This is a genomic window from Arthrobacter mangrovi (assembly GCF_026011795.1).
In the GTDB taxonomy this organism is placed as follows: Bacteria; Actinomycetota; Actinomycetes; order Actinomycetales; family Micrococcaceae; genus Crystallibacter; species Crystallibacter mangrovi.
On sequence record NZ_BRVS01000005.1, the window covers coordinates 56,226 to 112,199 of the forward strand.

The 55,974-nt window shown below is 67.9% G+C and carries 53 protein-coding genes and 1 tRNA gene (2 of these 54 running past the window's edge); 19 read left to right on the forward strand and 35 right to left on the reverse strand.

The annotated features are described in order from the left end of the window. From AHIS1636_RS06270 to argS, 17 genes are all read right to left on the reverse strand, one after another. Nucleotides 1–501 carry the 5' portion of a F0F1 ATP synthase subunit delta gene (locus AHIS1636_RS06270; protein ID WP_264794966.1) on the reverse strand. It extends 315 nt beyond the left edge of the window, so the window shows 501 of its 816 coding nt (coding positions 1–501); its start codon is at nt 499–501; its stop codon lies off the left edge, out of view. After that, a complete protein-coding gene (locus AHIS1636_RS06275; RefSeq protein ID WP_264794967.1) occupies nt 501–1,064 on the reverse strand; it encodes a F0F1 ATP synthase subunit B in 564 nt (187 codons plus the stop codon). Before AHIS1636_RS06275 ends, AHIS1636_RS06270 begins: the two co-directional genes overlap by 1 nt. Nucleotides 1,065–1,110: 46 nt before the next feature. After that, on the reverse strand, nt 1,111–1,314 hold the full coding sequence (atpE, locus tag AHIS1636_RS06280) for an ATP synthase F0 subunit C (protein ID WP_005268527.1): 204 nt from the start codon (nt 1,312–1,314) through the stop codon (nt 1,111–1,113). Nucleotides 1,315–1,380: 66 nt separating this feature from the next. Further along, a complete protein-coding gene (gene atpB, locus AHIS1636_RS06285) occupies nt 1,381–2,187 on the reverse strand; it encodes a F0F1 ATP synthase subunit A (protein ID WP_264794968.1) in 807 nt (268 codons plus the stop codon). A gap of 86 nt (nt 2,188–2,273) precedes the next feature. Further along, nucleotides 2,274–2,531 (reverse strand): hypothetical protein, encoded by a 258-nt coding sequence (locus tag AHIS1636_RS06290; RefSeq protein ID WP_264794969.1) that lies wholly within the window; start codon nt 2,529–2,531, stop codon nt 2,274–2,276. Then, nucleotides 2,521–3,030 (reverse strand): Cg1360 family ATP-synthase-associated protein, encoded by a 510-nt coding sequence (locus AHIS1636_RS06295; RefSeq protein ID WP_264794970.1) that lies wholly within the window; start codon nt 3,028–3,030, stop codon nt 2,521–2,523. The genes AHIS1636_RS06290 and AHIS1636_RS06295 overlap by 11 nt, the downstream gene beginning before the upstream one ends. 94 nt (nt 3,031–3,124) lie before the next feature. Next, entirely contained in the window at nt 3,125–4,129 is a 1,005-nt protein-coding gene (locus AHIS1636_RS06300) for an MraY family glycosyltransferase (RefSeq protein ID WP_264794971.1), read from the reverse strand. Next, a complete protein-coding gene (locus AHIS1636_RS06305; protein ID WP_264794972.1) occupies nt 4,126–5,940 on the reverse strand; it encodes a polysaccharide biosynthesis protein in 1,815 nt (604 codons plus the stop codon). The genes AHIS1636_RS06300 and AHIS1636_RS06305 overlap by 4 nt, the downstream gene beginning before the upstream one ends. Continuing rightward, on the reverse strand, nt 5,937–6,695 hold the full coding sequence (locus AHIS1636_RS06310) for an L-threonylcarbamoyladenylate synthase (RefSeq protein WP_264795277.1): 759 nt from the start codon (nt 6,693–6,695) through the stop codon (nt 5,937–5,939). The genes AHIS1636_RS06305 and AHIS1636_RS06310 overlap by 4 nt, the downstream gene beginning before the upstream one ends. A 28-nt stretch (nt 6,696–6,723) precedes the next feature. Next, nucleotides 6,724–7,569 (reverse strand): peptide chain release factor N(5)-glutamine methyltransferase, encoded by an 846-nt coding sequence (prmC, locus tag AHIS1636_RS06315; RefSeq protein ID WP_264794973.1) that lies wholly within the window; start codon nt 7,567–7,569, stop codon nt 6,724–6,726. Nucleotides 7,570–7,574: 5 nt separating this feature from the next. Beyond that, nucleotides 7,575–8,654, reverse strand: a complete 1,080-nt coding sequence (prfA, locus tag AHIS1636_RS06320; RefSeq protein ID WP_264794974.1) for a peptide chain release factor 1 — start codon at nt 8,652–8,654, stop codon at nt 7,575–7,577. Between the two features lie 208 nt (nt 8,655–8,862). Next, a complete protein-coding gene (gene rho, locus AHIS1636_RS06325; protein ID WP_264794975.1) occupies nt 8,863–10,956 on the reverse strand; it encodes a transcription termination factor Rho in 2,094 nt (697 codons plus the stop codon). A 323-nt stretch (nt 10,957–11,279) separates the two neighbouring features. Further along, entirely contained in the window at nt 11,280–12,242 is a 963-nt protein-coding gene (gene thrB / locus AHIS1636_RS06330) for a homoserine kinase (protein WP_264794976.1), read from the reverse strand. Between the two features lie 7 nt (nt 12,243–12,249). Further along, on the reverse strand, nt 12,250–13,350 hold the full coding sequence (thrC, locus tag AHIS1636_RS06335) for a threonine synthase (RefSeq protein ID WP_264794977.1): 1,101 nt from the start codon (nt 13,348–13,350) through the stop codon (nt 12,250–12,252). After that, nucleotides 13,351–14,670 carry a homoserine dehydrogenase gene (locus AHIS1636_RS06340; RefSeq protein ID WP_264794978.1) on the reverse strand — a complete coding sequence of 440 codons (1,320 nt, stop codon included), beginning with the start codon at nt 14,668–14,670 and terminating at the stop codon, nt 13,351–13,353. Nucleotides 14,671–14,745: 75 nt separating this feature from the next. Next, the gene (lysA, locus tag AHIS1636_RS06345; protein WP_264794979.1) at nt 14,746–16,185 is read right to left on the reverse strand and encodes a diaminopimelate decarboxylase; all 1,440 of its coding nucleotides are present in this window, start codon (nt 16,183–16,185) and stop codon (nt 14,746–14,748) included. 4 nt (nt 16,186–16,189) lie between these two features. Next, nucleotides 16,190–17,833 carry an arginine--tRNA ligase gene (gene argS, locus AHIS1636_RS06350; RefSeq protein WP_264794980.1) on the reverse strand — a complete coding sequence of 548 codons (1,644 nt, stop codon included), beginning with the start codon at nt 17,831–17,833 and terminating at the stop codon, nt 16,190–16,192. A 182-nt stretch (nt 17,834–18,015) separates the two neighbouring features. Here argS and AHIS1636_RS06355 point away from each other — a divergent pair. After that, nucleotides 18,016–18,088: transfer RNA gene (locus AHIS1636_RS06355), tRNA-Arg, on the forward strand. Nucleotides 18,089–18,164: 76 nt separating this feature from the next. Here AHIS1636_RS06355 and AHIS1636_RS06360 read toward each other — a convergent pair. Continuing rightward, the gene (locus AHIS1636_RS06360) at nt 18,165–19,136 is read right to left on the reverse strand and encodes a GlxA family transcriptional regulator (protein ID WP_264794981.1); all 972 of its coding nucleotides are present in this window, start codon (nt 19,134–19,136) and stop codon (nt 18,165–18,167) included. A gap of 81 nt (nt 19,137–19,217) precedes the next feature. Between AHIS1636_RS06360 and AHIS1636_RS06365 the strand changes: the two genes are divergently transcribed. Then, nucleotides 19,218–19,379 (forward strand): hypothetical protein, encoded by a 162-nt coding sequence (locus tag AHIS1636_RS06365; RefSeq protein ID WP_264794982.1) that lies wholly within the window; start codon nt 19,218–19,220, stop codon nt 19,377–19,379. Between the two features lie 84 nt (nt 19,380–19,463). Here AHIS1636_RS06365 and AHIS1636_RS06370 read toward each other — a convergent pair whose 3' ends face one another. Beyond that, nucleotides 19,464–20,021 (reverse strand): DinB family protein, encoded by a 558-nt coding sequence (locus AHIS1636_RS06370; RefSeq protein ID WP_264794983.1) that lies wholly within the window; start codon nt 20,019–20,021, stop codon nt 19,464–19,466. A 275-nt stretch (nt 20,022–20,296) separates the two neighbouring features. Here AHIS1636_RS06370 and AHIS1636_RS06375 point away from each other — a divergent pair, with 275 nt between their 5' ends. Next, nucleotides 20,297–20,980: a helix-turn-helix transcriptional regulator gene (locus tag AHIS1636_RS06375; protein ID WP_264794984.1), complete on the forward strand. Its 684-nt coding sequence runs from the start codon at nt 20,297–20,299 to the stop codon at nt 20,978–20,980. A gap of 45 nt (nt 20,981–21,025) precedes the next feature. On the opposite strand, the gene AHIS1636_RS06380 is transcribed toward AHIS1636_RS06375, so the two are convergent. From AHIS1636_RS06380 to AHIS1636_RS06390, 3 genes are read right to left on the reverse strand one after another with little or no spacing between them, the layout of a single operon-like run. Continuing rightward, nucleotides 21,026–21,817, reverse strand: coding sequence for an ABC transporter ATP-binding protein (locus AHIS1636_RS06380; RefSeq protein ID WP_264794985.1), 792 nt, complete (start codon nt 21,815–21,817; stop codon nt 21,026–21,028). A gap of 2 nt (nt 21,818–21,819) precedes the next feature. After that, nucleotides 21,820–22,725, reverse strand: coding sequence for an ABC transporter permease (locus tag AHIS1636_RS06385; protein ID WP_264794986.1), 906 nt, complete (start codon nt 22,723–22,725; stop codon nt 21,820–21,822). 20 nt (nt 22,726–22,745) lie between these two features. Next, nucleotides 22,746–23,747 (reverse strand): ABC transporter substrate-binding protein, encoded by a 1,002-nt coding sequence (locus AHIS1636_RS06390; protein ID WP_264794987.1) that lies wholly within the window; start codon nt 23,745–23,747, stop codon nt 22,746–22,748. A 503-nt stretch (nt 23,748–24,250) separates the two neighbouring features. On the opposite strand from AHIS1636_RS06390, the gene AHIS1636_RS06395 reads away from it, so the two are divergent. Both AHIS1636_RS06395 and hrpA read left to right on the forward strand, forming a co-directional pair. Beyond that, a complete protein-coding gene (locus AHIS1636_RS06395; RefSeq protein ID WP_264794988.1) occupies nt 24,251–24,535 on the forward strand; it encodes an MFS transporter in 285 nt (94 codons plus the stop codon). A 31-nt stretch (nt 24,536–24,566) separates the two neighbouring features. Then, the gene (gene hrpA / locus AHIS1636_RS06400; RefSeq protein WP_264794989.1) at nt 24,567–28,568 is read left to right on the forward strand and encodes an ATP-dependent RNA helicase HrpA; all 4,002 of its coding nucleotides are present in this window, start codon (nt 24,567–24,569) and stop codon (nt 28,566–28,568) included. A 93-nt stretch (nt 28,569–28,661) separates the two neighbouring features. On the opposite strand, the gene AHIS1636_RS06405 is transcribed toward hrpA, so the two are convergent. From AHIS1636_RS06405 to AHIS1636_RS06420, 4 genes are all read right to left on the reverse strand, one after another. Continuing rightward, complete coding sequence (locus tag AHIS1636_RS06405; protein ID WP_264794990.1) at nt 28,662–29,090, reverse strand: HIT family protein; 429 nt, start codon at nt 29,088–29,090, stop codon at nt 28,662–28,664. Continuing rightward, entirely contained in the window at nt 29,087–30,217 is a 1,131-nt protein-coding gene (locus AHIS1636_RS06410; protein WP_264794991.1) for an NAD(P)-dependent alcohol dehydrogenase, read from the reverse strand. The genes AHIS1636_RS06405 and AHIS1636_RS06410 overlap by 4 nt, the downstream gene beginning before the upstream one ends. 25 nt (nt 30,218–30,242) lie before the next feature. Beyond that, a complete protein-coding gene (locus tag AHIS1636_RS06415; RefSeq protein WP_264794992.1) occupies nt 30,243–31,145 on the reverse strand; it encodes a sulfurtransferase in 903 nt (300 codons plus the stop codon). 77 nt (nt 31,146–31,222) lie between these two features. Next, nucleotides 31,223–31,879 (reverse strand): MBL fold metallo-hydrolase, encoded by a 657-nt coding sequence (locus tag AHIS1636_RS06420; protein ID WP_264794993.1) that lies wholly within the window; start codon nt 31,877–31,879, stop codon nt 31,223–31,225. Between the two features lie 101 nt (nt 31,880–31,980). On the opposite strand from AHIS1636_RS06420, the gene AHIS1636_RS06425 reads away from it, so the two are divergent. After that, nucleotides 31,981–32,418 carry a Fur family transcriptional regulator gene (locus AHIS1636_RS06425; protein WP_264794994.1) on the forward strand — a complete coding sequence of 146 codons (438 nt, stop codon included), beginning with the start codon at nt 31,981–31,983 and terminating at the stop codon, nt 32,416–32,418. Here the strand turns inward: AHIS1636_RS06425 and AHIS1636_RS06430 are convergent. The 6 genes from AHIS1636_RS06430 to guaB1 form a co-directional block, all read right to left on the reverse strand. Beyond that, nucleotides 32,405–33,295: a metal ABC transporter permease gene (locus AHIS1636_RS06430; protein ID WP_264794995.1), complete on the reverse strand. Its 891-nt coding sequence runs from the start codon at nt 33,293–33,295 to the stop codon at nt 32,405–32,407. The two genes, AHIS1636_RS06425 and AHIS1636_RS06430, sit on opposite strands and share 14 nt — an antisense overlap. 2 nt (nt 33,296–33,297) lie before the next feature. Continuing rightward, nucleotides 33,298–34,191, reverse strand: a complete 894-nt coding sequence (locus AHIS1636_RS06435; protein ID WP_373875793.1) for a metal ABC transporter ATP-binding protein — start codon at nt 34,189–34,191, stop codon at nt 33,298–33,300. Beyond that, complete coding sequence (locus AHIS1636_RS06440; RefSeq protein WP_264794996.1) at nt 34,178–35,143, reverse strand: metal ABC transporter solute-binding protein, Zn/Mn family; 966 nt, start codon at nt 35,141–35,143, stop codon at nt 34,178–34,180. Before AHIS1636_RS06440 ends, AHIS1636_RS06435 begins: the two co-directional genes overlap by 14 nt. A gap of 100 nt (nt 35,144–35,243) precedes the next feature. After that, nucleotides 35,244–36,305 (reverse strand): hemolysin family protein, encoded by a 1,062-nt coding sequence (locus AHIS1636_RS06445; RefSeq protein ID WP_264794997.1) that lies wholly within the window; start codon nt 36,303–36,305, stop codon nt 35,244–35,246. Continuing rightward, nucleotides 36,302–37,675 carry a hemolysin family protein gene (locus AHIS1636_RS06450; protein ID WP_264794998.1) on the reverse strand — a complete coding sequence of 458 codons (1,374 nt, stop codon included), beginning with the start codon at nt 37,673–37,675 and terminating at the stop codon, nt 36,302–36,304. The genes AHIS1636_RS06445 and AHIS1636_RS06450 overlap by 4 nt, the downstream gene beginning before the upstream one ends. Nucleotides 37,676–37,917: 242 nt before the next feature. After that, nucleotides 37,918–39,372: a GMP reductase gene (gene guaB1, locus AHIS1636_RS06455; RefSeq protein WP_264794999.1), complete on the reverse strand. Its 1,455-nt coding sequence runs from the start codon at nt 39,370–39,372 to the stop codon at nt 37,918–37,920. 307 nt (nt 39,373–39,679) lie between these two features. On the opposite strand from guaB1, the gene AHIS1636_RS06460 reads away from it, so the two are divergent. Further along, nucleotides 39,680–43,486 carry a multifunctional oxoglutarate decarboxylase/oxoglutarate dehydrogenase thiamine pyrophosphate-binding subunit/dihydrolipoyllysine-residue succinyltransferase subunit gene (locus AHIS1636_RS06460; protein WP_264795000.1) on the forward strand — a complete coding sequence of 1,269 codons (3,807 nt, stop codon included), beginning with the start codon at nt 39,680–39,682 and terminating at the stop codon, nt 43,484–43,486. Between the two features lie 82 nt (nt 43,487–43,568). After that, nucleotides 43,569–44,168 carry a GDSL-type esterase/lipase family protein gene (locus AHIS1636_RS06465; RefSeq protein ID WP_262105380.1) on the forward strand — a complete coding sequence of 200 codons (600 nt, stop codon included), beginning with the start codon at nt 43,569–43,571 and terminating at the stop codon, nt 44,166–44,168. Between the two features lie 40 nt (nt 44,169–44,208). Here AHIS1636_RS06465 and AHIS1636_RS06470 read toward each other — a convergent pair whose 3' ends face one another. Then, nucleotides 44,209–45,174, reverse strand: a complete 966-nt coding sequence (locus AHIS1636_RS06470; RefSeq protein ID WP_264795001.1) for a zinc-binding dehydrogenase — start codon at nt 45,172–45,174, stop codon at nt 44,209–44,211. Between the two features lie 127 nt (nt 45,175–45,301). On the opposite strand from AHIS1636_RS06470, the gene AHIS1636_RS20420 reads away from it, so the two are divergent. Next, nucleotides 45,302–45,376, forward strand: coding sequence for a 50S ribosomal protein bL37 (locus AHIS1636_RS20420; protein WP_369299106.1), 75 nt, complete (start codon nt 45,302–45,304; stop codon nt 45,374–45,376). 112 nt (nt 45,377–45,488) lie between these two features. Here the strand turns inward: AHIS1636_RS20420 and rsrA are convergent, their stop codons facing one another. Both rsrA and AHIS1636_RS06480 read right to left on the reverse strand, forming a co-directional pair. After that, nucleotides 45,489–45,764: a mycothiol system anti-sigma-R factor gene (gene rsrA / locus AHIS1636_RS06475; protein ID WP_264795002.1), complete on the reverse strand. Its 276-nt coding sequence runs from the start codon at nt 45,762–45,764 to the stop codon at nt 45,489–45,491. Continuing rightward, entirely contained in the window at nt 45,761–46,441 is a 681-nt protein-coding gene (locus tag AHIS1636_RS06480; protein WP_264795003.1) for a sigma-70 family RNA polymerase sigma factor, read from the reverse strand. Before AHIS1636_RS06480 ends, rsrA begins: the two co-directional genes overlap by 4 nt. Before the next feature lie 318 nt (nt 46,442–46,759). Between AHIS1636_RS06480 and AHIS1636_RS06485 the strand changes: the two genes are divergently transcribed. The 10 genes from AHIS1636_RS06485 to AHIS1636_RS06530 form a co-directional block, all read left to right on the forward strand. Beyond that, nucleotides 46,760–47,347, forward strand: a complete 588-nt coding sequence (locus AHIS1636_RS06485) for a DoxX family membrane protein (RefSeq protein ID WP_264795004.1) — start codon at nt 46,760–46,762, stop codon at nt 47,345–47,347. Beyond that, nucleotides 47,347–48,684 carry a 3-phosphoshikimate 1-carboxyvinyltransferase gene (gene aroA / locus AHIS1636_RS06490; protein ID WP_264795005.1) on the forward strand — a complete coding sequence of 446 codons (1,338 nt, stop codon included), beginning with the start codon at nt 47,347–47,349 and terminating at the stop codon, nt 48,682–48,684. The genes AHIS1636_RS06485 and aroA overlap by 1 nt, the downstream gene beginning before the upstream one ends. Further along, on the forward strand, nt 48,642–49,787 hold the full coding sequence (gene rsgA / locus AHIS1636_RS06495; RefSeq protein ID WP_373875802.1) for a ribosome small subunit-dependent GTPase A: 1,146 nt from the start codon (nt 48,642–48,644) through the stop codon (nt 49,785–49,787). Before aroA ends, rsgA begins: the two co-directional genes overlap by 43 nt. Nucleotides 49,788–49,854: 67 nt before the next feature. Continuing rightward, the gene (hisN, locus tag AHIS1636_RS06500) at nt 49,855–50,700 is read left to right on the forward strand and encodes a histidinol-phosphatase (RefSeq protein ID WP_264795006.1); all 846 of its coding nucleotides are present in this window, start codon (nt 49,855–49,857) and stop codon (nt 50,698–50,700) included. Nucleotides 50,701–50,738: 38 nt separating this feature from the next. Continuing rightward, nucleotides 50,739–51,476 carry a class I SAM-dependent methyltransferase gene (locus tag AHIS1636_RS06505; protein WP_373875803.1) on the forward strand — a complete coding sequence of 246 codons (738 nt, stop codon included), beginning with the start codon at nt 50,739–50,741 and terminating at the stop codon, nt 51,474–51,476. A 128-nt stretch (nt 51,477–51,604) separates the two neighbouring features. After that, nucleotides 51,605–52,519, forward strand: a complete 915-nt coding sequence (locus AHIS1636_RS06510) for a metal ABC transporter substrate-binding protein (RefSeq protein WP_264795008.1) — start codon at nt 51,605–51,607, stop codon at nt 52,517–52,519. Further along, nucleotides 52,516–53,292, forward strand: coding sequence for a metal ABC transporter ATP-binding protein (locus AHIS1636_RS06515; RefSeq protein WP_264795009.1), 777 nt, complete (start codon nt 52,516–52,518; stop codon nt 53,290–53,292). Before AHIS1636_RS06510 ends, AHIS1636_RS06515 begins: the two co-directional genes overlap by 4 nt. Continuing rightward, nucleotides 53,279–54,166 carry a metal ABC transporter permease gene (locus tag AHIS1636_RS06520; protein WP_264795010.1) on the forward strand — a complete coding sequence of 296 codons (888 nt, stop codon included), beginning with the start codon at nt 53,279–53,281 and terminating at the stop codon, nt 54,164–54,166. Before AHIS1636_RS06515 ends, AHIS1636_RS06520 begins: the two co-directional genes overlap by 14 nt. 21 nt (nt 54,167–54,187) lie before the next feature. After that, nucleotides 54,188–54,913, forward strand: a complete 726-nt coding sequence (locus tag AHIS1636_RS06525) for a metal-dependent transcriptional regulator (RefSeq protein WP_264795011.1) — start codon at nt 54,188–54,190, stop codon at nt 54,911–54,913. Nucleotides 54,914–55,000: 87 nt separating this feature from the next. Continuing rightward, on the forward strand, nt 55,001–55,974 hold the 5' portion of the coding sequence (locus AHIS1636_RS06530) for a carboxylate-amine ligase (RefSeq protein WP_264795012.1). 127 nt of this gene lie beyond the right edge of the window; 974 of the gene's 1,101 nt are visible here — the first part of the coding sequence; it begins with the start codon at nt 55,001–55,003; its stop codon lies off the right edge, out of view.

The following is a 55,974-nucleotide window of genomic DNA, read 5'->3' on the forward strand; positions in this document are numbered from 1 at the left end:
CGCTTCCGCACCGGCGTGCGGAACCAGCTTGAGGGCCAGCCGCACCTTGGCCTCGGACGATGCCTGGGGCTCCGACAGGGCCCGCTGCAGACCATGGTCCGCATTGACTGCCCTGATGAAGCTGAACAGGTCGTTCTCCAGACCTTCGAGTCCGTCAAGGCCGGTGCCTTTGCTCTCCGCGACTGCGATCGCCGTAGTCGCCGCGAGGGTCTCCAGGGCATCACCAATGTCACGCGCGGAGGCCCACCGCGAAGCGGCCAGGCCCTCGACGACGGTCCGGGCGTCGGCAGAAACATTTCCGCCGAGCAGCTCCGAAACGAGCCGGGCTTTGTCCTTGCCTTCACGCGAGGGGTCAGTCAGGCTCCGGCGCAGTCCAGCATTGCTGTCCAGCAGGCCAAGGATTGCAAAGAGTTCCTCTGCCAGGGACAGTGGAGCCGTCGGCAGCTTGGCCTCAAGTTCCCGCTGTGCCGCTTTCAGTGACTCGCTCGATACACCTGCCATTAGTTCGCAGCACCTGCACTCTGGGACGCCGGCGCGGCCGTCTCGAGGTCGGCCAGGAAGCGGTCCACGACGCGAGCGGCGCGTGCGTCATCGTTCAGGGACTCCCCGACGATCTTGCCTGCGAGCTCGGTGGCGAGGATGCCGACTTCGCTGCGCAGCGAAATCACTGCGGTCTGGCGCTCGGCAGCGATCTGCACCTGGGCCTGCTCGCTGATGCGCGCTGCCTCGGCAGCAGCCTTCTCCTTCAGATCCGCCAGGATCTGGGCGCCCTCTGCACGTGCTTCCTCGCGGATGCGGTTGGCTTCGGTGCGGGCATCCATCAGCTGCTGCTTGTACTCATCAAGGGCGGCGCTGGCCTCGGCCTGCGCGGCCTCGGCCTTGGCGATTCCGCCTTCGATTGCCTCGGCCCGCTCTGCATAGGTCTTCTCGAACGCCGGAACGACGTACTTGACGACAATGAACATGAGCACGGCGAAGCCAAGCAGCGTTACCAGGATTTCCCAGATGTTAGGGACCAGAGGGTTGACGCCCTCCGCGGCGGCGAGGATTACTGTCTCATTCATATCTCACCCGTCCTATCTACTCGGTTTGAAAAGTGCGCGATGCCGACTAGAGGACGAACGCGAACACCAGGCCGAGGATAGCCAGAGCTTCGGTCAGTGCCAGACCCAAAAAGGCGATCGGCTGCAGCACGCGCTGGGCCTCGGGCTGACGGGCAACTCCATTGATGTAAGCAGCGAATACCAGGCCCACACCGATGGCACCGCCGATGGCGGAGAGACCGTAACCTACGAGGTTGAGATTGCCTTCCATTATTTTCCTTTCAAGATGCCGCTAAGGGCAGGTTGTTTGGTTCAGGAGCTTCCCCAGCGGGGAAATTTAGTGTTCCTCGGCCAGGGAGCCTTGGATGTAGATCGCGGTCAGCAGCGTAAACACGTAGGCCTGCAGGACCTGGATCAGGATTTCGAAGAGGTACATGCCCACACCGCCGGCGAGCGTCAGGATGCCCAGCGGCTTGAGCAGAAGCTGGTCCTGGGTGAGCAGGAACTCGGAGCCTGCGGCTGCCAGCATGATGATCAGGTGGCCCGCCAGCATGGTGGCGAAAAGACGGAGGCTGTGCGTGACCGGACGGACCAGGAAGGTCGAGATGATTTCGATCAGGACAACCAGGGGCAGGATCGCCTTCGGGACACCGGACGGAACGACGGCCAGCTTGAAGTAGCCGATACCGTGCTTCTGGATGCCCAGGACGATCCAGGTGACGTACACGATGCCGGCCAGCGCGTAGGCGGTGCCCACGTGCGACGTCGTCGGCAGCTGGATCAGCGGAATCGAGCCGAAGAGGTTGTTGACCAGGATGAAGAAGAACAGGGCGAACAGCAGCGGCACGAACGGCCGGTAGTCGCGTTCGCCGATGATGTCCTTGCCCACGGAGTTGCGGACGAAGTTGTAGCTCATTTCGCCGAGGAACTGCATCTTGCCGGGAACGAGCTTGCCGCGGCGGGCAGCCGCAACGAAGAACCAGGAAATCAGGACCACGGAAAGGAGCACCAGCAGCATCTGCTTTCCGAATCCTGTGCCGTATTCCGCGGCCCAAGGAAGGACTTCGGGAAGATGCATATCTTCGAGGGTTGGTGGGACGAAGCCACCTTCATCAGCGGCCGCCGGAAGCGCAAGCGCGATCAACGCGTTTCCTCTCTGCAGTGTCCATCATTGGGCGTTTCGGGGTGGCCTGCCGCCGAGGGCATGCCACCGTATGAAGTTATTGGCATTTAGTTGTTGGTTCCCCGGTCCCCACGCCTGCGCTGGGGGCTGCGGGTGAGGTTGTGCTTTCGGGCCAGATAGTAGCCGCCGCCGGCGCCCAGAACGGCTCCGACGATGAACAGCCAGCGGGTATTCAACAGAAAGTCCAGCCCCCACCCTATCAAACCCCAGGCGATGATCCCGCCAATAATGTAGGTGGCCAACGTGTTGCCGCCTTTGTATTCCCGGCGGCCGTCCGGGTTGTCCGGAGAGGGCTCAGCCGGCATGCCGTTCGTCCTTTCCGGCGGTGCCGGGGGCACCTTTGGGAGAGTCGGCGTAGATCTGGTACCGGACCCGCGAAAAAGCGAACACTTCGGCACCCTGCCAGACGACCACCGCAACCACGGCCGCGATGAAGAACCAGGTGGTGTCCAGCCAGGCCGGCGAACCTATGACGAAGAGCGCCGCTCCGAAACCGACGACCTTGAGCACATACGTGGCGATGAACGCGCCGATGGCGCCCGAGGGATTCTTCCTGCCGACGAAATGTCCGACGAGCAGGCTGATGGCGAAGAACAGCACGACCAGGGCCGCGCCAAGCAAGGCGCCGAGGGCCGCATTGCCACCGGCGACAACGGCACCTAGCAGCATGACCAGCAAGGTGGCCGCACCGGCCGCCGCTGCTGCCTTGGCCAGGATGCTCAGCCAAGGGGAAGGCGTGGGACCCGCAGCCCGGAGGGGTGCACCGGCAACGGCGCGGCGGCCGTTTGATTCGGGTGCACTCATGGCTGTCCATTCAGTCAGTAGGCGGGGAAGACCGTTTTAGCGGCCAGATGAATTCTACACGAGATAGAACTCGTCCGTTCCCCGGCTGTCCCGTTCACCGACCAGTTGCGTAACCTTGCCGCCGGCGCCCCAGGATTCGGGGCGACTTCAGGTACAAGACGAGCACCGCCGCCCCGGCCGCCAGCGCGGCAACCTTGGCCGGAAGAGTCCCTCCTCCAGCGACGATGCCGCAGATTCCGGTGAGCAGGGAGCACGCCGTGACCAGCACCGCGGACTGCAGATGGCTCAATCCGACATCGGTCAGCCGCTGGTAGACGTGCTGGCGGTGCGGAGCGTACCACCGCTCCCCCGCGCCGATGCGCCGCAGCAAGGTCGTGGCGGTATCGGCCAGGTAGACGGAGACGGGACCCAGCAGCATTTCGGGTCCCACGCCGGACAGGAATGCCGCCACCCCGGTCACCGCGAGGGATCCGCCCAGCAGGTAGCTTCCGACGTCGCCAAGGAAGTTGCGTCCGCGCAGGTTCCACGGGAGGAACGCGGCAAAGGCCATGGCGATGACCAGGGCCGCCGAAACGAGCCAAGGCATCCCGTACATCGCCCCGACGGCGGCGAACATGCCGCCGACGGCCAGCCCGTGCAGTCCCGAGATCCCGTTGACGCCGTCCATGAAGTTGGCGACGTTGATGTAGCCGGCGACCGCAACGGCGCCGAGCGGAACCCACCACCAGGACGCATCGGTCAGCTCGACGAGCATGGCCGTGGCCGCCGCTCCGATGGCCAGCTGCAGCAGGAACCTGACCCTGATGCCCAGCCCCCGGAAGTCCTCCGCCCAGCCAAGGAGGGCGGCGGCCAGCGAGGCGCCGCCCACGGTGGCCAGCAGCGGTCCTTCGCCGGTGCCGGCCCCGACGATGGCGACGATGAGGCCGCCGGCCACGCCAGCGGCCACGGTGATACCCATGCCCCGGACCACGGCCTCGGTGTGCGAGGACCGTTCGTTGGGAATGTCGAGGACTCCGTGCCTGAGCAGCACCGGCTTAAGCAGGATGGGCAGCCCGAGGCTGAGGCCGAAGGCCACGAGGGCGGCCACCAGCTGGGTCATTTCGCGGTCTCCGCCACGTGGCCCGCAATCGGCTGATGCTGGCGGCTTTTCCACTCGTCAAGCGACATCCGGGTCGGATCCAGGGCGTCGATGCAGGCATGGGAGATCTTGGGGTGCAGCGGCCTCGAGTCGCCCTCGCCCTCGCCGATCAGGTCCTCGTGCAGCTTCTCGCCGGGGCGCAGTCCCGTGAACACGATGTCGACCTGCTTGCCGGACATGGCGATCATGCGCTGCGCGACGTCGAGGATGCGCACGGGCTCGCCCATGTCGAGGATGAGCACCTCGCCGCCACGGCCGATGGCCCCGGCCTGAATCACGAGCTGGCAGGCTTCCGGAATCGTCATGAAGAACCTGGTTGCTTCCGCATCCGTGACCGTCACCGGCCCCCCGTTGCGGATCTGCTCGTTGAACAGCGGCAGGACGGAGCCGCGGCTGCCGAGCACGTTGCCGAACCGCACGGAAACGTACTTCAGCCCCGATTCCCGCGCGACCCACGCGGTGATCTTCTCGGCCACACGCTTGGAATGGCCCAGGACAGTTGTCGGGTTGGCGGCCTTGTCGGTCGAGATGTTCACGAATGTCTGGACGTTGGCCGCACGGGATGCCCGCAGCACGTTGAGCGTGCCCAGCACATTGGTCTTCCAGGCCTCTTCCGGATACTGCTCCAGCAGGGAGACGTGTTTGAGCGCGGCGGCATGGAAGACCACCTCCGGCTTGCGGTCGACGAAGATCGAGGTCAGCGCCTCCGCGTCGCGGATGTCGGCCAGCACGGTGTCCTTGCCGTCGAGCAGGCCTTGGCCGGTCAGGGAAATCTGGGTGGTCTGCAGGCCGGTCTCGTCCCGGTCCAGCATGATCAGCTCCGCCGGCTCGAAATGGTTGATCTGGCGGCACAGCTCGGATCCGATCGAGCCGCCCGCGCCGGTGACCATGACGCGCTTGCCCTTGACGTAGCCGGCGATCTCTTCGACGTGGATGTCGACCGGATGGCGTCCGATCAGGTCTTCGATCGCAACTTCGCGGAAGGAAAACTCGGAACCGCCGGTCAGCATGTCCTTCAGCGGCGGCACCACCAGGACTTTGATGTTCAGGCCCGCGACGACGTCGGAAATATGCCTGACCTGCTTGGCGTCGACATTGGCAATCGCGATCAGCAGCACCGTCGCGTTGGTCCGCGCCACAATGTCCGGCAGGTCCGCCATCCGCCCGAGGACGGGAACGCTGGCAATCCGCAGATGTTTCTTGGCCGGATTGTCGTCGATCAGCCCCACCGGCAGCCAGGGCGAGGCCGGATCGTTGCTCATGCGGGTAACGATGGATTTTCCGACGAAACCGGCTCCGTAGACCAGGGTCCGCGCCGCCTGTTCCCCCGGCTTGGCCTTGCTCTCGACGTACATCCGCTTCAGGTAGCGGATGGCGGCCATGAACAGGCAGGCGAACGGGAAGGCGATAAGGCCGATACCGCGGGCGATGCTCATCGAGATGCCGAAGAACAGCAGCGCCACCGTCATGATCGCCGAAACGGACACCGTCACGATCACCAGCAGCTTGGCCTCGTGGAAGCTGCCGAAGCTGTAGCGGCCGCGGTACAGCGCGAACGCCGAGCCCACCGCGAACTGCGAGGCGATGGCGATGCCGCAGAGCAGGAGGATGCCGGGCAGGCGCAGCTCGCTCAGCTGCATCTCATAACGCAGGTAGACCGCCAGCACGATGGCGACGATCCAGGAGAACGAGTCCAGCAGGAACTGCGACCACAGCCAGAGCGCCTTGTCGCTGCTGGCGGTCCTGCCGGGGGCCGGGGCGGGCTGGCTCATGCCCCGACGGTCCCTTCCCGGGACTGCGGCGCAGATTCGTCGTCGTCCGCCGCCTCGCTCTGCGGTTCGGCGGGCGCCTCTCCGGACGCCTGCTGCGGAAGTTCCTCGCCCAGGCCGAGGATGCCGGGCACCGCTTCGCGCAGCCGCTCGAGGCTGAGCGCACCTTCGCGCACCACCCGGAGAGGGGTCGACGTGCAGTCAACGATCGTCGACGGGACCGACCCGGCCTCGCGCTCCCCCGCCTCGAGGTAGACCTCGACCGACTCGCCGAGCTGGGCGAACGCCTCCGCGGCAGTCTGCGCGGCCGGCATGCCCGTCCGATTGGCGGAGGAAACGGCCAGCGGCCCGGTCAGCGCGAGCAGGTCCAGGGCAATCCGGTCATCCGGCATGCGCAGGGCCACGGTGCCCTTCGTCTCCCCCAGGTCCCACGTCAGCGAAGGCTGGGCGTGGAAGATGAGCGTCAGTCCGCCGGGCCAGAACGTGTCGGCCAGCAGCCGGGCGTCGGCGCTGATGTCGACCGCGAGGCCGTCCATGGTCTGGGGCCGCGGAATCAGGACCGGGGGCGGCATCTTCCTGCTCCGCCCTTTCGCCGCCAGCAACGTGGCGACTGCCTGCGGCGAGAAGGCGTCGGCGGCGATCCCGTAGACCGTGTCGGTCGGGATTACCACGCACTGCTTGCTGCCAAGGGCCGTCTGTGCGGCGGCCAGCCCTTCGCTCCGCTCGACTTCGTCCTGGCAATTGAATGTGGGGGTCACAGGTTTCATTCTTTCATTCTTGGCGCCGCTACCGCTTGACAGCGGCGGTCGCACGCTCTCGTCCGGTGAGATCGGAGACCGTGCCAACATCGTTCCAGCAGCCGGCGTCCACGAGCAATTTCGACACGGCCGGTGCCTGCACTTCGGCGTGTTCCATGATGAAATAGCCTCCGCTTTTCAGCAGGCGTGCGGCGCTGGCCGCGGTGGCGCGGGGCAGTTCCATGCCGTCCGCTCCCCCGCCGTAAAGGGCCAGTTCGGGGTCGTGTTCGGCTACTTCCGGGTCGACGGGCACGGCGTCCGGGGGTATGTACGGAGGGTTGGAAACAACGACGTCGAACGTTCCGTCATGTTCTTCCAGTGCGGTCCGCAGGTCCCCCCGGACCAGCACGACACCGAGCGGCTCCAGGTTCCGGGCGGCCCACGCGTGGGCGAGCTCGCTGAGTTCGACGGCGTATACCTCGGCTCCGGGGACCTCGCTGGCGATGGATCCCGCGATGGCGCCGGACCCGGTGCCCAGGTCAACGACCTTGGCACCCGGTGTTTGGCGGGCGGCGTCGATGGCGTGCTGGGCAACCGTTTCGGTCTCCGGCCGCGGGATGAAGACGCCCGGCCCGACGTCGAGCTCCAGGTGGCGGAAATAGGCCTTGCCCGTAATGTGCTGCAGCGGAACCCGGCGTGCGCGCTCGGCGACGAGCTCGGCCAGGCCTTCCGGGCTGGCGGCCCCGGTCAGGGCCAGGGCCCGCACCCGGCCGGCGGATTCCCCCAGAAGGTGCGCGGCCAGCAGCTCGGCATCCACGCGTGGGCTCGGAACGCCCGCCTCCGCCAGGAGCCTGGCCGCCTCGGCCAGCGCCTCGGCGAGAGTTACTGCTGCCACGTCGCCTAGTGGTCCTCGCCCAGTGCGTCGAGCCGCGCCTGTTCGTCCATCTCGATAGCCGACTGGATGACCGGCTCCAGCTCCCCGTTCATGACGGCATCGAGGTTGTAGGCCTTGTAACCGGTGCGGTGGTCAGCCACCCGGTTCTCCGGGAAGTTGTAGGTCCGGATCCGCTCCGAACGGTCCATGGTGCGGATCTGCGACTTGCGGGTCTCGGAGTTGGCGGCATCGATCTGCTCCTGCTGGTGCGCCAGCAAGCGGGCACGCAGCACGCGCATGGCCGCCTCGCGGTTCTGCAGCTGCGATTTTTCGTTCTGCATGGCAACCACAATGCCGGTCGGCAGGTGCGTGATCCGGACCGCCGAGTCCGTGGTGTTGACCGACTGGCCGCCCGGCCCGGAGGAACGGTACACGTCGATCTTGAGGTCGTTCTGGCTGATGTCGATCTCTTCCGGCTCGTCCACCTCGGGGAGCACCAGCACGCCGGCCGCCGACGTGTGGATACGGCCCTGGGATTCGGTGACCGGGACGCGCTGGACGCGGTGCACGCCGCCCTCGAACTTCATCCGTGCCCACACACCCTCGGCCGGGTCGTTCGACGAGCCCTTGATGGCCATGGAGACGTCCTTGAACCCGCCCAGGTCGGACTCGGTAGCGGAGATGATCTCCGTCTTCCAGCCCCGGCCTTCCGCGTAGCGCGTGTACATGCGCAGGAGGTCTCCTGCGAAGAGCGCCGCTTCGTCGCCGCCTTCGCCGCCCTTGACCTCGATAATGACGTTGCGGGCATCGTCCGGGTCCCGGGGAATGAGCAGCCGGCGCAGCCGCTCCTGCGCCGCCTCGAGCTCGGCTTCCACGCCGGGGACTTCCGCGGCGAACTCCGGATCCTCCGCCGCCATTTCCCGGGCCGCGCCCAGGTCTTCGGAGAGCTGCTTCCACCGCTTGTGGGCCTCGACGATCCCGTTCAGCTGGGCGGAACGGCGCCCCAGCTTGCGCGCCAGCGCCTGGTCGGCGTACACGGCGGGATCGCTCAACTGCTGCTGCAGCTGCGCGTGCTCATCCAACAAGCCCTGGACGGACTCAAACATCTCTAACCTCTTCCGACTCTTGTCTCAGTCTAAGTAACGACGGCGGCCTCGGGGACAGCCGGGGTGCCATTGGCGGCTTAACAGCAACAGCCGCCCAAAACATGCCAGCCAGCTAGGCTCCGGCCGGACCGGTCCGCGTCGGCGGATCCGTAGGGGCCGCGGCCTTCGCAATCAAGGAGGACCGGCATATCTTGGGCGGCTAGGGCAGCTACCTGTCGTCGTCGGACTTGGAACCCAGCGTGGTCTTCTGGACCTGCATCAGGAATTCGACGTTGGACTGCGTCTCGCGGATCTTGCCGGTGAGCAGTTCAAGCGACGACTGCGTGTCCAGACCCGAAAGGACCCGGCGCAGCTTCCACATGATCTTGACTTCCTCGGGCGAGAGCAGGTTCTCTTCGCGGCGGGTACCGGACGCGTTGACGTCCACGGCCGGGAAGATGCGCTTGTCGGCCAGGCTCCGGGAGAGCCGCAGTTCCATGTTGCCGGTGCCCTTGAATTCCTCGAAGATCACTTCGTCCATCTTGGAACCGGTTTCCACCAGCGCAGTGGCGAGGATGGTCAGCGAGCCGCCGTTCTCGATGTTGCGCGCAGCACCGAAGAAGCGCTTCGGCGGGTACAGTGCGGACGAGTCCACGCCGCCGGAGAGGATGCGGCCGGAGGCCGGCGCGCTCAGGTTGTAGGCGCGGCCCAGGCGGGTCATCGAATCCAGCAGGACGACGACGTCCATGCCCATTTCCACCAGGCGCTTGGCCCGCTCGATCGCGAGTTCGGCGACCGTGGTGTGGTCATCGGCAGGGCGGTCGAAGGTCGAGGCGATGACCTCGCCCTTGACCGTGCGCTGCATGTCCGTGACTTCTTCCGGACGCTCGTCGACCAGGACCATCATGAGGTGGACCTCGGGGTTGTTGATGGTGATGGCGTTCGCGATGGACTGCAGGATCAGCGTCTTGCCGGCCTTCGGCGGCGAGACGATGAGGCCACGCTGGCCCTTGCCGATCGGCGCGACGAGGTCGATGACGCGCGGGCCGATCTTCTTGGGCTCGGTCTCCAGGCGCAGGCGCTCGGAGGGGTACAGCGGAACCAGCTTGGCGAAGTCCACGCGGTCCTTGTTGTCCTCGGCGGGCTTGCCGTTGACCGAGGTCAGCCGAACCAGGGCGTTGAACTTCTGCCGGCTGTTCTGGTTCGGGTTCTCGCCGTCCCGCGGCGCGCGGATGGCACCGACGACGGCGTCGCCCTTGCGCAGGTTGTACTTCTTCACCTGTGCCAGCGAAACGTAGACATCGTTCGGTCCGGGCAGGTAGCCGGAGGTGCGGACGAAGGCGTAGTTTTCCAGCACGTCGAGGATGCCGGCGACCGGCAGCAGGACATCGTCCTCGCTGATCTCGGTGTCATCCACATCCGGGCTGCGGTCACGGCCGCGGCGGCGGTCGTTCCGGTCGCGGAAGCGGGTGTTGCCCGAATCTCCGTCGCGGTCGCGGCGGTTGCGGCTGCGGCGGTTGCGGTTGCGTCCGCCGTCCTCGGAGTCGTCGCGCGTGTCCGTGTCGCGGCCTTCGCCGTCACGTCCGCGTCCACGGCCGCGGTCGCGCCGTTCGCGGCGGTCGCTCTGTCCCTCTTGGCCGCCCTGGCCTCCCTGCTGGCCCTGGCCCTCCTGGCCGCCCTTGGGGGTTTCGGCGCCGGCGGCTTCGCCCTGCTCGCGGCGCTCGGCGCCGGCTTCGACCTGCTCCGGCTGCTGCTCGGCGCGGCGGTTGCGGGTACGTCCCTGGCCGCGGCCGCCCTCGCGGACGGTTTCGGCCTCGGGCCGCTGTGCCTCGGCCTGGGCCGGAGCAGCGGCTTCGGCGGCGGGAGCGGCGGCCGCCGGGGCAGCGGCTTCCGCGGCGGGCGCCTGTGCTGCAGCGGGTGCTTCGGCGACGGTGCCGTCGCTTGAGGCCCGGCGGCTGCGGGTGCGGGACCGGCTGACGCGTTCTGCGGCCTTGTTCAGGTCCCCGCCGGTCTTCGGAGCGGTCTTCGCCTGGCCGTTGGACGAGGCGGCCTCGGCCGCCGCCTCAGGCGCGGCCGGCGCTTCCGCTGCGGCGGCACGTGCCGCGGCCTTGGCCGGGCGATCCGCAACGGACGAACCGCGCTGGTGGTCGGAGATCGCCGCGACCAGGTCGCTCTTGCGCATCCGCGAACCACCCGTGATGCCCAGCTGGGTGGCCAGAGCCTGCAGCTGTGCAAGCTTCAGTCCGGCAAGTCCCGCACTCTTCGGCGCAGGTGAGTCTGATGTTGTCGCCACACCTGCAGTCAGGTCAGTGGTTTCTGTCACGAAGGATCCTTCCCCCTCGTCGGGCGGCCGCATCGGAAGCGGACCGCGTTGTTTGCATCCCGGCTGATGCATAAGAAACATAGCCGGGTCGGGTTTGCCGAAGTGCGGCACCTGGCAAAGCCGAGTGATTGTGGAAAAACCTCGGACGACGTCCGTTCAATCGGTCTTAGGGATGCGCCGTCCGCGCTTGCTGCGCGTGGCACGGCACTTAGTAATTCCTCGACGGATCCTCAGGAGGCTGCACCGGATCATGGCCCCGCTGCCGGCACTTCATGGCCGGTGCCAAATTTGCCAGCGGCCGCTGCGACAGGTTGCCAAGCCGGTTAATTCCGGCGGTGCATTTCTACTTTAGCACCATCTGTGTCGACTTCCAGTTCCAGAACACGCCAGCCGTCGGCGATCGGGGACGCCGCCACGATGGCGTGGATCTGCTCCCGGATGCGGTCCGCCTGCTGCCGCCCGCGCGCCAGAGTCATGACCGTCGGGCCGGCTCCCGAGACCACGGACGCGAAGCCTGCGGCCCGCAGCGACGCCATGAGGTCGGCGCTGGGGGCCATGGCCGGCGCCCGGTGGCTCTGGTGCAGCGCGTCCACCGTGGCCGGCAGCAGCAGCGACGGGTCGCGGGTGAGCGCCTGCACCAGCAGGGCGGCGCGGCCCGCATTGGCGGCGGCGACGTGGTGCGGTACGGAAACCGGCAGCAGGTTGCGTGCCGTCTCCGTAGACAGTTCGTACGACGGAATCGCCACGATCGGGATGATGTCCGGGTGGACATCGACGGCGGTGCTGAAGAAGGACCCCGCCGTCTCCCAGGAAATGGCCAAGCGGCCGGCCAGCGCGGGGGCGACGTTGTCCGGATGCCCTTCCTGCGCCGAGCACAGCTGGAGGACCTCCTGCGCGGACAGCCTGTCGTCGGCGGGCAGCAGCGCGTTCGCCAGCAGCACAGCGCTGACGATCGCCGCTGCCGACGAGCCCAGGCCGCGTCCGTGCGGAATGACGTTCGTTGCTTCCAGCCGCAGGCCGTTGCTTTCGAAGCCTACCCGGCCGAGCGTGTCCCTGATCGTGGCGATGATCAGGTGGCTCTCGTCCCGGGGCAGTTCCGCGGAACCCTCGCCCGTGACCCGGGCGCTGAACACGCCGTCGTCGGTGGATTCCACCGAGACCTGGTCGTACAGCGTCACCGCCAGTCCGAGGCTGTCAAAGCCGGGGCCCAGGTTGGCGCTTGTCGCCGGGACCCGCACGCTCACGCGCTGGCCCGCGGCGATCGCCGTGCGTTCGAAGGTCCTCACGGGGGCGCTACTCGAGGCCAAGGGCTGCAGCCACGCTGACAACGTCGAAATCGACCTTCACCGGGGTCACTTCGCCGCCGTCTTCGGTCCGAAGGGCCCACTGCGGGTCCTTCAGGCCGTGCCCGGTGACCGTGATGACGATGGTCTTGCCGGCGGGCACTTCGCCGGCCTCGTGCTTCTTGATCAATCCGGCGACGCCGGCCGCGGATCCAGGCTCCACGAAAACCCCTTCGCGGGAGGACAGCCACCGGTGGGCCGCCAGGATCTGCTCGTCGGACACGGACTCGATCAGGCCGCCCGATTCGTCACGGGCGGCCACCGCGGTCTGCCAGGAGGCGGGGTTGCCGATCCGGATGGCGGTGGCGATGGTCTCGGGCTCGGTAACCGGATGGCCCAGGACCAGCGGGGCGGCCCCTTCTGCCTGGAAGCCCCACAGCTGCGGGGTCCTGGTCGCTACGGCGGGCAGCGTGCCGGCCGTCTTCGACTCGTACTCGGCCGCGTACTCCTGGTAGCCCTTCCAGTACGCGGTGATGTTGCCCGCGTTGCCGACGGGCATGACGTGGATGTCCGGGGCGTCGCCGAGGTAGTCGACGGTCTCGAAAGCCGCCGTCTTCTGCCCCTGGATGCGTGCCGGGTTCACCGAATTGACCAGGAAGACCGGGTACGCCTCGGAAAGCTTGCGCGCCACGTCGAGGCAGTTGTCGAAGTTCCCGTTGATCTGGATGATCTCCGCGCCGTGGGCGATCGCCTGGCTCATTTTGCCCATCGCGATCTTGCCGGCGGGTACCAGGACCGCGCACTTCAGTCCGGCCTGGGTGGCATACGCGGCGGCCGAGGCAGACGTGTTGCCCGTCGAAGCGCAGACAACGGCCTTCGCGCCCGCTTCCACCGCGGCCGTGATGGCCATGGTCATGCCGCGGTCCTTGAATGATCCGGTCGGGTTCATGCCCTCGACCTTCAGGTACACGGTCGAACCGGTCAGCTCGGAGAGCGCCTTGGCATGGACGAGCGGCGTTCCGCCTTCGCCCAAGGTCACGATCTCGGTCTCGTCCGTGACCGGCAGACGGTCGGCGTACTCGCGGATGACGCCGCGCCATTGGTGAGCCACTTAGACTCCTTCTACTCGCAGGACAGAAGTTACTGAATTGACAACGTCGAGGTCTTTGATCGCTTCCACCGTGGCGGCCAGCGACGCCTCGGTGCCGCGGTGCGTGATGATGCGCAGCTCGGCGGCGGCGCTGCCGTCCGCGATGCCGGGCAGGTCCTCGGTGTGCATGGTCTGGCGCATGACCTCGATCGATACGCCGTGGTCGGCGAAAACGTGCGCGATCTTCGCGAGCACGCCGGGCTGGTCCGCCACGTCGAGGCCGATGTAGTAGCTGGTGAGGATGCTGTCCTCGCCGAGCACTTGCAGCTGCTCCCCGGTGGTCTCGGTGCGGCCGCGCCCGCCGCTGACGATCCTCCGCGCGGCGGCGACCACGTCGCCCACCACGGCCGACGCCGTCGGCCGGCCGCCGGCTCCCTGGCCGTAGAACATCAGCTGGCCCGCGTTCTCGGCCTCGACGAAGACCGCGTTGAAGGCGCCGTGGACGGCGGCGAGCGGGTGGGTGCGCGGCAGGAGGGTCGGGTGCACGCGCACCGAGACACCGGCGGTGCCGTCCTTCGCCGTCTGCTTTTCGGCAATCGCCAGCAGCTTGATGACGAAACCGGTGTCGCGGGCGGCCTCGATGTCCGCGGCCGTGATCGACGTGATGCCCTGGCAGCGCACGGCGTCGAGCGGGAAGACCGTGTGGAAGGCCAGCGAGGCCAGCAGCGTCCCCTTGGCCGCCGCGTCCAGGCCCTCGATGTCCGCCGTCGGGTCCGCCTCCGCGTAGCCGAGCGCCTGCGCCGCCTTCAGCGCGTCGGCGAAGTCCGCGCCGGTGGTGTCCATCTGGTCCAGGATGTAGTTCGTGGTGCCGTTGACGATGCCCAGCACGCGCGTGATCCGGTCGCCCGCGAGGCTCTCGCTGATCGGACGCAGGATCGGGATGGCGCCGGCGACGGCGGCCTCGAAGTACAGTTCGACGTCGGCCGCGGCGGCCATCTCGTACAGCGCCGGGCCGTCCGCCGCCAGCAGCGCCTTGTTGCCGGTAACGACGGAGGCGCCGTGCTCCACCGCGCGCAGGATCAGCGACCGTGCCGGTTCCATGCCGCCCATGAGTTCGATGACGACGTCGGCATCCTTCACGAGGGCCTCGGCGTCCTCGGTGAACAGCTCGCGCGGCAGCTCGACGTCCCGCGGCGCGTCGACGTTGCGCACCGCGATGCCGGCGAGTTCCAGGCGGGCCCCCGAGCGGCGGGCCAGGTCTTGGCCGTCGTCAAGGAGTATCCGCGCCACCTGGGATCCGACATTTCCGCACCCCAACAGTGCCACTTTCAGCGTGTTCATTGCTGCTCTAACTCCCGTGTTGGTAAAAAACTGCCATGCGTCTCTCGCTGGCCTGCCGGCCGTGCGGCCTAAGGCTCAGCCCAGGTCGCGTGCCAGCAGGTCTTCTTCGGTTTCGCCGCGCACGATCAGGCGGGCCTGGCCGTCGGCCACGGCCACCACGCCCGGGCGGGCCAGATAGTTGTAGTTGCTGGCCAGCGCCCAGCAGTACGCCCCGGTGCCCGGCACGGCCAGCAAGTCGCCGGCGGCGACGTCGGCAGGCAGGTACGCGTCCCTGACTACAATGTCACCGCTCTCGCAGTGTTTGCCAACCACGCGGGAAATAATTGCCGGCTGCTGCGTCACACGCGAGGCCAGGACCACGGAGTAGTCCGCGTCATAGAGCACGGGACGCGCATTGTCGCTCATGCCCCCGTCGACCGAGACGTACCGCCTCGGGTACGTTCCGCCGTCGGGCGTGTCCACGTTGACCGTCTTGAGTGTCCCCGTTTCGTACAGGGTGAAGGTGCTGGGCCCGACGATGGCGCGTCCGGGTTCGATGGAGATCCGCGGCACTTCAATCCCCAGGCGCGTGCAGGTGGAACGGACGACGGCGGCCATCGCCTTGGCCAGTTCCGCCGGCGGGCGCGGCGTGTCCGCGTCCGTGTAGGCGATGCCGTAGCCGCCGCCGAGATCCAGTTCGGCCAGCTCCGCGCCGTAGTCCGCGCGCATCCTGGCCACGAACTCGAGCAGCCGCTCGGCGGCCAGGGCGAACCCTTCCGGTTCGAAGATCTGGGATCCGATGTGGCAGTGCAGGCCCAGCAGGTTGATGGAATCGTAGCCGAGGGCCGCGCGGACCGCCTGCTCGGCGGGCGAATCCGTCATGGCCTCGGAGAGACCGGCCATCGACAGGCCGAACTTCTGGTCCTCGTGCGCGGTGGCGATGAACTCGTGCGTGTGCGCGTGCACGCCCGGGGTCAGCCGGAACATCACGTTGGCTCGCTCGTTGCGCTCCGCCGCAATGGCCGCCAGCCGGTGCAGTTCGTCGAGGCCGTCCACGATGATCCGGCCCAGGCCCATGTCCAGCGCGCGGCGGAGCTCGGCGTCGGACTTGTTGTTGCCGTGCAGGCCCAGTTTGCTGCCCGGGACCCCTGCCCGGGCCGCGACGGCGAGCTCTCCGCCGCTGCTGGTATCGAGGCGAAGGCCCTCCTGCTCCACCCAGCGCGCCACCTCGGTGCAGAGGAAGGACTTGCCGGCATAGTAGACGTCCACTCCCCCGCAGAGCTCGGCGAAGGCTTCGTCGAAGGACTGCTTGAAGTCGCGGGCACGGGCACGGAAGTCCGCCTCGGACATGACGAACAGCGGCGAGCCGAAGCGGGCCTTCAGCTCGCTGACCGGGATGCCGGAGATCTCCAGCTCTCCGCCGGCTCCGCGGGCCACATCGCGGGCCCACATCTTCGGCAGCAGTGCGTTGGCGTCCTCGGGGTACTTGAGCCACTCCGGGGCCAGCGGCGAGGCGGCAGAAGTCTGCGCTGTCATGGGGCTACATCCTTTCCGGGGCGGTCACGCCGAGGAGCCCGAGCCCGTTGGCCAGCACCTGCGTGGTTGCGTCGTTGAGCCAGAGCCGCGTGCGGTTCAGGTCCGTCACTTCAGCGTCCCCCAGCGGCGTGACCCGGCAGGAGTCGTACCAGCGGTGGTAGGCGCCGGCGATGACCTCGAGGTGGCGGGCCACGCGGTGCGGCTCGCGGAACTTGGCGGCCGTCGCCACGACCGAGGGGTAGGCGCCCAGATGCGCCAGCAGCTCGTTCTCCGTCGCGTGGTCCAGCAGCGACGCGTCGAAGGCGCTGCGCTCCACGCCGGCATCCACGGCGTTGCGGGCGACGGCGCAGGTGCGGGCGTGGGCGTACTGCACGTAGAAGACCGGGTTCTCGTTGCTGCGCCGGGTCAGCAGGTCCAGGTCGACATCGATGTTCGAGTCCGCGTGCGAGCGGGTCAGGGCGTAGCGGGCGGCGTCGACACCCACGGCGTCCACCAGGTCCTCCATCGTGACCACGGTGCCGGCACGCTTGGACATCCGCACCGGCACGCCGTCCTTGACCAGGTTGACCATCTGGCCGATCAGCACCTCCACCCGGTCGGCGCTGTCCCCCATGGCTGCCGCCGCGGCCTTGAGCCGGGCAACGTAGCCGTGGTGGTCTGCGCCGAGCATGTAGATGCACAGGTCGAAGCCGCGGTCCCGCTTGTTCTTGAAGTAGGCGATATCCCCGGCGATGTAGGCGGCGTCGCCGTCGGACTTGATGACCACGCGGTCCTTGTCGTCCCCGAAGTCCGTCGACTTCAGCCACCAGGCGCCGGCTTCGAAGTACAGGCTGCCGGAGGTCTTGAGCTGTTCCAGCAGCGCCGAGACGGCCCCGGAGTCGAAGAGGTCGTTCTCGTGGAAGTAGACGTCGAAGTCCACGCCGAACTCATGGAGGGACTTCTTGATGGCCGCGAACATCAGCTCGACGCCGCGGCTGCGGAATTCCTCCTGCGGGTCGGCCGCGGACAGCGCCTCGGGATTCTGTGCCATGACGGCCCGGGCGATGTCGGAAATGTACTCGCCGCCGTAACCGTCCTCCGGGGCCGGCTCCCCCTTGGCGCTGGCCAGCAGCGAGCGGGCGAAACGGTCGATCTGCGTCCCATGGTCGTTGAAGTAGTACTCGCGCGTGACCTCGGCGCCCTGGGCCTGCAGGATCCGCGCCAGCGAATCACCCAGTGCCGCCCACCGGGTTCCGCCGAGGTGGATCGGACCGGTGGGGTTGGCCGAGACGAACTCCAGGTTGATCCGCTTGCCGGCATACTCGGCGGCGGTGCCGTAGGCAGGGCCCGCCTCCACGATGGTGCGGGCCAACGAACCGGCGGCGGCCGCGTCCACGGTGATGTTCAGGAAGCCCGGACCTGCAATGTCCACCTTCGCGACGCCGTCGATCTTGGCAAGGCGCGCGCTCAGAATCTCCGCGAACTGGCGCGGGTTCATCCCCGCCTTCTTGCCCAGCTGCATGGCCACATTCGTGGCCCAGTCTCCGTGCTCGCGGTTCTTCGGCCGTTCCACACGGACCTCCGCCGGAATTTCGACGGCGAAATCGCCTGCGGCGACAGCGTCACGCAGGCAGGCGGCAATGGCAGCGGAAAGTTCTTCAGGAGTCACCCGTTAAGCATAAAGGTCCCGCGCCAGCCCGCTGTCCGGCCGGAATCCGCTGTGAGCAGGGGCACACGGAACGCCGCGGCACGCCCGTGGCGGGGCCGGTTTGCGCCCTGGGCCCCTCTTACTGATAAGCTCTATGAGTCCCAAACGCACCGGCTTGTATCACCACGCAGCCAAGGTGCGGCGCCCTCGTAGCTCAGGGGATAGAGCGTCTGCCTCCGGAGCAGAAGGCCGTAGGTTCGAATCCTATCGAGGGCACCGGCAAGGCCCGCTGCTGTGGAAAACAGCAGCGGGCCTTTTTGTGTACCCGGCCATCCAATGGGGGCCGCCCTCCCTATCCGACCGGAACGGGGGCTGCCCCGCGGAAAGTCCTTCGGTAGCTGGCCGGAGAGATACCGAGCGCCTTCACGAAGTGGTGCCGCAGCAGGACGGCCTGGCCGAAGCCCGTGGCCCGGGCAATCTCATCGATGTTCAGGTCCGAGCTTTCCAGCAGTTCCTGCGCCAGCAGCACCCGCTGCGCGTTGACCCACGCGGCCGGCGTCGTCCCCGTCTCTGCCCGGAACCGCCGGGCGAAGGTCCGCTCGGACATGTGCACGCGCCTCGCCAGCTCGGTGACCGACACCTCCTTGTCGAGGTTCTCCCCGAGCCACACCACGAGGTCCCGGAGCGTGTTGCAGCCTTCCAGCGACATCGGGCGCGCAATGTACTGCGCCTGGCCGCCCTCGCGGTGCGGCGGGACCACCATGTCGCGGGCTATCCCTGCCGCGACGCCGGCGCCGAGCTCGGTGCGGACCAGGTGCAGGCAGGCGTCGATGCCCGCGGCCGTGCCGGCGCTGGTGATGATCCGTCCGTCTTCGACGTAGAGGACGTTCTCATCGACGCTGATCAGCGGGTACTCCTCCGCCAGCTGCCGGGAATAGCGCCAGTGCGTGGTGGCCCGCCGGCCGTCCAGGAGGCCCGCCTCGGCCAGCACGAACGCCCCGGAGCACAGCGACATGACCCAGGCACCGCGGGCATGGGCCTGCCGCAGCGTCTGCTTGACCTCGTCGGGCAGCGGCTCGCCGTTCTCGTAGGGCGCGACCACCACGAGGTCCGCCGCATCCGCGCCCTCCAGTCCGTACGGGACATCGATCGAGAAGCCGGTCTTCGTGTCGATCGGTCCGGGATGGACGGAACAGACCTTGAAATCGAAGGCAGGAACGCCGGTTCCGCGGGCCGAGCGGTCGATGCCGAAGACCTCGCAGGCCACGCCGAACTCGAACGGCGAGGCCCCGGGGAGCACGATGGCGGCTACGTTTTTCAGCATGCTTCCAGTATGGCAGTTTTTTGATGATTGGCGTCGTTTCTGCCACTCTTTTTTGGCGGGCAGCGGGAGGAGCATAAAGGCATGGAACTCTTCCTGGTCTTGGTTTTCATCGCAATCATCGTGGCCACCTTCGCCATCATTCCCGGAGACGGACTCGGCCACACTCCGGAGGAACGGTCCCTTCGGGACTGGTCCGACGGCTCCCTTCCCAGCCGGCCCTTCATGGACCAGCCGCATCACTGACCGCCCGGCAGGGGCGGAGCGGTCCGCCCCTGCCTCTGCCGGACGGTTCCTCAGCAGTCCGGCAGAGGCAACCGCCCGCCGTCGTTATTGCCGGTGGGCGAACAAGTCCCTCAACAACGCGACTTCCGCGAGATGGTGGATCATCTCCCGGTTGATATGCAGGACCAGGGCAGCCATCGAACGGTCGCCCCACGGTCCCTCCGCCGGCCCGCACGGCCGGGCCAGGCCTTCTTCCCCGAGCCCCCGGACACCGTCAATCCAGTTCCGGTACTCGCCGTCCAGCAGCGCGAGCGCTTTGTCGGCCGTCCCCGGGTATTCGTAGGTCTCGTAATCGACGGCCGGTCCCCCGAAGTGCGAGGCATTCCTCGCACCCAGGATGCCCACCAGAATGTGGCCGAGCCGCCAGGCAACCGTCGTCACCGGAGCCGGCACGGGTTCCGGCAGGGCGAAGTCGATCGTAAAATCCCCGGAGCCCGCCGCCATCGGCGCATGGCTCGTGCCACGGTGCCGCACATTCCAGCAACCCTCCGCCGGTTCCCAGAAGTACTCCTCGTCCGTCAGGCCTTCCAACCGGGGCCTGGCCTGGTTTTCCCAGTGCCAATTGAGCTGGTCCACGAGTTCATCCGCCACGTTCAACGCCATCTTTGCCGTCCTTTCCCAGGTCTCCCGGCGCACGTGCCGGTGCAGGTTCCATCTTCGCCGCCGGACAGGCGCCCGGCCAGTCCTTGCCGTCCAGTAGGCGGCGGCCCGGCCGTGCCGGAGGGGCCCGCAGCCGGAGCCGCAAGGTGTTCCGGGGCGGAATTCCACCGCTGCACCCACCATAGGCACCATTACGGACAGGTTCAGCCCGCATTGGCCAGTACATTGGCTGCATGCTTGCGACTTGAAGCGTCGCCGTCGCCTTGAGCCTGAGTGCCGTGGCAGCGAGCCCCGTGGCCGGCGTTGCCGAGGCCTCCGTCCGGGCGCTCACCAAGCTGGAGCAGGTGCTGCCGGGACGGCTGCGGCCGAAGTTCAGCATGCTCAGGGAGGCCGTGACGACGCTGCCCGGTCCCCGCGCCGCCGTAGATCCCGAGATCCTGACCAGCCTGTCCGCGGCGATTACCGACCGGCAGGTGGTGGGATTTCGCTATGCGAAGGCGGACGGCGAAAGCTCGCGCCGGCTGGCCGAGCCGTACGGACTAGTGGACGCCGGGCACCGCTGGTACGTGGTGGCGTGGGATCTTGGCCGCGAGGATTGGCGGACATTCGGTGCCGACCGCTTCGGAAGCGTGCCGGTGCCGCGCGGCCGCTTCACGCCGCGCTCCCTGCCGGGCACGGACCTGGCCGGCTACGTCCACGACTCCATCGTCCGCTCGCCCTACCGGTACGACGTGGTGGTCCGCATCGACGCGCCGGTGCAGCAGGTGGCGGAACTGGAGGACGACGGCGATGGCACCGTGCTGCGGGCGGGCTTCGATTCGCTGGAGTACCCGTTGATCCAGCTGGCCGGCATGGGCTTCGCCTTCGAGATCATCGAACCGGCGGAGTTCCGGGACCGCGCCCGTGAGCTGGGCTCCAGGCTGCGTGAGGCCGGGCGCGCGGAGCGCCCGGCCTCATCGTAGGACAGCCGCTGCTGCGGCTGCTGTTGCCAGTCTGCTTCGGGATGGCTACTGCAGCATGGTGCGGTCATCCAGGGCCGCACCCTTGATCTTCTCGAATTCGTGCAGCAGGTCCGGGACCGTGGTCTTCTCCTTCTGCCGCTGATCCAGGTCCAGGATGATGCGGCCCTCGTGCATCATGATCAGGCGGGTGCCCAGCCGCAGAGCCTGCTCCATGTTGTGCGTGACCATGAGCGTGGTCAGCCCGTGCCGCTCAACAACCTCGGCGGTCAGGCGGCTGACCAGTTCGGCGCGCTGCGGGTCCAGCGCGGCCGTGTGCTCGTCCAGCAGCAGGATCTTCGGGCCGGAGAATGTAGCCATCAGCAGGGACAGGGCCTGGCGCTGGCCGCCGGAGAGCAGGCCGACCTTGGCCTTGAGCCTGTTTTCCAGTCCGAGCTCGAGGGATTTCAGCTCCTCCTGGAAGAACTCGCGCTTTTTGCGGGTCACTCCCGGCCGCAGGCCGCGGTTCTTGCCGCGCTCGTAGGCGATGGCGAGGTTCTGCTCGATCGTCATGTCCGGCGATGTGCCGGCCATCGGGTCCTGGAACACCCGCCCGATGAACCGTGCCCGGCTGTAATCCGCCAGCCTGGTGACGTCGGTGCCGTCGATCGTGACCGTCCCGGTGTCAGGGCGCAGCTTGCCCGAGGTGATATTCAGGATGGTCGACTTGCCGGCGCCGTTGCTGCCGATGACGGTCACGAACTCGCCGGCCGCGAGAGACAGATTGATGTCCTGCAGGGCGGCCCGCTCATTGACGGTTCCCGCGAAGAACGTCTTGTGCACATTGGTGATTTCCAGCATGGTCAGCCCCTGGCTCCTGTCCCGGAAAGCGCTTTCTTCATGTTACTGAGCCCGCCTATGCGTCTGAAGACCTTCCACTGCGGCAGCACGAGTGCGATCACGACCAGGACCGCCGAGATGAGCTTCATGTCATTCGGGTTCAGGCCTGCCTGCAAGGCCAGCTGGATCACGACGCGGTAGAGCACCGAACCGAGGACCACCGCCAGCGTGGCGACCACGATGACCCGCGAACCGAAGATGGCCTGGCCGATGATGACGGACGCCAGCCCGGCGAGGATCAGGCCGATGCCCATCCCTATGTCGGCGAAGCCCTGGTACTGGGCGATCAGGGCGCCGCACAGTGCCACGAGCCCGTTCGACAGCGCCAGGCCCAGGATCTTCATCCGGTCCGTGCTGACACCGAAGCTGCGGATCATCTCCTCGTTGTCTCCCGTGGCCTGCATCGCAAGGCCCAGGTCCGTGTGCAGGAACCAGTCGATGATGAACTTCACCGCCAGGGCCAGCAGGCCGAAGACGATGAGGGCCCCGACGGTGCCGAGCAGGCCCGCGTCGCGCAGCGGAGTGATCAGCGTGTCCTCGCGCAGCAGCGGCAGGTTGGCCTTGCCCATGATGCGCAGGTTGATCGAGTACAGCGCGATCATGGTGAGGATGCCCGCCAGCAGCCCGTTGATCTTCCCCTTGGTGTGCAGGATGCCGGTGATCCAGCCCGCCACCAGGCCGGCGCCGAACGCCGCCACGGTCGAGAGCACCGGAGGGGCTCCGTTGATGATCATGATCGAAGCAACGGCCGCACCGGTGGTGAAGCTGCCGTCCACGGTCAGATCGGGGAAGTTGAGAATCCGGAAGGTCAGGTAGACCCCCAGGGCCATGATCGCGTAGATCAGGCCAAGTTCAACCGCAACAATCATGCGAGGTAAACCTTCAGTCCCTAGTCGATGACGCGGTCGGCGGAATCAAGCACGGCCTTGGGGATCTCGATGCCCATCCGTTCCGCCGCGCCCTTGTTCACCACGACCTCCAGCTCGGAGGCGGTTTCGATCGGCATGGACGCCGGGTCCTCGCCCTTGAGGACCTTCACGGCCATCAGGCCGGTCTGGTAGCCCAGGTCCTCGTAGTTGATGCCCTCGGTGGCCAGGGCGCCGCCCTCGACGCTGGCCGCATCGGAGGCAATGACCGGGATCTTCTTCGACTCGGCCACACCGATCAGCGACGCCAGAGAGGAGACCACGTTGTTATCGGTGGGGACGTAGAAGGCGTCGACGTCCAGCGACTGCGCGGCCTGCTGCACTTCGCTGGAGTTGCTCACGGTCGCCTCGCGGAGTTCAAGGCCGAGCTTCTTGGCTGCCTCTTTGGCCAGGTCTACCTGGACCTGCGAATTGACTTCGCCCGAGCTGTAGACGATACCGACCGACTTGGCGTCGGGCACCATCTCCTTCAGCAGCCCCAGCTGCTCTTCGACCGGGTTGAGGTCGCTGGTGCCAGTGACGTTGCCGCCCGGAGCCTCGAGCGAATCGACGAGGCCGGCAGCGACAGGGTCCGTGACGGCCGTGATCATGATCGGGCTGCTGGTGATCGCCTGGGCCGCGGCCTGGGCCGTCGGGGTGGCGATGGCCAGGACCAGGTCCTTCTGGTCAGTGTTGAACTTGCCGGCGATGGACGTGGCCGTGGCCTGGTCTCCCTGCGCGTTCTGCTCGTCGAAAGTGACGTTCCCGCCTTCGGTGTAGCCGTTCTCGGACAGCGCCTTCTTGAATCCTTCCCGGGCCGCATCCAGCGAGGGGTGGGAAACGATCTGGGTGATGCCGATATCGACGGACTCGCCCTCGGCGCCGGCGGCGCTGCCGGCATCATTGCCGCCATTGCCGCAAGCCGTGGCCAGCAGTGCCGTCGCGACGAGAGTGGCCCCCAGAGCTGAGTAGCGCGCACGTTTCATTTGGTGGTCTTTCCTTTCAGATCCCAACACTGGCCGGCTATCGGCACGGCCGCCCTGCCGCGGCCGCGGCAGTAGAACTTTCCGATGCAGAAGTCCCAACAGATAGTACCTGTGAACGGCATCACAATGTCCAATCCTGCCCGGGGAGTCGGGACACCTGTTCGGCGTTTGAGGCTCCATCCGGACATTCCGGCACAAAAACCGGCCGCTCAATCCGATGTGTCCAATCCCACACGTGCCCCGGACCGGGGGTAGGCTGAACGGTCTCCGGCTGGTCCGGCACGCTTCTGATTCTCCGAAGGTTCCTGCTCAGCTCCGTGGCCGTCATCCTGGTTCCAACCATCGAAGCGGTCATGGCGCTTCGCATCCTGCAGGGACTCTCCGCCGCTCCTCGGCGGAGTCATCGCCTCGGTCGCGCCCTGGCAGGCGGTGTTCTGGGTCCTGGCCGGGTTCGGGCTCGTCACGCTGGCCACCTCTTCTCCTATATCTCTGCCTCCGCGTTCGTGGTGCAGAACGTGCTTGGCTATACGGCGCTCGGATACTCCTTGGTCTTCGCCGCTAACGCAACCGGCTCGATCGCCACGGCCCTCGCCCAAGGCCGCGTCCCCGAGCGGGCGGGGGCAGGTTCCGCCGTCCTGGGCCTGCTGCAGTTCGTCCTGGGCGGCATTGCCAGCCCGTTGACCGGCATCGCCGGCCAGCACTCGGCGGTGCCGATGGCCCTCTCCATGGCCGTGTGCTCCGAACTGGCCCTGGCCGCTGCGCTGACCGCCCGCCGGGTCAGCCGGTGACACCGCCCATCCACTAGACTGGTGGGCGATCATGGCACTGAATATCACCTACCCTGCCGCCCTGCCCGTTTCCGGACGGCGGGACGAAATCATGGCAGCCATAGCAGCCCACCAGGTCGTCGTCATCGCGGGCGAAACCGGATCGGGCAAGACCACCCAGATTCCGAAAATGTGCCTGGAGCTCGGGCTGGGCGACCGCGGCCTGATCGGGCACACGCAGCCGCGCCGGCTCGCCGCACGCACCGTAGCCGAGCGCATCGCCGAGGAGCTGGACGTCAAGCCCGGCGAGGAGGTCGGCTTCCAGGTCCGCTTCACCGGCGAAACCGGCCCGAAGACCAAGATCAAGCTGATGACGGACGGCATCCTGCTGGCCGAGATCCAGCACGACAAGCTGCTGAAGAAATACAGCACGATCATCATCGACGAGGCCCACGAGCGAAGCCTCAACATCGACTTCATCCTCGGCTACCTGCGGCGCATCCTGCCGCGGCGGCCGGACCTGAAGGTCATCATCACATCGGCCACTATCGATCCGGAGCGGTTCGCCAAGCACTTCGGCACGGACTCCGGTCCGGCTCCCGTCATCGAGGTTTCCGGCCGCACCTATCCCGTCGAGATCCGCTACCGGCCCCTGAACCAGCCGGCCGAAGACATGGATCCGGACGACGACTCCGCCGAGCTCGAGGAGGACCGGGACCCGCTGGACGCCGTCTGCGACGCGGTGGACGAATTGGCCCGGGAGGCGCCCGGAGACATCCTGATCTTCTTCTCCGGCGAACGCGAGATCCGGGACGCGGCGGACGCCCTCGCGGGGCGTATCCAGGCCAATCCGCGGCTCGCCGGAACCGAAGTTCTTCCCCTCTACGCCCGGCTCTCGCTGGCCGAGCAGCACCGGGTCTTCTCCCCCGGCGGAAGGCGCAGGATCGTGCTCGCCACGAACGTCGCCGAAACATCCCTGACGGTTCCGGGCATCAAGTACGTCGTGGATACCGGCACCGCCAGGATCTCGCGTTACTCGCACCGCACCAAGGTCCAGCGGCTCCCGATCGAACGCATCTCGCAGGCCTCCGCCAACCAGCGGTCCGGGCGCTGCGGCCGCGTCAGCGACGGCATCGCCATCCGCCTCTACTCCGAGGAGGACTTCGCCGCCCGGCGCGAATTCACCGACCCGGAAATCCTGCGGACCAACCTCGCAGCCGTGATCCTGCAGATGACGGCGATGGGCGTGGCGCGCAGCCCCAAGGACATCGAGGACTTCCCGTTCGTCGAGCCCCCGGAGACCAAGGCCATTAACGACGGCGTTTCCCTCCTGCGCGAGCTCGGCGCCCTGGCCGAGCCAGCGGGGCGGAAGGCGCCCGGAACGAAACCTGCCGCGGGAGGCAGAGGCGGCCTGACCGCCGTCGGACATCAGCTGGCGCAGCTGCCGGTGGACCCGAAGATCGGCAGGATGATCGTGGAGGCCGGCCGTCGAGGCTGCGTCCGCGAGGTCATGGTGCTGGCCGCCGCGCTGACCATCCAGGACCCGCGGGAACGCCCTACCGACAAGCAACAGCAGGCGGCCGAAAAGCACAAGCGGTTCGTCGACGAGAAGTCGGACTTCACCGGCATCCTCAACCTCTGGCGGTACCTGCAGGAGAAGCAGAAGGAGCTGTCCTCCAGCCAGTTCCGCAAGCTGTGCCGCAACGAATTCATCAACTACCTGCGCGTGCGCGAGTGGCAGGACCTGTTCGTCCAGCTCCGCCAACTGGCCAAACCCCTCGGCATCACGCTCGCCTCCAACCCGGAGGTCGATCCGGTCGGCAACCACGACGCGATCCACCAGAGCCTGCTGGCCGGCCTCCTCAGCCACATCGGGCTCTACGACGAGCGTAGGCGCGAATATGCGGGCGCGCGCGGTACGAGGTTCGCGATCTTCCCGGGTTCGGCCCTGTTCAGGAAGTCCCCGGAGTGGGTCATGGCCGCCGAACTGGTGGAGACGTCGCGGCTCTGGGCGCGCGTCGCCGCCCGGTTCGACCCGTTGTGGGCGGAGGAGATCGCCCCGCAGCTGGTCAAGCGCAGCTACTCCGAACCGCACTGGTCCAAGCGCCAGGGCTCCGTCATGGCGTACGAGAAGGTCACGCTGTACGGGGTCCCGATCGTGCCGCAGCGCCGGATCCAGTACGGCCGGATCGATCCCGAGCTGAGCCGCGAGCTCTTCATCCGGCACGCGCTGGTGGAGGGCGACTGGCGCACCCACCACAAGTTCTTCCACCGCAACCGCGCCCTGCTTGCCGAGGTCGAGGAACTCGAGACGCGCATGCGCCGGCGCGACCTGCGGGTGGACGATGAGACGCTTTTCGAGTTCTACGACCAGCGGATCGGCCAGGGGGTCGTCTCCGAACGGCACTTCGACAAGTGGTGGAAGGCGGCCCGCCAGGAAAACCCGGGCCTGCTGGACTTCGATCCCGAGGCCCTGCTCACCCAGGATGCCGACGAGCTCGACACCGCCGCTTTTCCCAGGCACTGGCACTACGGTTCCTTCGAGCTGCCGCTGAGCTACGAGTTCTCGCCGGTCGCGCCCGGCGCCGCGCCGAACCCGTCCGACGGCGTGACGGTGGAAGTGCCGGTCCTGTTCCTGAACCAGCTGGCCGAGGCACCGTTCCGCTGGCAGATTCCGGGCCTCCGCGCGGAGCTGCTGACCGCCCTGATCAAGTCCCTGCCGAAGCAGGTCCGGAAAAACTTCGTGCCCGCCCCCGATGTCGCCCGGGCGGCAGCGGCGGCGCTGGCCGAAGACTTCGATCCGCAGCGGGACGAGCTTGAGCCCTCCCTGGAGCTCGTGCTGCGCCGGCTCAAGGGGCACGTGATTCCGCCGGATTCCTGGAACCGCGAGGCCGTCCCGCCGCACCTGCGCATGACCTTCCGGGTCGTGTACTCCAGGGGGAAGGTCCTGGGCGAGGGCAAGGACCTCGCCCGGCTGCAAGAGGAGCTTGCACCGGCCACCCGCCGCGCCATCGCCGACTCCCTCGGCGCCACCCCCGGCACCGTGAAGCCTGCACCGAAATCCGGGAACCGCCCCTACGGCGTCCGCGCCGCGGAACAGGCCGCGGGTGCGGGGACCAAGACGCGGCTGTCCGGGGCAACCGGAGACCGTGCCGAGGCCATGACGCTGGCCAACGGCGACGTGCTGGCGGAGCGCTCCGGGCTCAAGGGCTTCGCGCCGTCGGTGCTGCCGCAGCAGGTCTCGCGCCTGGTCGCCGGGCATACCGTCACCGGCTACCCCGCGTTCGTCGACGAGGGCGAGGCCGTCGGCCTGCGGATCTACCAGACGCGGGCCGAGCAGGAATCGGCAATGCGCTCGGGCATCATCCGGCTGCTGGCGCTGAAGGTCCCCTCCCCGCAGCGTTACGTGCTGGACCATCTGAACAACACGGAGAAGCTCACCTTCAGCCAGAACCCGCACGGCTCGGTGACCACGCTGATCGACGACTGCACCCTCGCCGCGATCGACAAGCTCGTCCCGCAGCAGCTGCCGTGGACCCGCGGGGAATTCGACAGCCTCTACGAACTGGTCCGCGCCGAGCTGATCGACACGGTGTTCACCGTGACCGCCGTCGTCGAAAAGGTCCTGGCCGCAACCCGGCGGATCCAGAAGGCGCTCAAGGCGGGCACCAGCCCGGCCCTGATCAGCGCCTTCAATGACATCAAGAGCCAGCTGGAGCAGCTGGTCTACCCCGGCTTCGTGGCCCGGACCGGGTACGCCCAGCTCAGCCAGCTGCCGCGGTACCTGGCCGCGATCGAGCGCCGGCTCGACAAGCTTCCGTCCATCGTCGCCCGGGACGCCGCCCAGATGGCCACGGTCCAGAAGCTGGAAGACGATTACGACGACGCCGTGGCCGCCTTGCGTCCCGGGGCACGGACACCCGAAGGGCTGCGGAAGGTTCGCTGGATGATCGAGGAGCTGCGCGTCAGTTTCTTCGCCCAGGAACTGGGCACGGCCTACACGGTGTCCGAGAAGCGGATCCGCACCGCCCTGAACGAGGCACTCAGCCGCTGAGCCTCGCGGGCGGTCAGCCGGCCACCTTGGCTGCCCGCCCGACCCGGCAGGCGGCCGGTTGGCTCCGCCCGGAGGGCGCAGCCACGGGGCCGGCTATTCGGCCGGAACGAATTCGCCGTACCCGGCAGACCGGAGACCCTCGCGCAGCTTCCGGGCGTTCGCTTCCAGCCGCTCGGGATCCGGGTTGTGCTCCGCCTTCTTGAAGTCGAACTCCGCTTCCGAGCTGGCCGGCCAGACGTGCAGGTGCAGATGGTCGACTTCGAAGCCGGCGATGATCATGCCGGCGCGCGGCACTTCGAAGGTGTCGACCTGCACCTTGCCGATGGTCCGGGCAACGTCGGTCACCTTCCGCCACAGCTCCGCCGGCGCGTCGGTCCAGCGGTCCACCTCCTGCCGGGGCACCACCAGGGTATGGCCGTCCGCCAGCGGACCGATGCTGAGGAAGGCCACGACGTCGTCGTCCTTCCAGACAAACTTCCCGGGAATGTCGCCGTTGATGATCTTGGTGAACAGCGTGCTCATGCATTCTCCTTCAGTGATTCGATGTCCAGGACGAAGCGGTACTTGACGTCTCCGGCGACCATGCGGTCGAAGGCCTGGTTCAGCTGCGGGGCCGCCACCAGCTCGACGTCGGCGGTAATCTCGTGCTCCGCGCAGAAGTCGAGCAGTTCCTGGGTCTCGGAAATTCCGCCGATGAGCGAGCTCGCGTAGGCGATGCGCCGGCGCATCAGGACCCCGACCGGGATCGGCGGCATGTCCTCGCCGGGAACCCCTAGCTGGATCAGGGCACCGTCCCGCCGGAGGGTGCGCAGGTAGGGCACCAGGTCATGGCTGGCCGCAACGGTATCGATGACCAGGTCGACCGACTCGGCGGCCTCGGCCATGGCCGCCGCATCGCCGGACACGACGACGGAGTCGGCGCCGAGCAGCATCGCCGCCTCGGCCTTTTCCGGCGACGCCGTGAAGACGGTGACGCCTGCGCCCATGGCCTTCGCGAGCTTGACGGCCATGTGGCCCAGCCCGCCCAATCCGACGACGCCGACGCGGTCGCCGGGCTGGACTCCGAAATAGCGCATCGGCGAATAGGTCGTGATGCCCGCGCACAGCAGCGGGGCGGCCGCCGCGGGATCAAGGTTCGCCGGCATCCGCAGGCAGAAGTTCTCGTCAACGACGATCGATGTCGCGTAGCCGCCCTGGGTCGTTTCCCCGGCGTGCCGGCGGTCCGCGGCGCCGTAGGTGCCGACCGAGCCCTCTTCGCAGTACTGCTCCAGACCCTCTTCGCAGCTGGCGCAGCTGCGGCAGGAATCCACCATGCAGCCAACCCCGACGAGGTCTCCCGGTCCGAAAAGCGTGACATCAGCGCCGATGGCAGTGACCCGGCCGACGATCTCGTGCCCGGGCACCAGCGGATAGCGCTGCGGCCGCCACTCGCCCCGGGTGGAATGGACGTCCGAGTGGCAGAGGCCGCAGTAGGCGATGCTGATCTGGACGTCGTGCGGTCCCGGTTCCCGGCGCCCGATCTTCAACGGCACGAGACCCGAGTCCGCCGACGTGGCCCCGTAGGCCGCGACGGTCGGGCCCCCGCGGCCGGCGGCCGGGTCGGACAGGGGTTTGCCCAAAGGGGGCGGTGCGGGGCGGCCGAGAGTCATAGTGCGACGCTACCGGCTGGCACGCTCAGCCTGCCAGTTTCGAATCGGCGTGTGACCGCGTTTCGCCCGGGGCAGGCGTTCCGGCTGACGCACCGTGAGGCTCGCCGCCCGTGGCCGCCGGCAGGCCCAGCTGCGACCACTGGGACCAGGAACCCGGGAACAGCGCGGCGGTGATCCCGGCCTCGGCCAGGGCCGCGATCTCGTGGGCGGCGCTGATGCCGGAGCCGCAGTAGACGGCGACCGGCTTCCCGGCCTGCACGCCGATGCTGCGGAACCTCGCTGCCAGCCGGTCTGCGGGAAGGAAGCGTCCGTCGTTATCCAGGTTCTCGGCGGTCGGCGCGCTGAGGGCGCCGGGGATGTGGCCGGCCCGAGGATCGACGGGTTCGTTCTCGCCGCGGTAGCGTTCGCCCGCGCGGGCGTCCAGCAGCACGCCGTCCGCCGCGAACCCCGCCACGTCGTCGAGGAGCAGCACCGGCATGTTCCCCGGCTGCAGCTGCACATTGCCCAGGCAGGGCAGCTCCTCGCCCCGCTCCAGTCCGAGGCCCTCCTGCCGCCAGGCCGCGAGGCCGCCGTCGAGCAGGAAGACCCGCTCGAATCCCCCATCGCGCAGCAGCCACCACAGCCGCGCGGCCGACTGTCCCCCGGCGTCGTCATAGACCACCACCGTGTCGTCCCGGTTGATGCCCCATTCACGCGCCGATTCCTCGAAAGCCGCCGCCACGGGCAGCGGATGGCGGCCGAGGCCTTGGCCGCCGGGTGCTGCCAGGCCGGTCTCGAGGTCCACGAAGACGGCACCGGGAAGGTGCCCTTCGAGGTAATGCTTGTGCCCGTCCCGGTCTCCCAGGGCCCAGCGCACATCGAGTACCACGGTGCGTGCCCCGGAGGTCATCCGGTCCCGCAACGTCGGTACGTCCATCAGAGTCTTCATGGGATCTCCTTCTGACTCAGCGGCCGGCTCCCTTGCCGGCGTTCGTACTGCAGCCCGGGTCGGGCTGCAGTGCCTGCTCACACCGTGACGCTTTGGCCCGGCTCCAGGTGTTCGTAACGGGTGCCGTACTGTTCGCCGAACCGGACCAGGTGCTTTTCCACGATTCCCTGGCCGTTGCTGTTGAGCAGGCCGTCGTGGATGGGGTAGGCGCGGGCCGGCCGCACGGACGTGAGGAAGTCGATGACCTCGGCGGTCTTGGACCAGGGGCCGTGGACCGGCACCAGCAGGACGGGCACCGGCTGGCGGTGCGGCACGATCAGGGCGTCGCCCGGATGGTAGACCTCGTCATCGATGAGGTAGCCGATGTTGTCCACCACGGGAATGTGGGCGTGGATGAGGGCATGCTGGCCGCCGTAGGTGCGGATGTCGAAGCCCGCGACAGAGAAGCGGGTCTGCGGCGCCGCGGCGTGGATGCGCCCGGCGGCCTCGGGGACGAGCTCGCGGAGTTCTTCGGCCACGCCCTCCGGCGCATAGACCTGGATGGTGTCGCTGGCGGAGAGGATGCCGGGGAGCCGCTCGCGGTCCACGTGGTCATCGTGCTCGTGGGTGATCAGCACGGCCGCCGCATCCCTGAGCGCCACCTCGAGTTCGGAGAAACCGCCTGGATCGATGACCAGGGCGCGGCCGTCCTTTTCGAGCCGGACGCAAGCGTGGGTGTACTTGGTGAGCAGCATGCTCCAAGCCTACCCAGCTGAAGTCGGGCGGCAACCGGCTGATAGGCTGGATGGCAAGGTCCAGGCCTTCGAACGTGCCCGCCAAGGAGACTTACCCGCCCATGCCATCCCCATCCGCCGAACCCACCTCGCGCCGCCGCGGTTCAGAGCAGCGGGTGACCAGGCAGCGGCTGGCTGTCGGCCAGGCGCTGGACAATCTGGACGATTTCGTCAGCACCCAGGAACTGCACCGGCTGCTCCAGGAGCGCGGCGAATCCGTCTCGCTCGCGACGACCTACCGCATTCTGCAGTCCATGGCCGACGACGGTCTCGTGGACGTGCTGCGCAAGGACGACAACGAGGCGGTCTACCGCCGCTGCGCCGCCGAGCACCATCACCACCACCTGCTCTGCCGCGAGTGCGGCAAGGCCGTGGAGATCGAGGCGCCGGCGGTGGAGCGGTGGGCCGCACGGGTCGCCGAGGAACATGGCTACACCCAGGTGGCGCATACCGTGGAGATGTACGGTCTGTGCCCGGACTGCAGCGCTAGGACGCAGTAACGGCGTTCCGTGCGGCCTGCCCGCCGGTCCGTCCGTAGCCTGTTCGACGGCTGCCGATGATCCGGCACGCCACGTAGATCAGGAAGGAAATCGTGGTCACGTAGGGGCTGATCGGGATCCTGCCGCCCAGCGCCAGCAGGATCCCGCCCAGCACGGAACCGGTGGCGAACAGCACGCTGAGCAGGACCACCAGCCGCGGCGAAGCCGTCACCCGCATGGCCGCGGCGGCCGGAGTGATCACCAATGCGAGCACCAGCAGCGCGCCGACGATCTGGATGGAAAGCGCCACGGCCAGCCCGAGCAGGACCATGAACACCACCGACAGCTTGCCCGCGGGAACTCCGCGCGCCACCGCAAGCTCGGGGTCCGCACTGGCGAAGGTCAGCGGCCGCCAGATGGCCAGCAGCGCCGCGATGACGACGGCGGAGCAAATGAGCATCAGGTTCACCTGGACCGTATCCACGGAGACGATCTGGCCGGTGAGCAGCCCGAACTTGTTCGCTGAGCGGCCCTCGTAGAGGGACAGGAACAGGATGCCCAGGCCCAGCCCGAAGGGCATGATCACGCCGATACTGGAGTTGCGGTCCCGCGCGCGCTTGCCCATGAACCCCAGGATGACGGCGGCGATCACCGAGCCGGCCAGCGAACCGAAGATGACGTTGGCCCCCACCAGCAGCGCGAACGCAGCACCGGCGAAGGACAGCTCCGCGATCCCGTGGACCGCGAAAGCGAGGTCGCGCAGCATGACGAAGGTGCCGATCAGTCCGCCGACCAGGCCGAGCGCGGCCCCGGCGATGAGCGAGTTCGTCACCAGCGGCAGCAGCTGCCCGTAGTCCTCGAAGTTGAAGATGGCCGGGAAGATGTCGTTCGGGTCCATGTTCAGTCCTCGTCGCCTTCGTGCTGCCCGTGCTCGTGCGTCGTCGCGTCGGGCAGGCCGACGACCACCAGCCGTCCCTCGTTCCGGATCACCCGCACCCGCGTGCCGTACATGTCGGAGAGGACCTCGGTCGTCATGACTTCCTCCGGGGTGCCGACGCGGAACTGTCCGCCGGCCAGGTAGAGCACGCGGTCGACATAATCGATGATCGGATTGATCTCGTGCGTGACGAATACAACCGCCGTGCCGCTGCGGCGGCGCTGCCCGTCGATCAGGGCGCTCACGGCCTGCTGGTGGTGCAGGTCCAGCGACAGCAGCGGCTCGTCGCAAAGGAGCACCTGGGGATCCGTGGCCAGCGCCTGCGCCGCCCGGAGCCGCTGCTGTTCACCGCCGGAAAGCATGCCTACCGGCACGTCCGCGTATGCCGACGCGCCGACCACCTCGAGCAGTTCGTCGACCCGCTGCCGGAAGGCGCGGCCCCTGAGCCGGATCCCCCAGCGGTGCCCGTCCAACCCCAGGCCCACGAGGTCGCGCGCCCGCAGCGGGCTGCCCGCACGGAAGGCCTTTTGCTGCGGGATGTAGCCTATGTGGCGGCTGCCGGTCCTGACCCGTTGCCCGGCGATCAGGGCCGTCCCCGTGGTCAGCGGCTGCAGGCCGAGCAGCACGCGCAAGAGGCTGGTCTTGCCCGAGCCGTTGGGTCCGAGGACGGCCAGGAACTCCCCCGGAGCCACACTGAGGTCGAGGTTCTCCCACAGGACACGGTCACCATAGGAAAGGCCGGCGCGGCGCAGCTCGATGGCCGCGGCGCGCGCGGTTACCGCCGCCGCGCCTGCGGAGGTGCCTGCGACTGCGGCGGCCGCTGTTGTGGCCGCCTGCTCGGGCTCAGCCTCGGACATTGTCTTCGATGCTCTTGATATTGGCCGCCATCCAGGTCAGGTAGTCCTCGCCCTCCGGGAGTGTTTCGGTAAAGACGACGACGGGAATCCCGGCCTGCTCCGCCGCCTTCCGCAGCTGCTGCGTCTGGCTCGACTCGGTCTGCTCGTTGTAGGCCAGGAATTCCACCGCGCCGGGCTTGAGCAGGTCCATAGTCGCACGCAGCGCGGTCGGCGGCGCGTCAGTGCCCTCCTCGACGGCCTCGATGAAGTCCTCCGGTGTCCGGTTTTTCAGGCCCGCCGCGTCCAACAGGTGCAGCGGCACCGGATCCGCGGCGGCCACTGCCCCGCCGGAGACCTCGGCGGCCACCTCGTCGAGCTGGCCCTGCAGCGCGTCGACGCGCTTCTGGAACGCTTCGGCGTTGGCGTTGAATTCGGCGGCGTGCTCCGGGTCCAAAGCTCCGAGCCTGTCGGCGATCCTGTCGGCGACGGCGCTGGCAGTCGGCAGGTCGTACCAGACGTGTTCGTTGAACTCGCCGTGGTTGTGCCCTTCGTGACCGTCGGCCGGCTCGTCGGCATGTTCCCCGGCCTCGGGTGCGCCTTCCACCTTGGACAGCCCGGCCGCCGTGATGATGAAGTCGTGGTCCTTGCCCGTGTCGTCCGCCAGCTGGTGCATGAAGGCGTCATAGCCGCCGCCGTTCTCCACCAGCAGGTCGGCCCCAGAAATCGCCAGCTTGTCCCGCGCCGTCGCCTCGTATGAATGCGGATCCTGCGACATCCGGTCGATGATGGAGGTCACTTCGACGCGCTCCCCGCCGATCGTCTTGGCCAGGTCGCCGTACACGTTGGTGGAGGCGACGACCTCCACCAATCCCCCGCCGCCGTCGTTGGCGCCAGGTTCCGCCGAACCGCAGCCGGACAGGAGAAGTCCGGCCGCGGCGGCGGCGGCAATGGCGGCGAGGGACAGACGGCGCATGGAAGAAACCTCACTGGAGTATGCGGAAGCGGGAAGTAAACCTGGTCCAGTCTACCCCTAACGCGAACCGTTCGCATTACGTGCCACCCCCGCCTGCAGGTCAGGAACCGGCCCGGCGCGCTCCGTGGTTCTGCGTGGTGTCGCGGATCTCGCCGACCAGCTCCTCGATCACGTCCTCGAGGAACAGCACACCGCGCGTCGTCCCGTCCGGGCCGATGACGCGGGCCAGGTGCGACCCCGTCCGCTGCATGACGGCCAGGGCGTCCTCGATCTCCTCGTCCACGGCAAGGTTTGCCAGCGTGCGCACCTTCGTCAGCGGAATGGTGGACTCGTAGCGTTCCTCGGGGATCGTCATGACGTCCTTGAGGTGCAGGTAGCCCGTGAGGTTGTCCTCGGAGTCCGCGACGGCGAAGCGGGAGAACCCGGTCCGCCCCACTACGCGCTCGAATTCCGCGGGTGTGGTGTCGACGCCGATGGTCACCAGGTCCTTCAGCGGAACCATGGTGCTTTCCGCCGTCTGGCCGGAGAACTCCAGCGAGCTGGAAATCAGCCCCGCATCGTCCTCCACCAGGCCGTGCCGGGTGGACTCCTGCACGATGGACTGGACCTCCTCCAGCGTGAAGGTCGAGGACACCTCGTCCTTGGGCTCGATCCGCATCGCCCGCAGGATGTGGTTGGCGCTCCAGTTCAGGGTGGCGATCACCGGCTTGACGATCCGGGAGACGAAGACCAGCGGCGGAGCCAGCACCAGGGCCGCCTTGTCCGCCACAGACACCGAGATGTTCTTCGGCACCATCTCGCCGAAGGTCACGTGCAGGAAGGTCACCAGCAGCAGTGCGATCACGAACGAAATTCCGTAGGAGACCTCGTGCGGGATGCCGAGCCAGGCCTCGAGGGGCAGCAGCAGCAACTCCTTGATCGCAGGTTCGGCGACGTTCAGGATCAGCAGGGAGCAGACCGTGATGCCGAGCTGCGCGCAGGCCAGCATCAGCGAGACGTTTTCCATCGCCCACAGCGTGGTCTTGGCGCGCTTGGACCCGGCCTCGGCCAGCGGTTCGATCTGGCTGCGCCGGGCCGACATGACGGCAAACTCGGCGCCGACGAAGAAGGCGTTGCCGATCAGCAGCAGCACCAGCCACACAATGCCCATGCCCGTGCTCATCGCAGGCCCCCTTCGGCTACGGCGTTGCCCGGCGTTGCCGGACGGTGCGGAACGGTGTGCGCCGCCGGCGACGCGGCTGCCTCCGGCACGAAACGGACGCGGTCGATCCGCCGCCCGTCCATCCGTTCGACCTCCAGCTCGCCGCCGGAGACCGGGACGCGGTCGCCGACGACGGCAATCCGGCCAAGCTCGCTCATGATGTAGCCGCCCACCGTCTCGTAGCCGGCCTCATCGGGAACGCTGAGCAGCGGAATCTGTTCCGTGACTTCGTCCGGACGCATCAGGCCGGGGAAATACCAGTCCCCCTGCGCGCTCTGCAGCACGCCGGGCTTGACCCGGTCATGTTCGTCCGAGACCTCGCCGACGATTTCCTCCACGAGGTCTTCAAGCGTGACGACGCCCGCAGTGCCGCCGTATTCGTCCAGCACCACGGCGAACTGCAGGTGGGAGGCCCGCAGCTCGGAGAGCAGGGAGTCCAGGTGGACCGTCTCGGGAACGCGCAGCACCTCGGTCATGATCGTCGCGGCGTCCAGTTCCTGCCGCTTCTGCCGCGGCACCGCAATCGCCTTCTTAATGTGGGCCACGCCGCGGACGTCATCCGGCGAGTCGCCTAGGATCGGGAACCGGGAGAAGCCGGTGCGCCGCGCGGCGGCCACCAGGTCCTCGACGGAGTCGTCCGCCTGGATGAACTCCACCCGGATACGGGGAGTCATCACGTCCGCCGCCGTCCGGCCGGAGAAGACCAGCGTCCGGGAGAGGAAGTTGGCGGTCCCGGCGTCGAGCGTGCCCATCTCCGCGGAGCGGCGCACCAGCGATGCCAGTTCCGACGGCGTGCGCGCACCGGACAGCTCCTCTTTCGCTTCCAGTCCGAAGAGGTGCAGGACCTTGTTGGAGAAGCCGTTGAGCAGAACGATCGCCGGTTTGAAGACGGCGGTGAAGACCAGCTGCGGCCGCGCCACGGCCTTGCCGATGACCATCGGCAGGGCAATCGAGGCGTTCTTGGGAACCAGCTCGCCGATCAGCATGGAGAGCAGCGTGGCGACGGTCATCGCGATCACCGCGCCGAGCGGCCGGACCACCGCGTCCGGCAGCGAGAGGGCCGCCAGCGGGGCGCGCAGCAGGGAGCTGATGGCCGGCTCAAGCAGGAAACCGGTCAGCAGCGTGGTCAAAGTGATGCCCAGCTGGCAGCTGGAAAGCTGGGTCGACAGGGACTTCAGGCACTTCATCAGCGGCACGGCGCCCTTTTCGCCGCGGTCGACGGCGCGCTGCACCGCCGGCTGGTCAAGCGCAACCAGGGCGAATTCGACGGCCACGAAGAAGCCGGTGCCGAGGATCAGCAGCAGCCCTGCAATGATTTGGATCCATTCCATCAGCGCACCGCCCCCGGGAGGGCGTGCCGATGGTTCCCGGGAAGGGCCCCCGGAGGCCGGTCATCAGAGCCCGGACTAGAGGGCTCCTGTCCGGCTGCGGAGGCAGCGGGGAGGCAATGGGAGGTACGGGAGCGGGGGCAGCCGGTGCTGGGCGGGACTGTCCGGTGCCAGGACTTGGCATTGGCAGAACCCACGGACCGGCATCTAGAATAGCTGTCCATCGTTTTTCTAGACTAGCAGGGCTACCAGCTCTGCTGAACCGGCCGTCCCTCCTCATATCCCGCCGCGGACTGCACGCCGACCACGGCCTTCTCGCGGAATTCCGGCAGTGTCACCGCTCCCGCGTAGGTCATGGAGCTCCGCAGGCCGGACGTGATGCCGTCCAGCAGGTCCTCGACCCCCGGCCGAAGCGGGTCCAGGTACATGCGCGACGTCGAAATGCCCTCCTCGAACAGCGCCTTGCGCGCCCGGTCGAACACCTCTTCGTGCCTGGTCCGGTTCTGCACGGCCCGCGCCGAGGCCATGCCGAAGCTTTCCTTGTAGAGCCGGCCCTCGTTGTCGGTGAGCAGGTCCCCGGGGCTCTCGTGGGTTCCGGCGAACCACGAACCGATCATGACCTGGCTCGCTCCTGCCGCCAGCGCCAGGGCCACGTCGCGCGGATAGCGGACGCCGCCGTCGGCCCACACATGCGCGCCCAGTTCGCGGGCGGCCTCGGAGCACTCCTGCACGGCCGAGAACTGCGGCCGTCCCACGGCGGTCATCATCCGGGTCGTGCACATGGCGCCCGGACCGACCCCGACCTTGACGATATCCGCACCCGCCTCCACGAGGTCGCGCACCCCCTGGGCGCTGACCACGTTGCCTGCGACCACGGGCACCTGCGGATCCAGGCTGCGCACCGCGCGAAGGGCATCGAGCATCTTGGCCTGGTGTCCGTGGGCGGTGTCGACGACCAGGACGTCCACTCCGGCCTCAAGCAGCGCCGCCGCCTTCTTGGCGACGTCGCCGTTGATTCCGACGGCGGCAGCCACCCTCAGCTTCCCGTCTCCGTCCAGTGCGGGCTGGTAGATCGTGGAACGGAGCACCCCGGTACGGGTCAGCGCTCCGCGCAGCGCACCGACGTCGTCCACCACGGGGGCGAAGGCGGTTCCGGCGGTGTCGAACATCTCGAAAGCCTTGCGCAGCGCCGACTGGAGGTCGCCCTCGAACATCGAGGCCCGCAGCGTCAGCGGATGCTCGCGCATCACGGACTCCAGCGAGGCGAACCGGTCCACGCCCTCGCAGTCCTCGGCGCGGACGACTCCCTGGCACAGCCCCTGCTCGCTCACGACGGCGACCGCACGGTGCGCGCGCTTGTTCATGAGGTGGATGGCGTCGATGACCGTGTTGCCCGGCAGCAGCTTCAGCGGTGTCTCGAAGAGGGTGTGGCGGGATTTCACCCATGAGGCGACCTCCGCCAGGACCTCCAGCGGCACGTCCTGCGGCAGGACCGCCAGTCCGCCGCGGCGCGCGATGGTCTCGGCCATCCGCCGGCCCGTCACGGCGGTCATGTTGGCGACCACGATCGGAATGGTGCTGCCGGTCCCGTCACCGGAGGACAGATCCACGTCGAGCCGGGACACGACGTCGGATTTGGACGGAATCAGGAAAACGTCCGAATACGTCAGATCGGTCAGCGGCTGGTTGATGAACTGCATGCCCACTCCTGGGGTCGGGTCGTCCGGCGGATGCCACCGAAGAGTCTATGCCGAACGCGTTTCGATCCGCGATGCGGCCGCTTCCTGCAGGCCTGTCCGGCCGCGCCGCCGCATGGCCGGGACACCCTTGTTGAAACTTCCCGCAAGATTGGCCTGCACATCGAATCTGTCATTAGACTGGCAGGAGGTCCAGACCAGGTGCGTCAGTACGTGCCCGCGCGCCCGGCGCAGAAGCTCCGCAAGGCTTTCCGGTGCGGCGTGTGCGGTCTGAGGGCAAGCGGCAATACACGGAAGAGGCGTATAACAAGTGCCAGAGCATCCCAAGCTTCGTCTACCCGAGGAATTCGGCGGTAACGAATGGCTCGTCGACGAGATCTACGAGCAGTACCTCCAGGATAAGAATTCCGTGGACAAGAAATGGTGGAGCATCTTCGAGAATGCCGGCGCGGCAACGCCGGAGAACGGCAACGCCCCGCAGCGCAAGCAGGCCGGGCCGAGCACGGCGACCGCGGAGCTGCCGGTGGTCAAGCCCGCCAACGGTGCGCAGCCGCCTGCAGGAAAGGCAACCTCGGAACGCGGCGCGGCCAAGCACATCCCCGCCGACTCGAAGCCGGCCCCCAACACTTCCAAGGACAAGGCCGAACCGGCCGCCGCCCCGAAACCGGCCGCCGCCCCGAAGACCGCCCCGATCCCCGCGCAGCTTCCTAAGTCCGCGCCCAGCGCCGTTTCCGAGGAAGACACGGTTTCCGTGCTGCGCGGGCCGGCCAAGGCCATCGCCACCAACATGGACCAGAGCCTCTCCGTCCCGACGGCGACCACGGTCCGCGCCGTTCCGGCCAAGCTGCTGATCGACAACCGCCTGGTCATCAACTCCAACCTGGCCCGCGCCCGCGGCGGCAAGGTGTCCTTCACCCACCTGATCGGTTACGCCGTGGTCAAGGCGCTGGGGCAGTTCCCCAGCCAGAACGTCCACTACGACGAGGTGGACGGCAAGCCGGTAGCAGTGCAGCCTGCCCACGTGAATTTCGGCATCGCGATCGACATGCCCAAGCCGGACGGCTCCCGCCTCCTGGTCGTGCCGAACATCAAGAAGGCGGAGACGCTCAACTTCTCCGAGTTCTGGCACACATACGAGGATCTGGTGAAGCGTGCCCGCAACGGCAAGCTCACCGCTGACGACTACGCCGGCACCACCGCATCGCTGACCAACCCCGGCGGCATCGGCACCGTGCACTCCGTGCCGCGCCTCTCCAAGGGCCAGGCCACCATCGTGGGCGTCGGCGCCCTCGAGTACCCGGCGGAGTTCCGCGGCGCCAGCGAGAAGACGATCGCGGCCCAGGGCGTCGGCAAGATCATCACGCTGACCTCGACCTACGACCACCGTGTCATCCAGGGTGCAGGCTCGGGCGAGTTCCTGCGCCTGGTCGAATCCCTGCTGCTCGGCGACCAGGACTTCTACGACGAGATCTTCGAGGCCCTGCGCATTCCCTACGAGCCGGTGCGCTGGCATCTCGACAACCAGGTGGACGTCGAGCTGCAGGTCAACAAGATCGCCCGGATCCAGCAGCTGATCCATGCCTACCGGGTGCGCGGCCACCTCATGGCGGACACCAACCCGCTGGAGTACGTCCAGCGCAAGCACCCGGACCTGGACATCAACACCTACGGCCTGACGCTGTGGGACCTGGACCGCGAATGGGTCACCGGAGGCTTCGGCGGCAAGAGCAGGCTGAAGCTGCGCGACATCCTCGGCGTCCTGCGCGATGCCTACTGCCGCACCACCGGCATCGAGTACATGCACATCCAGGATCCGGCGGAACGCGAATGGTTCCAGAACGAACTGGAACGGCCCTACGCCAAGCCGAGCCGCGAAGAACAGCTGCGCGTCCTGGGCAAGCTCAACGCCGCGGAAGCCTTCGAAACCTTCCTGCAGACCAAATTCGTGGGCCAGAAGCGCTTCTCGCTCGAGGGCGGCGAGTCGCTCATCCCACTGCTGGACGCGGTCATCTCCGACGCCGCCGACGACGGACTGGACGAGGTAGCCATCGGCATGGCGCACCGCGGCCGCCTGAACGTCCTCACCAACATCGCAGGCAAGACGTACGCCCAGGTGTTCCGCGAGTTCGAGGGAACCCAGGACCCGCGCAGCGTCCAGGGCTCCGGCGACGTCAAGTACCACCTCGGCACCGAAGGCACGTTCACCTCGGACAACGGCAACGAGACCAAGGTCTACCTGGCTGCCAACCCGTCCCATCTGGAGGCGGTGGACCCCGTCCTCGAGGGCGTCGTCCGGGCCAAGCAGGACCGGCTGGACCGCGGCGACGGCGCGTTCCCCGTGCTGCCGATCATGGTGCACGGCGACGCTGCCTTCGCGGGCCAGGGTGTTGTGGCCGAAACGCTGAACCTCTCGCAGCTCCGCGGCTACCGCACCGGCGGCACCGTCCACGTGATCGTCAACAACCAGGTCGGCTTCACCACCTCGCCGCACGCCTCGCGGTCCTCCGTGTACTCCACCGACGTGGCGAAGATGATCCAGGCTCCGGTCTTCCACGTCAACGGGGATGATCCGGAGGCCGTGGTCCGCGTCGCGCAGCTGGCTTACCGCTTCCGCGAGCGGTTCCACAAGGACGTCGTCATCGACCTGGTCTGCTACCGCCGCCGCGGCCACAACGAGGGCGACGACCCTTCGATGACGCAGCCGATGATGTACAACCTGATCGAGGCCAAGCGGTCCACGCGCAAGCTCTACACCGAAGCGCTGGTGGGACGCGGCGACATCACGCAGGAGGAAGCCGACCAGGCCCTGCGCGACTACCAGGAACGCCTGGAGCGGGTCTTCGCGGAAACCCACGCCGCCCAGACCTCGCCGATTCCGGTGGTCACCAAGGACTCCTCGCCGATCTCGGACCTCGAGCGCCCGCTGTCCCAGCAGGCCGAGGACACCACCAACGTCCCGGCCAACACCGCCGTCAGCGGTGAGGTCATGGCGCGCATCGGCAAGGCGCACCTTGAGGTTCCGGAGGACTTCACGGTCCACCCGAAGCTGAAGGCGCTGCTGGAGAAGCGCGAGCAGATGTCCCGCGAGGGCGGCATTGACTGGGGCTTCGGCGAAATCGCCGCCTTCGGCTCGCTGCTCCTGGAAGGCGTCCCGGTCCGCCTGGCGGGCCAGGACTCGCGCCGCGGCACCTTCGTGCAGCGCCACGCCGTCCTCCACGACCGCGCGACCGGCGCCGAGTGGACTCCGCTGACCCGGCTGAGCCCGGACCAGGCCAAGCTCTGGATCTACGACTCGCTGCTGTCCGAATACGCGGCCATGGGCTTCGAATACGGCTACTCGGTCGAACGGCCGGACGCCCTGGTCCTCTGGGAAGCCCAGTTCGGCGACTTCGTCAATGGCGCCCAGACCGTCATCGACGAATTCATCTCCTCCGCCGAGCAGAAGTGGGGCCAGCGGTCCTCGCTGGTGCTGATGCTGCCGCACGGCTACGAGGGACAGGGCCCCGACCACTCTTCCGCACGCATCGAACGCTTCCTTCAGATGTGCGCCGAGGACAACATGGTCGTCGCCAACCCGACCACGCCGGCGTCGCACTTCCACCTGCTGCGCCGCCAGGCGTACGCCCGTCCGCGCAAGCCGCTGATCATCTTCACCCCCAAGCAGCTGCTGCGCCTGAAGGCGGCGGCGTCCAAGGTCGAGGACTTCACCGAGGGCACGTTCCGCAAGGTCATCCCCGAGGTCCAGGACCTGAACCCGGCGGACGTCGACCGCGTCGTGCTGGTCTCCGGACGCCTCTACTACGATCTGCTCGCGGCGCGGCAGAAGAGCTCCGACACCAAGACCGCACTGGTCCGGGTCGAGCAGCTCTACCCGCTGCCGGTCGAGGAGATCAAGGCGGAGCTTGCGAAGTACCCGAACGCTGAAGTGGTCTGGGCACAGGACGAGCCGGCCAACCAGGGACCGTGGCCGTTCATGGGGCTGCACCTGCCGCAGCAGCTGGACCGCAGCATGCGGCTGGTCTCGCGGCCGGCCTCGGCCGCCACGTCGACCGGCTCGGCCAAGCGCCACGCTGTTGAGCAGGACGTCCTCGTCAAGAAGGTCTTCGAGCGCAAATAAGTAAGATGTGGGGTGGGGTGCCCAGGCACCCCACCCTCTTGCTTTTAAGCAGCCGCCGGCCGAACCAACCAGAAAGCATCCCGTGGAGCAACGCAGAATCAGGATCGCCGCTGTCGGCGACGAACTTCTAGCCGGTATGGGCGACCAGCGCGCGCTGGGATGGCTCGGGCGCACCCTGGCTCGGACCAATCCCTCCCCCGCGACGCTGGAGACCTTCACGCTGGCCTCGCCGAACGAAGGCACCGAAGAGCTCGCCGGCCGGTGGCTGCAGGAGGCCGGCCGGCGTTTCGACGACGGCTACGAGAACCGGCTGGTCATCGGTCTTTCCGACCGTGACCTGGACCTGGATCTGACCACGGCGCGGAGCCGGCTGAACCTGGCGAACATCCTCGACGGAGCCGCGCAGCTGAGCATCAAGGTGTTCGTGGTCGGCCCGCCGCCCGGCCTGGACGCGGCCCGGAACCAGCGGCTGGCCGAGCTTTCCGCCGCCTTCGCGGACGTCACCACGCGCCGCAAGCATGTCTACGTAGACACGTTCACGCCGCTGCTCAACCACGAACAGTGGCGGACCGACCTCGCAGCCAACGGCGGCCTTCCCGGCCAGGCCGGCTACGGCCTGATGGCGTGGCTGGTGCTGCACCGCGGCTGGTACCACTGGCTGGAGCTGCCCGAGCCGTCCTAGGGGCACCTCCTAAGCCCCCGGGCCTGCAGCCGCGGCACGGTCAGTGCGTGAAGACGATCTTGCCGGCCACGTCGCCGGCGGCCATCTTCGCGAAACCGTCCCGGGCCTGCTCCAGCGGCAGCACGCTGTCCAGCTGCGGGCGAATGCCTGTCGCGACGAGGAACTGCAGCATCCGCGCGAATTCCTCCCGCGTGCCCATTGTCGATCCGAGGACCCGCAGCTGCAGGAAGAACACGCGGTTCAGGTCTGCGGGCGGATTCGGTCCGCTCGTCGCACCGCAGGTGACGACGGCGCCGCCCGGACGGAGCGACTTCAGGGAATGCGCCCAGGTGGCCTCCCCGACCGAATCGAAGACCGTGTCCACGCGCTCGGGCAGCCGGGCCCCGGGCTCGAAGACGGCAGCAGCGCCCTGCCTGCGGGCATGCTCGCGCTTTTCCTCGGTACGTCCGGTGGCCCACACGCGGTAGCCGGCCGCAGAAGCCATCGCGATCAGCGCCGACGCGACTCCCCCGCCCGACCCCTGGACCAGGACCGTGGAGCCGGGGGCCGCGGGGTTCACCGTGAAGAGCATCCGGTACGCCGTCAACCACGACGTCGGGAGGCAGGCCGCCGCGGTAAAGTCCAGTTCGGGCGGCTTCGGCAGCAGGTTGCGGGCCGGGACCAGCACCTCATCCGCCATGGTGCCGGGATATAGCTCGGAGAGCAGTGAGCGCCGGGGATCCATCGTCTCGTCCCCCGACCAATCCGCGCTGGGGATGACGGCGTGGACGATGACTTCATTACCGTCGTCGTCGATCCCCGCAGCGTCGCAGCCGAGGACCATGGGAAGGCGATCCGCGGGCAGGCCGATCCCGCGCAGCGAAAACAAATCGTGGTGGTTCAACGCGGACGCCCTGACCCGGACGCGCTTCCAGCCCTGAGGTGCCTGCGGGCGCGGGAGCTCGCCGACGACCAGACCCGATAGCGGATCCCCGTCGGACTGGGACCTGGCATACACCGCGCGCATGGATTCTCCTTTGAAAGCCGGCATTGGCACCATCCTAGGGCCCCGGGTTCCCGTCGCCGGTTAGGTGTGGTGCCCGAGTTATGGGAGACTGATAGGCGGTTCTTTTCGTCCAGGTAAGGAGGCAGCCATGAGCAAGCGTGCACGTAAGCGTCGTGACCGTAAGCGCGGCGGCGCAAACCACGGCAAGCGTCCCAACACCTAAAGCGGCGCTCCGCTAGGAGCACCGCCGGTGCCAGGCGCCCCGGTATGCGAAGAACCCCCAAGCCACAAGGGCTTGGGGGTTCTTCGCATACCGGCTCGGTCCTGCGGCAGCGTCAGACGTCCGCCTGCACCGAGCCGGCCGCCTTAATGTGGCCGATACGGTCCAAGATGCGTTCCTTAAGCGTCTGCGGCGCGTGCTCCTGGCACGAACGCCGGACCACGGAGCGGATCAGGCACTCCAGGTCATGTTCCTGGGAGCACTCCGTGCAGGTCTCCAGATGCGCCTTTATCTCGGAGAGGTCGTCCCGGGACAGGGCCCCATCGACATACTCGTAGATCCGCTGCATGCGGTCGTCTTCGCAGTCGCCCAAGCCGTGGCAGTCGCTCATTTCCTGTTCTCCTGTTGTGTACCCGCCGATGACGCCGCCTTGTCCGCACCGAGGCCGCGGCCCTGCGCGTAGTCCGCGAGCAGTTCGCGGAGCATCTTCCGCCCGCGATGCAGGCGGGACATCACCGTACCGATGGGGGTATTCATGATTTCCGATATTTCCTTGTAGGCAAAGCCCTCTACGTCAGAGAAGTAGACGGCCAGCCTGAACTCCTCCGGAATAGCCTGGAGGGCGTTCTTCACATCCGAATCCGGCAGATGGTCCAGCGCCTCCGCCTCGGCGGACCGCAGCCCGGACGAGGTGTGCGAGGCGGCCTGGTACATCTGCCAATCCTCAACCTGGTCCGTATTGGACTGCTGCGGTTCGCGCTGCCGCTTCCGGTACAGATTGATGTAGGTGTTGGTCAGGATCCGGTAGAGCCAGGCCTTGAGATTGGTGCCCGGCTTGTACTGGTGGAACGCCGCAAACGCCTTGGTGTAGGCCTCCTGGACCAGGTCCTCGGCATCGCTGGGGTTCCGTGCCATCCTCATCGCCGCCGAATACAGCTGGTCGACATACTGCAGCGCGTCCCGCTCAAAGCGCTCTGCGCGTTCAGCCTCCGTCTCGGGCTGCTCCGGCTCTCCCGCGGTCCCGCCGCCGTTCCCGGAGATGGACTCTTGGGCATTGTCAGTAGTCATCGCCCCCAAGTCTACGCGCAGGGGCTTTCGGGCAGCACCGGTTGCGGGGCTGCACTGCTCCCGCTGCTGGTCGAGCGCCAGGGGCATGGCAATCCCTTCTGTTGGTTCAGAGCATTCACTGTTGGGCACAGTATGGCCAACGCACTGAGCACAACGGCCGCAGGCGGCCGAATATTCCGCAGGCGCCTTCGGGACGCCACATGGGCGCCTAAAGTGTGTCCTGCACGCAAAAGTGCCAAACTAGAGCCAGCGCCACCCCGCAGGTTGACGCCCGCGGGCTTGCCCTTATGGACCCTCAGCGAGAGCCAGGAGGCTTTTATGACCATCGTCCGCGTTGTTGCCCGTCCCCTACTGGCCACCAGCTATGTTGCTGCCGGCGTCGAACGGCTGCGGAACACCGCGTCGACGGCCCGGGCCCTGCAGCCTTGCCTGGACAGGGCGGCATCCTCCTTCCCGTCGGCAGCACCGCTGGCCGGAAACGCCAGGCTGATCGCCCAGGCTGTCGGGGTCACTCAGATCGGGGCGGGCCTCCTGCTCGGCTGGGGAAAGTTCTCGCGCCTCGCGGCCCTGCTGCTGGCCGGAGCCACCGCGGTCAACGCTTACGTCGAGTACAAGTCCATGGCGGCGGACACGGCCGAAGGCAAACGCAACCGGCGCGGCCAGCTGCTGAAGAACGGTTCCCTGATGGGCGCGGCCCTGCTGGCAGCGGTCGACACGAACGGACGCCCGGGTCTTGCCTGGCGTGCCGAGCACCTGGCCTCCGATGCCCGCAAGAGCGTGCGCTCCATCAGCAAGGACACCCGCAAGAGCGCGGCCGCACTGGGCAAGGATTCGCGCCGCAAGCTGGAAAAGGCCGAGCGCGCCGTCCGCGCAACCGTGGCTGATGTGGCGGGTCAGCGCGCTTAATGACTGCCAACATGCCCGCCGCTCCCGCTCCTTGGGATGCACCATTTGTTCCCGGACCGGTAGACGGCGTCGTGCAGATCCCCGGCTCGAAATCGCTGACCAACCGGTACCTCGTCCTGGCCGCCCTGGCCGATGGGCCGAGCATGCTCCGCGCTCCCCTGCATTCGCGGGACTCGCGCCTCATGATCGACGCACTGCGGACCCTTGGCGCCGTCGTGGAAGAAGTCCCCGGAAACGGCGCCTTCGGCCCGGACCTGCGGGTCACCCCCATCAGCCGCTCCTCTTCCCCGGCAGGCAAACGGATCGACTGCGGACTGGCGGGAACGGTCATGCGCTTCGTTCCGCCGCTTGCGGCGCTCGGTGACGGGCCTACAGTCTTCGACGGGGACCCGGCAGCGCGGCAACGGCCTATGGGCAGCACCATCGCTGCCTTGCGGGAACTCGGCTTGGTGGTCGACGACGGCGGGCGGAACGCTATGCCCTTCACGGTGGAGGGCCGCGGCGCGGTGCGGGGCGGGCACATCGTGATCGACGCCAGTGCGTCCTCCCAGTTCGTCTCGGCGCTGCTGCTGGCGGGCGCCGCCTTCACGGACGGGCTGCACCTGGAACACTCCGGTCCCCCCGTTCCAAGCCTTGACCACGTCCGCATGACCGTGCGTGTGCTGCGCGGGGTTGGTGTCGAGGTCGACGATTCGGTCCCGAACCACTGGATCGTGCAGCCCGGCCCCGTCCGGGCCTTCGACGTGGACATCGAGCCGGACCTGTCCAACGCGGGTCCGTTCCTGGCGGCTGCCCTCGCCACCGGCGGAACGGTACGGATTCCCGGCTGGCCCGCGGAGACCACGCAGGTCGGCGACCAGTGGCGCAGCATCCTGCCGAAGCTCGGCGCCGAAGTCAGCTACGTGGACGGCACCTTGTCCGTCTCCGGAGGCGGCAGCATCAAGGCAGCGGACCTGGCGGATACCAGCGAGCTCGCCCCCACTGCCGCGGCGCTCTGCGCATTGGCCGACGGGCCGTCCCGGCTCAGCGGCATCGGGCATCTGCGCGGCCACGAGACGGACAGGCTGGCCGCCCTGGTGGCGGAAATCAACAGGCTGGGCGGCGACGCCGAGGAAACCGCAGACGGACTGGTGATCAGGCCGCGCCCGCTGCATGCGGGCCTGTTCCGTTCCTACGAGGACCACCGGATGGCGACGGCCGGCGCGATCATTGGACTGGCGGTGGAAGGCGTGCAGGTCGATGACATCGGCACCACGTCCAAAACCATGCCCGAGTTCCCCCGGCTGTGGCAGCAATTGTGTGCCACGGCGCCGAGCGCTGCTGCCGGGGCCCGCTGACGGTGGCAGGCCGCAGGACCTGGGACGAGTCCGACGTCCGCATTCGCCCGAACAAGCGCGGTTCCCGACCCCGGACCAAGGACCGCCCGGCCCATGATGACGCCGTAGTCGGGCGGATCGTGACGGTGGACCGAGGACGCTACACCGCCGTCGTCGATGAAGACACCGCGGACGAACGCACCGTTATCGCGGCCCGGGCACGTGAGCTGCGACGGACTCCGGTTGTGGCCGGCGACTTCGTCGGACTGGTCGGCGACGTCTCAGGTGAGCCGGACACGCTTGCCCGCCTGGTCCGTGTCGAGGAGCGCCGGACACTGCTGCGCCGCAGCGCCGACGACACCGACCCGGTGGAACGCGTGGTGGTCGCCAACGCGGACCAGCTGGTGATTGTCGTCGCCGCGGCGAACCCGGAACCGCGCACCGGCTTCATCGACCGTGCCCTGGTGGCGGCGTACGACGCCGGCATCGCCCCGCTGCTGTGCGTCACCAAAGCGGACCTGAGGGATCCGGAGGTGCTGCTCTCCAACTACAGGCACCTCCCGCTGCCGGTGATCGTCAGCCGCACGGCGGACGAGGACGCTGCCGGCGTCGACTCCAGCTCCGATGAGGGCGCCTCGGCGCGGCTGGATGCCGAGGCCCTGGACCAGCTTCGCGGCTACCTGGACGGTTCGGTGAGTGTCCTGCTCGGACACTCGGGCGTCGGCAAATCCACCATGGTCAACGCGCTGACCGGCTCCCATAGGGCGACCGGCGGGGTTAATGCGGTGACCGGACGCGGCCGCCACACCTCGTCGTCGGCCCTGGCTCTGAAACTCCAGGACGCCGCGCCGGGCAGCTGGATCATCGACACGCCGGGAATACGTTCCTTCGGCCTGGCCCATGTCGACCCGAACCGGATCCTCGCCGCGTTCCCGGACCTGGAGCCCGGGAGCGCGGACTGCGACCGCGGCTGCAAGCATGACGACCGCGCCGTCGACTGTGGACTGGACGCCTGGGTGGCTGCCGGCCGCGCCGGCGAATCCGGGCCCGCCAGGCTGGCCTCGCTCCGCCGGCTGCTGGGCAGCGAAGTGCGCCAGCAGGTGAAAGAGCTGGGCACCCAATAGGCCCTGCGGCAGGCCCGCGGACTTCACATGCGGCATCCGCGGTGCAAGAAGCGGTAGGTTGAAGCCTATGATCCGCGACCTACAGACCTACAACGATGATCTGCGGCTGGCCCATGTGATGGCTGATTCCGTAGACGCCCAGACCATGTCCCGCTTCAAGGCGCTCGATCTGAAGGTGGAGACCAAGCCGGATCTCACCCCGGTCACGGATGCGGATAAGGCCGCCGAGGAGGCCATCCGCGGCCAGCTGTCCCGCGCCCGGCCGCGGGACGCCGTGCTCGGCGAAGAGTTCGGCAGCAGCGGGCACGGTTCGCGGCGCTGGATCATCGACCCGATCGACGGGACCAAAAACTTCGTCCGCGGCGTGCCGGTCTGGGCGACCCTGATCGCGCTGATCGACGAGGGCAAGCCGGTGGTCGGGCTGGTCAGTGCCCCCGCACTGGGCAAACGCTGGTGGGCCGCCGCCGGGACCGGCGCCTACATGGGACGTTCGCTGTCCTCCGCGACGCGCCTGCACGTTTCCGACGTCGGTCAGCTGGAAGACGCCTCGCTCTCCTACTCAAGCCTGAGCGGCTGGCAGGAACGCGGAAATCTCACCGAGTTCCTTGGGCTGGCGGAATCGGTCTGGCGCACCCGCGCCTACGGTGATTTCTGGTCCTACTGCCTGGTCGCGGAAGGTGCCGTGGACATCGCCTGCGAGCCGGAGCTGAACCTCTACGACATGGCGGCGCTGGTGCCGATCGTTACGGAGGCCGGCGGCCGCTTCAGCTCCCTTGAAGGCGAGGACGGCCCCTTCGGCGGCAACGCCCTCGCCACCAACGGCGTCCTGCATGAGGAGGTCCTGCACCGGCTCAACCCGCAGCTGATCGGCCAGCGTCCCGCCGCCGCGCCCGGGGAGCACGCCGAAGACTGACGGCCGGGACCAAGGCAGTGGAACACCGCGGCCCGCGGATGGACGACGACCGGCGCAGGGACTTCGGCCGAAGCTTCGAACAGGGCGGCGAACATTACGAGCGCATCAGGCCGGGCTACCCGGACGATGCCGTGGACTGGCTGGTGCCGGCGGGGACCCGGGACGTCGCAGACTTGGGCGCCGGCACCGGCAAGTACACGGAACAGCTGCTGCGCCGGGGCCTGCGGGTCACCGCCGTGGACCCCTCGGCGGACATGCTGGCCCAGCTGCGGCAGAAGTATCCCGAGGCCGCGGTCCTGCTGGGGACGGCCGAGCAGACCGGCCTCGCCGACGCCTCCTTCGACCTCGTAACCGTGGCGCAGGCCTGGCACTGGGTCGATGCCGCCGCCGCCAGCACCGAGGCTGCGCGGATCCTGCGGCCCGGCGGCGTCCTCGGCCTGGTCTGGAACCAAATGGACGTTTCCATACCGTGGGTGCACCGGCTCTCGCGGATCATGCACGCCGGCGACGTCTACAAGCCCCACTCGCGGCCGGACGTCGGCGGCGAATTCACCGGTCTGGAGAACCATCTGACGCGGTGGACCGATCCCCTGCAGCCGGCCGACCTGATGGAACTGGCCAAGTCGCGCAGCTACTACCTGCGCGCCAACGAACAGACACGGGCCAAAGTGCTTGCCAACCTCGACTGGTACCTGCACGAGCACCTCGGGCACGATCCATCCGCCGTCCTGCAGCTTCCGTACCTGACCCTTAGCTGGCGAGCCTTCAAGCGCTAGCGGCCCGGCGCGCGCCCAACGGGCCGCTACAGCCCTGTCAGCCGGCACCCCGGCCCGGCAGCCCGACTCCGCATGTCATCCAGCGCGCACATCTTTTCTTTAGGTAGGTCGACGAAGTAAATTTAGGCATGCCGAAAAAATGGACTGTCGCGGTGCTCGTCGTGCTGGGCCTCCTCGCGCCTCCGGCCTGTGCGCCAGGCAGCGGAGCCCGTCCTGCCGTGTCCGCCGACGAACGGCCGATGGTCCTGACCACCTTCACCGTGCTGGCCGACCTGGTCCGGCAGGTGGGCGGGGACTATGTCCGGGTCGAATCGGTCACCAAGGTCGGCGCCGAAATCCACGGGTACCAGCCGACGCCCTCGGACCTGGTCCGGGCGCAGGACGCGGACCTCATCCTGGACAACGGCCTCGGGCTTGAACGCTGGTTCGCCCGTTTCGTCGCCGCGGTGCCGGCACCGCACGCCGTCCTCTCCGAAGGAGTAAAGCCGGTGGACATCCGGTCCGGCAACTACCAGGGCCGCCCGAACCCCCATGCCTGGATGTCGCCGGAGGCAGCCAAGATCTACGTGGACAATACGGTGGCGGCGCTCAGCAAGCTGGTCCCGGAACATGCGGGCGACTTCGCCGCCAACGGCGAGGCCTACAAGCGGCAGCTCGACGAAGTGATGCGCGAACTGCACGCTGCCTTCGCCGGCTCGGCGGCGGTTCCCGCGCTGGTTACGTGCGAGGGAGCCTTCTCCTACCTCGCCCGGGATGCGGGGCTCCGCGAGGCCTTCCTCTGGCCGGTGAATTCCGACGCCGAGGGCACCCCCCGGCAGATCAAGGACGCCATCAATTTCGTCCAGCAGCACGATGTGCCCTCGGTCTTCTGCGAATCCACGGTCAACCCGGGGGCCATGGAGCAGGTCGCGGAAGCCACGGGAGCCCGGCTCCTCACTCCCCTCTACGTCGACTCGCTCTCCCGCCCGGACGGCCCCGTTCCCAGCCACCTGTCGCTGATCCGCCACGACATCGAACTCATCAAGGAAGGACTGGCACCATGAGCCTCCGCCAGCTGACTCCAGGCGCAGACGCCATCGACGTATCCTCGCTGCGGGTCTCCTACGACGACGTCACCGCCCTCGAGCACGTCAGCGTGCGCGTGCGGGCGCGAACCATCTGCGGCCTCATCGGGGTCAACGGCTCGGGCAAATCGACCCTTTTCAAGGCGCTGATGGGACTCGTCCAGGCGACTTCGGGGACGGTCCGCATCTTCGGCGCCGCGCCGAAGGATGCCCGCAAGCTCAACGCGGTTTCCTACGTACCCCAGGCAGAAGACGTCGACTGGACCTTCCCGGTCTCCGTGCGCGATGTGGTCATGATGGGCCGCTACGGCAGCCTGGGCCCTTCCCGCCGTCCGCGGCCTGCGGACAGGGCGGCGGTGGCGGCGGCTCTCGAGCGGGTCGGCCTGGTCGACCTGCAGCACCGCCAGATCGGAGAACTCTCCGGCGGCCAGCGCAAGCGTGCTTTCGTCGCCCGCGGCATCGCCCAGGACGCGGGCCTGCTGCTGCTCGACGAGCCGTTCGCCGGCGTCGACAAGGCCTCCGAGGCCGGACTGACAAGCCTCTTCAAGGACCTGCGGGACGAGGGCAAGACCATCCTCGTCTCGACCCATGACCTCGCCGGCATCCCCCAACTCTGCGACGAGGCGATCCTGCTCCACCAGCGGGTACTGGCCCACGGACGGCCGGAAACCGTCCTGACCAACGAGAACCTGGCGCTGGCCTTCGGCACCGCCCTCAGCGACGTTCCGGAAGGACATCATGGAGATCGTTAACTGGTTGTTCGAACCGCTGCAGTACGGCTTCCTGACCAAGGCCCTCCTGGTCACGGTCGCCGCCGCGGCCGTCAGCGCAGCGCTGTCCTGCTGGCTGATCCTGATGGGCTGGTCCCTGATGGGCGACGCGGTGTCGCATGCGGTGCTGCCGGGTGTGGCCCTGGCCTACATCTTCGGCCTGCCGTTTTCCGTGGGCGCCTTCGTCTTCGGCGCCGGTGCCGTGGCGCTGATCGGTGCGGTGCGCTCCACGACCAAGCTCAAAGGCGACACCGCTATCGGCGTCGTCTTCACGGCACTGTTCGCGTTCGGCCTGGCCATCATCTCCAAGACACCCAGCCAGACCGACCTGCAGCACATCCTCTTCGGCAACGTGCTGGGCGTGTCGCTGCCGGAACTGCTGCAGGTGCTGGTCCTGGGTGCTGTGACCCTCGCGGTCCTGCTCTACAAGCGCCGCGACCTGACCCTGCTGGCCTTCGACCGCATCCATGCCCATGCCATCGGGCTGAATACCCGCTGGCTCACCGCCTTGCTGCTCGGCCTGCTGGCCCTGACCGTCGTCGTCGGGCTGCAGGCCGTGGGCATCATCCTCGTCGTCGCCATGCTCATCACCCCCGGGGCAACGGCGTTCCTGCTCACCCGGAACTTCGACCGGATGCTGCTGATCTCCATCACCATCACCGTCGCCGCCGCCATCGCCGGCATCTACGCCAGCTACTACCTGGACGTCTCGACCGGAGCCTCGGTGGTGCTGGCGCAGGCCCTGGTGTTCCTTGCCGTCTACCTGCTCGGCCCGCGCAACGGGATAGTGTGGCAGTGGCGCCGCCGCCGCGCCCGTGCCGCCGTGTCGCGGCAGCATGAGCAGATCCCAGCCTGAAGAGGCCCAACCATGTCACCGATGAGCCGGAACAGCCCTGCCCTCAGCATTAAATCCGCGAGCGTCCAGGACTATGTCAAGGTCATTTACACCTCCACCGAGTGGCAGGACCAGCGGGTTACCCCGTCCCAGCTCGCAGCCCGCCTGGGGGTCGCCAACTCCTCGGTGACCGGAATGGTCCGCAAGCTGGTGGACCTCGGCCTGGCCGTCCACCAGCCCTACCAGCCCGTCGAGCTGACCGGCGAGGGCAAGGCACTCGCCCTCGCCATGGTGCGCCGGCACCGATTGATCGAGACCTTCCTGGTCCAGGAACTCGGCTATGCGTGGGACGAAGTCCACGATGAGGCCGAACTCCTTGAACACACCGTTTCGGACACGTTCGTCGACCGGCTGTCCGCCAAGCTTCGCCACCCCACCCGGGACCCGCACGGGGACCCGATCCCGGCAGCGGACGGCACCGTCCGGATGCCCGCAGCCCACCAGCTCGGCGAGCTCGATCCGGGGCACACCGGGCACATCATCCGGATCAGCGACGCGAACCCGGAGCTGCTGCGTTTCCTCAGCACGGAAGAGATCGGCCTCGATGACCGCGTCGAGGTCATCGGCCACCGGCCGTTCGGCGGATCGCTTGTGGTGCGGATCGGCTCGGCCGACCGGCCCCGCGAGATCGACCTCGGCCAGGAGGCCACCGCGGCACTTTGGGTGGCCAGCGACGGGCCGCACGAGAACTGCCTGCTCGGCTCCTGACCGGCACCGTGGTGGCCCGGAATGCCCGGCGGCGCCGGAAACATAGGTAAGCTCGTGGTGGTATCCGCACCGGCAGAAGGGACGTCCATGGCAACCTTGGGCATCGAAGAAGAGTACCTGCTCCTCAACCCGGAGACAGGCCTCCCTGTGCCCGAGGCCGACCGGGTCGCCGAGTACCTTGAGGGCTCACTGCACGTGGCCCGGGACGACATCCAGCGGGAGCTGCTCAACTGCCAGATCGAAACGGCCACCCCCGTCTGCACGACCCTCACGGAGGCCGAGGAATCGCTGCTCAATTTCCGCCGCCAGCTCGACTCTGCGGCCAGGAAAGCGGAGGTACGCGCCGCCGCGACGGGGACAGCCGCGCGGATCGAAGACGACTACCCGCAGCTGACGGACAAACAGCGCTACCACGAACTGAAAGCCAGCGCCAAGGGCATCGTGGCGGACCAGTTCGTCAACGGCCAGCATGTCCATGTCTCCGTGCCGGACAAGGAGGCGGGCGTGCAGGTGCTCAACCGCATCCGGCCCTGGATGCCCGCGATTGTTGCCCTTGGCGCCAACTCCCCGTATTGGCTGGGCCGGGACAGCGGCTTTGCCAGCTGGCGGATCGTCCACTACCGCCGCTGGCCCGTCCAGGGGTGCACGCCGATCTTCGCCGACGCCGCCGACTACGAGCGCCGGATCCAGCGCCTCGTGGACGCCGGCGTCATCATCGACCGCGGAGTCCTGACGTGGCTGGCCCGCCTGTCGGACCACTACCCCACCCTGGAGGTGCGCGCGGCCGACGTACAGCTTGAGGCCCAGGACGCCGTCCTGATCGCCGCCGTCGTCCGAGGCCTGGTGACGACCGCCCTGCAGGAGGAGGAGGCAGGCAAAGACTACCCAATCCCCGACGTCGAACTACTCGACGCGGCAGTCTGGCAGGCCGGCCGGGAGGGCCTCTCCGACAAGCTGATCGACCCGCATTCGGGGGTCCTGTTGCCGGCCAGGGACGTGATCAACCTGCTGGTGCGCACCATCCGCCCTGCGCTGGAGGAGGCCGGGGACGCGGCCTGGGT

Coding starts and splice junctions, on each gene's coding strand:
- AHIS1636_RS06275 (WP_264794967.1), bottom strand. CDS start 1,064: ATGAATGAGACAGTAATCCTCGCCGCCGCGGAGGGCGTCAACCCTCTG.
- atpE (WP_005268527.1), bottom strand. CDS start 1,314: ATGGAAGGCAATCTCAACCTCGTAGGTTACGGTCTCTCCGCCATCGGC.
- AHIS1636_RS06290 (WP_264794969.1), bottom strand. CDS start 2,531: ATGCCGGCTGAGCCCTCTCCGGACAACCCGGACGGCCGCCGGGAATAC.
- AHIS1636_RS06295 (WP_264794970.1), bottom strand. CDS start 3,030: ATGAGTGCACCCGAATCAAACGGCCGCCGCGCCGTTGCCGGTGCACCC.
- AHIS1636_RS06300 (WP_264794971.1), bottom strand. CDS start 4,129: ATGACCCAGCTGGTGGCCGCCCTCGTGGCCTTCGGCCTCAGCCTCGGG.
- AHIS1636_RS06305 (WP_264794972.1), bottom strand. CDS start 5,940: ATGAGCCAGCCCGCCCCGGCCCCCGGCAGGACCGCCAGCAGCGACAAG.
- prfA (WP_264794974.1), bottom strand. CDS start 8,654: ATGTTTGAGTCCGTCCAGGGCTTGTTGGATGAGCACGCGCAGCTGCAG.
- AHIS1636_RS06340 (WP_264794978.1), bottom strand. CDS start 14,670: ATGAACACGCTGAAAGTGGCACTGTTGGGGTGCGGAAATGTCGGATCC.
- lysA (WP_264794979.1), bottom strand. CDS start 16,185: ATGACAGCGCAGACTTCTGCCGCCTCGCCGCTGGCCCCGGAGTGGCTC.
- AHIS1636_RS06360 (WP_264794981.1), bottom strand. CDS start 19,136: ATGCTGAAAAACGTAGCCGCCATCGTGCTCCCCGGGGCCTCGCCGTTC.
- AHIS1636_RS06365 (WP_264794982.1), top strand. CDS start 19,218: ATGGAACTCTTCCTGGTCTTGGTTTTCATCGCAATCATCGTGGCCACC.
- AHIS1636_RS06370 (WP_264794983.1), bottom strand. CDS start 20,021: ATGGCGTTGAACGTGGCGGATGAACTCGTGGACCAGCTCAATTGGCAC.
- AHIS1636_RS06380 (WP_264794985.1), bottom strand. CDS start 21,817: ATGCTGGAAATCACCAATGTGCACAAGACGTTCTTCGCGGGAACCGTC.
- AHIS1636_RS06385 (WP_264794986.1), bottom strand. CDS start 22,725: ATGATTGTTGCGGTTGAACTTGGCCTGATCTACGCGATCATGGCCCTG.
- AHIS1636_RS06390 (WP_264794987.1), bottom strand. CDS start 23,747: ATGAAACGTGCGCGCTACTCAGCTCTGGGGGCCACTCTCGTCGCGACG.
- hrpA (WP_264794989.1), top strand. CDS start 24,567: ATGGCACTGAATATCACCTACCCTGCCGCCCTGCCCGTTTCCGGACGG.
- AHIS1636_RS06405 (WP_264794990.1), bottom strand. CDS start 29,090: ATGAGCACGCTGTTCACCAAGATCATCAACGGCGACATTCCCGGGAAG.
- AHIS1636_RS06410 (WP_264794991.1), bottom strand. CDS start 30,217: ATGACTCTCGGCCGCCCCGCACCGCCCCCTTTGGGCAAACCCCTGTCC.
- AHIS1636_RS06415 (WP_264794992.1), bottom strand. CDS start 31,145: ATGAAGACTCTGATGGACGTACCGACGTTGCGGGACCGGATGACCTCC.
- AHIS1636_RS06420 (WP_264794993.1), bottom strand. CDS start 31,879: ATGCTGCTCACCAAGTACACCCACGCTTGCGTCCGGCTCGAAAAGGAC.
- AHIS1636_RS06425 (WP_264794994.1), top strand. CDS start 31,981: ATGCCATCCCCATCCGCCGAACCCACCTCGCGCCGCCGCGGTTCAGAG.
- AHIS1636_RS06430 (WP_264794995.1), bottom strand. CDS start 33,295: ATGGACCCGAACGACATCTTCCCGGCCATCTTCAACTTCGAGGACTAC.
- AHIS1636_RS06435 (WP_373875793.1), bottom strand. CDS start 34,191: ATGTCCGAGGCTGAGCCCGAGCAGGCGGCCACAACAGCGGCCGCCGCA.
- AHIS1636_RS06440 (WP_264794996.1), bottom strand. CDS start 35,143: ATGCGCCGTCTGTCCCTCGCCGCCATTGCCGCCGCCGCCGCGGCCGGA.
- AHIS1636_RS06445 (WP_264794997.1), bottom strand. CDS start 36,305: ATGAGCACGGGCATGGGCATTGTGTGGCTGGTGCTGCTGCTGATCGGC.
- AHIS1636_RS06450 (WP_264794998.1), bottom strand. CDS start 37,675: ATGGAATGGATCCAAATCATTGCAGGGCTGCTGCTGATCCTCGGCACC.
- guaB1 (WP_264794999.1), bottom strand. CDS start 39,372: ATGCAGTTCATCAACCAGCCGCTGACCGATCTGACGTATTCGGACGTT.
- AHIS1636_RS06470 (WP_264795001.1), bottom strand. CDS start 45,174: ATGCGCGCGGTGTATGCCAGGTCCCAGTCCGACGGGGATCCGCTATCG.
- rsrA (WP_264795002.1), bottom strand. CDS start 45,764: ATGAGCGACTGCCACGGCTTGGGCGACTGCGAAGACGACCGCATGCAG.
- AHIS1636_RS06480 (WP_264795003.1), bottom strand. CDS start 46,441: ATGACTACTGACAATGCCCAAGAGTCCATCTCCGGGAACGGCGGCGGG.
- AHIS1636_RS06485 (WP_264795004.1), top strand. CDS start 46,760: ATGACCATCGTCCGCGTTGTTGCCCGTCCCCTACTGGCCACCAGCTAT.
- aroA (WP_264795005.1), top strand. CDS start 47,347: ATGACTGCCAACATGCCCGCCGCTCCCGCTCCTTGGGATGCACCATTT.
- hisN (WP_264795006.1), top strand. CDS start 49,855: ATGATCCGCGACCTACAGACCTACAACGATGATCTGCGGCTGGCCCAT.
- AHIS1636_RS06505 (WP_373875803.1), top strand. CDS start 50,739: ATGGACGACGACCGGCGCAGGGACTTCGGCCGAAGCTTCGAACAGGGC.
- AHIS1636_RS06510 (WP_264795008.1), top strand. CDS start 51,605: ATGCCGAAAAAATGGACTGTCGCGGTGCTCGTCGTGCTGGGCCTCCTC.
- AHIS1636_RS06515 (WP_264795009.1), top strand. CDS start 52,516: ATGAGCCTCCGCCAGCTGACTCCAGGCGCAGACGCCATCGACGTATCC.
- AHIS1636_RS06520 (WP_264795010.1), top strand. CDS start 53,279: ATGGAGATCGTTAACTGGTTGTTCGAACCGCTGCAGTACGGCTTCCTG.
- AHIS1636_RS06525 (WP_264795011.1), top strand. CDS start 54,188: ATGAGCCGGAACAGCCCTGCCCTCAGCATTAAATCCGCGAGCGTCCAG.